This is a genomic window from Cellulomonas humilata, assembly GCF_030814415.1.
In the GTDB taxonomy this organism is placed as follows: Bacteria; Actinomycetota; Actinomycetes; order Actinomycetales; family Cellulomonadaceae; genus Cellulomonas; species Cellulomonas humilata_A.
In genome coordinates this window covers 1-56,217 of the sequence record NZ_JAUSVB010000002.1, presented here as the reverse complement: position 1 = coordinate 56,217, position 56,217 = coordinate 1, and the positions used below count along the sequence as shown (strand labels likewise).

Sequence of the window (56,217 nt, the reverse complement as noted above, 5' to 3'; positions counted from 1 at the left end):
TCGCGGCGAGGATCGACTCCGTGTCGGCCTCGCACGAGGGTGTCCCCGAGGGGACCCGGTCGGTAGGGGCGACGGCGATGACGGGCACGGTGCTCCCCCCACTGGTCGAACGGGACGGTCCCCCCTGGCAACTGGCGGGCAGAGACTAGCATCCGGCCTGACGCCTTTGACCGGATTGGCGGCCGCCCGGAAGGAGGTCCGATGCGCACGCACGAGCTCGTCGTGAGCGGTGTCGAGGTGGGACCCGTGCTCGTCGCGGACACCTACTGGAGCCGGCTGCGGGGCATGCTCGGCAGGCGGCCGCTCCCACCCGCTCTGCTGCTCCGACCTGCGAACTCGGTCCACGGGATGGGGATGCTGGAGACGCTCGAGGTGGCGGTCCTCGACGCCGACGGCACCGTGCTGAGCACTCGTGAGCTGCGACCGATGGGGCTCACCCCGACCGTCCGTGGAGGCGCTCAGGTGCTCGAGGCGCCCGTCGGTAGCTTCACCCGTTGGGGCCTGGTCACGGGAAGCCGGATCACCACCCGCGGGTGACCCGTCCGGAGGACCGCCCGGCCGTCGGAAAAGCATGACGGCTCTGTCAGTACCGCACCGTAACGTTGACGCTCGTGCGTTCCCTCCCCCTCGACGATCCCGGTACCCCGCCGCTGAGCGGTCCCACAGCCCTGCTCTGGTGGCTGGCTCGTCGGCAGTGGGGCATCCTCCTGACCGCCGTCGGGCTCGGCGTCCTGCAGTTCGCGGCCCAGGCCTTCACCCCGTTCGTCGTCGGACGGGCCATCGACGACGGTCTGGCGAGCGGCTTCGGTCCGGACCTCTGGCGCGCCTGCGGCACGCTGCTGGCGCTCGGCGCCGTGATCATCACGGCCTCGGCCGTCGGCCACCGGTACGACGTGAACAACTGGCTGCGGGCGGCGTTCACGTCCTCGCAGCTGGTCGGCCGGACGGTCGCACGGTCTGGCCACACCATCACCAAGGAGCTGCCGACGGGTGAGGTCGTCTCGGCCGTCGCCAACGACGCGCTACGCATCGGTGAGGTCTTCGCGCTCGCGGGCCACTTCCTCGGCAGCCTCGTGGCCTACGGCATCGTCGCGGCGCTGATGCTCCGCGTGTCCGTGCCGCTGGGGCTCGTGGTCATCCTCGGCCTGCCGACCGTCGCGGCGATCCTCGGCCTGCTCGTCAAGCCGCTGTCCCGCCGGCAGGCGGCGCAGCGCGAGGCGTCGGGACGGCTGACCACGCTGGGCTCGGACACGGTCTCCGGCCTGCGCATCCTGCGCGGCATCGGCGGCGAGGAGGTCTTCACCGGCCGGTACCGCGCGCAGTCGCAGGAGACGCGGCGCCGCGGCGTCGAGGTGGCCAGGACGCAGTCGGTCCTCGACGCCCTCCAGGTCCTGCTCCCCGGTGCGTTCCTCGTCACGCTCATCTGGCTCGGCGCCCACATGGCGCTGGCGGGCACCATCACGCCGGGCCAGCTGGTGTCGACGTACGGCTTCGCGGCGTTCCTGTCCTGGCCGGTGCAGAACGCGACGCAGATGCTCCAGGCGGCGACACGTGCGCACATCGGGGCGACCAAGGTGGTCAAGGTCCTGCAGGTGGTCCCGGCGACCGGTGCGACGCCCGGCACGGCCGCTGCGCCGGAGCCGCACGTGCAGCTGGTCGACGAGGTCAGCGGGCTGCACCTGGAGCCCGGCCGGGTGGTCGCGCTGGTGAGCGCCGACCCCGACGAGTCCGCGCGCATCGCCACGCGGCTCGGCCGGTTCGACGACGCGGCGGAGCAGGAGACGCCCGTGCGCCTCGGTGGCGTGCTGCTGTCCGAGCTCGACAAGGAGCACGTGCGGGAGCGCATCGTCGTCGCGGAGGCCACCCCGCACCTCTTCTCCGGTCTGCTGGAGGAGGAGCTCGACGTGCGCGGCTCGGCCACGCAGGACGACCTGCTGCGCGTGATCGCGACGGCCGACGCACAGGACGTGCTCGACTCCGTGCCCGACGGCCTCGCCGGCGAGCTCCCGGAGAAGGGCCGCTCGCTGTCCGGTGGGCAGCGCCAGCGCGTCGCACTCGCCCGTGCGCTGCTCATCGACCCGGAGATCCTCGTGCTCGTGGAGCCGACCAGCGCGGTCGACGCCCACACCGAGGCCCGGATCGCCGCGCGGCTGGCGGACGTCCGGCGGGGCCGCACGACGCTCGTGGTCACCGCCAGCCCGCTGGTCCTGGACCACGTGGACGAGGTCGCGTTCGTCCAGGACGGTCTGGTGCGCGCCCGCGCCAGCCACGACGACCTGCTCCTGCACGGCGACGACGACCCGGAGATCGCGCGTGCGTACCGGGCGGTCGTCGGGCGGCAGATGGACGACGAGTCGCAGGACTTCCGCTCGGTCGACGACCTGGCGGAGAACGAGCGTCTGTACGAGGAACTGATGGCCGAGCAGAAGAGCGGAGGACAGTCATGAAGCTCCCCATCGCCGACACGGCGACGGTCCGGGCGTACACGGGCGTGCTCTTCCGCAAGCACCGCCGCCCGCTGGTCCTCATCGCGGTCCTGCACACGCTGGCCGCGACCGCGGGCCTGGCGGGTCCGTGGCTGCTGGGCATGCTCATCGACGCCGTCACGGGCGGCACCACGGCGACGTACATCAACACGTTGATCGCCGTCGGCGTCGTCGCCGTGCTCGCTCAGACCGTGCTCATACGGTTCGCCCAGCGCGCGTCGATGGTGTTCGGCGAGGAGGTGTTCGCCGAGCTGCGCGAGGAGTTCATCGAGAAGGTCACGGCGCTGCCGCTGTCCGTCGTCGAGCGGGCCGGCACCGGTGACCTGGTGGCGCGCACGACGAACGACGTCAACAAGCTCCAGCACGCGGTGCGCTTCGGCATCCCGCGCGTGATCGTCGCGGTCGTGACCATCACGCTGACGATCGTCGCGTGCCTCGTGCTGTCGCCGGTGGTCTCGCTCGCGATGTTCGTCGGCGTGCCCACGCTGCTGCTCGTCGTGCGCTGGTACCTCAAGCGCGCGACGCCGGCCTACCAGCGCGAATCGGCCGCGTACGCGGTGCTGAACGGGACCATCACCGAGTCCGTCGAGGGCGCCCGCACCGTCGACGCCCTGCGGCTCGGCCGGCGCCGGATGGGCCGCGTGGACGCCGACCTGCGCGAGGCGTTCGAGGCCGAGAAGGTGACGCTGCGCCTGCGCACGATCCTGTTCCCGGGCATCGACGCGGCATTCGTCCTGGCACCGGCGGCCGTGCTGCTGTGGGGTGGCTACCTCGCGTCGGAGGGCTACGTCACGGTCGGCGCGGTCACCACGATCGTGCTGTACACGTACCAGATCACCGGTCCGGTGTGGGAGCTGATCTTCTGGGTCGACGAGATCCAGGTGGCGGCGACCTCGCTCGCGCGCATCGTGGGTGTCCAGCTGGTCGAGCCCGACCGCGAGTCGCGCGAGGGCACCCCGGTCGACGAGGACATCGCCTCCCGAGGGCTGACCTACGCGTACCGCGAGGGGCACAACGTGCTGCACGGCATCGACCTCGACCTGGCCGCCGGTGAGCGGCTGGCCGTGGTCGGACCGTCCGGTGCCGGCAAGTCGACGCTCGGACGGATGCTCGCCGGCATCCACCCGCCCACCGACGGCACCGTCACGGTCGGCGGCGTGCCGCTGATCGACCTGCCGCTCGAGGAGCTGCGCGGGCACGTCGCCCTGGTCACCCAGGAGCACCACGTGTTCGTCGGGTCGGTCGCGGACAACCTGCGCCTGGCCCAGGTGGACGCCGACGCGGCCGCGCTCGAGCGGGCGCTGCGGGCGGTCGACGCGTGGGAGTGGGTGCAGGCGCTGCCCGAGGGGCTGGAGACCGAGGTCGGCTCGGGCGGTGCTGCGCTGACGCCGGCGCAGGCCCAGCAGATCGCGCTCGCCCGGCTCGTCCTGCTCGACCCGCACACGCTGGTGCTCGACGAGGCCACCTCGCTGCTCGACCCGCGGGCGGCCCGGCACCTCGAGCGCTCGCTGTCGGCCGTGCTCTTGGGGCGGACAGTGGTCGCGATCGCCCACCGCCTGCACACCGCGCACGACGCGGACCGGGTGGCGGTGGTCGACGGGGGCCGGATCACGGAGATCGGACCCCACGACGAGCTGGTCGCGGCGGGTGGCGACTACGCCGCGCTGTGGCACTCCTGGCAGCACGACGCGGTCTGACGAGGGGAACCCGGGCGAGCCGCACGCACGTCGTCGTGCGGCTCGCCGGCCGGACTCGTACGAATCGGTTAAGTTGCGTGAGGAACTTCTCATCATCGGAAGGCTCTCGCGTGCACACCAGCCCGAGCCGATCGCGCGCGACCGTCGCCGCCGTGGTCGCCGCCGCACTCGCGGTGCCCGTCGTCGCCACAGCGCTCACGCTGGGTGCCGCGGCGCCGGCCGCGGCGATCAGCTTCTGCGGCAGCACCGACGACCCGACCCGGGGATTCACCGTGCTCGTCGAGGGAGACGCCTCGGTGGCGGGCTCGGAGATCGAGGGCACCCTCGGCGTCGGCGGCTCGCTGTCCTGGGCGTCCACCTTCGACGTGCGGCACTCGACCGGCCTGACACCGCCGGACTACGAGCTGCCGACGCTCGACGTCGGAGGCACGGAGCTGCCGGTGCGCGTGTCGGCCGGCTCCTACGACCTGGCAGGGTCGCAGGGCATCCTCCAGGTGGGCTCGGGGGCGGACGACCCGACGTGGCCGCGGGGCGAGATGCTCGCCGGCACCTCCACATGGACCACGACCACCCTGCAGGGCACGGAGGTGTTCATCTCCGACGGCACGAGCCAGGCACGCGTCGTCCCACCGAACCCGCCTGCGCCGGCGGACGACCTCGACGCCTGGGTCGCCGCGAACATCGGACCGGTCGACGTCACACCGGTGACCAGCGGTTTCCCGACCCTCGACGCCATGGCGGACGCCGTCTCCGAGCTGCCCGGAGCGAACACCGGCGTCTCGGCGGTGACCCTCACGGGGAGCGCCCCGGAGAAGCAGCTCGAGCTCGTCGCCGGTGACCTCAACGTGCTCTCCGTGACGCCCGACCAGTTCGACGGCGTGACCGCGCTGAACTTCACGGGCGCCGTGCCGTCCTCCAGCACCGGGCTGATCGTTCGGATGTCCGAGGGCACCGCGTTCAGCATCCCGCGGTTCAACGGCGCGAACGACTCGGGCACGAACAACTTCTTCGCCCCGTGGGTGCTCTGGAGCTACGACGAGACCGGCCCCCTGACGCTCTCGAGCCAGGACCGGATCACCGGGACGGTCCTGGCCCCGCGGGCCGACCTCACGTTGCAGAACGCGAGCCCGGTCGAGGGTCAGGTGATCGCCGCGACGCTGACCAAGGCGGGCGGCTCCGGCGAGATCCACCACTACGCGTTCGCGGGGTGCGTCCCGGACGACGCGACCACGGTCGGCTCGGTCCAGCTCAGCAAGACCCTGGTCGTGGACGGCACGTTCGACACCCTGCCCGTCAACGTCTTCGTGCAGTACTGGATCGACGGCGTCCGGCAGCTGCCCGACCTGTCGGTCGAGACGGACGGCACGGTGCTCGGGCCGGCCGCCGTCCCGTCCGGCACCGTCGTCGAGCTCGGGGAGGCCACCCCCGCCACCGTGCCGGGCGGCGTCTGGCAGGCGCCGGTCTGGAACGTCACGGGCACGACGACGATCGCGCCGACGCAGCCGGGCGCGCAGGTCGCGTTCGTCGTCGAGGAGGACGCGGCGGTGGTCGTCACCCTCACCGACACCCTGGCCGGGCAGGGCCGGTTCAGCGTCGCCAAGTCCGTGGACGACGCCGGTCTCGGCTCGCCGGACACCTTCACGTTCCAGTGGTGGGTGGACGACGTGCAGCAGTCGCCCGACCTCGTCGTCGCCTCCGACGGCACGGTGCTGGGCCCGATCGACGTCGCTCCCGACAGCGTGGTCGAGCTGGTCGAGGTCCCGCCCGCGGACCCGGCGAGCGGCACCTGGACGGAACCGACGTGGACGGTCACCGGCGGAACGGCGGCGACCGCCGAGCACGGCGGCTTCGCGTTCACCGTGGGCCGGGGCAGCGCCGTCAGCGCGGTGCAGGTGACGAACGTGGTCGAGCCCGACCCCGTCGTGCTCGGCGGCTTCGCGGTGCGGAAGGTCGTGTCCGGGGCGGCCGGCGCGGTTCCGGCGGGCGCCGTGTTCACGGGGACCTGGTCCTGCAGCGCCGCCGGAGCGACCGGGAAGTCCTCCGGCACCTGGTCGGTGGCGGCCGGCGGCACGGTCGTCGTCGGTGGGTTCCCCGTCGGGACGGTCTGCACCGTCGCGGAGGACGCGGACCAGCCGGGCGGCGCGTTCACGTCGACGCTCTCGCCCGCCGGCGGCCGCGTCGTCGTCGCTGCCGGGGACCCCGCGGTCGTCGGTCTCGTCACCGCGACCAACACGTACGCCGACCCGGCGGAGGACGCCGAGCTCGCGGCGACCGGCGCGGACGGCGTGGAGGGCACCACCGCGGCGGCTGCGCTCACGCTGGTGCTGGGCGCGATCCTGACGCTCGCTGCCCGACGCGCCCGTCGGCCCCTGCGGCAGCGGGACTGAACCCGGGACAGAATGCACGCATGGTCCACCCCCTCACGCTGCGCGGCGACATCGTCGTCCCCGACGACGCCCTCGCGTGGCGCTTCTCGCGCTCCAGCGGTCCGGGGGGTCAGTCGGTCAACACGACCGACTCCCGCGTGGAGCTGACGGTCGACCTCGCGCGCATCGCCTGGACCAGCCCGACGCAGGAGGACCGTGTCCTGGCGCGGCTGGCGGGCCGGCTGCGCGGCTCGCTGCTCGTCGTGAGCGCCCAGGAGTACCGGTCACAGCTGCGCAACCGCGAGGCCGCGCTCACCCGCGTGCACGCTCTGCTCGACGACGCCCTCGCTCCCCCGGGTCCTACCCGTCGCGCCACGCGGCCGAGCCGGGGCTCGCAGGTGCGACGCGTGCAGGGCGAGCAGAAGCGCCGCGCGGTCAAGGAGCTGCGCCGGCGTCCCCCGATGGGCTGATGGCGGGCCCCGACCCGCGGGCCTCGTCGCGGACCAGCCGGAGCCAGAGCAGCACGGCGAAGGCGCCGAAGATCCACCACTGGGCGGCGTAGGCGAGGTTCTGGATGTTGAGCCCGGCGCCGGGCTTGGTCGGCGGGTCGAGGAGCGTCACGTCGTCCTGGGCCGGGTCCGACGAGGAGACGACGAGGTACCCGGTGTAGATCGGTCCGCCCCAGGAGTTGAGCAGCTCGGCGGAGCTGATCGCGTCGGTCCGGCCGTCGGCCACCCCGGTGCCCGCCTGCTCGGACGCCTGCAGGTAGCCGGTCACGTCCACCGTCCCGGCCGGTGGTGCGTCGGCGTCGGCGGGCGTCGCCACCCACCCGCGCACGACCGGGAGCACGGCGCCGTCGGTCGTGGTCAGGGGCGCCAGGACGAGCAGCCCGGTGGTGCCGTCGTGCGCACGACCGGTCACCAGCAGCTGGCCGTCGGCGTCGTACGTCCCGGTCACGGCCACCTTCCGGCCGACGAGGTCGCCGGTGAACGTGGTCTGCGGGACCAGCACGTCGTCCAGCGGGACGGCGGCGGCGGCGACGAGCTCGGCGGTGTGCCGTTCCGCGGCGACGGCGCCGTGCACCTGCGCGCGGTCCAGCTGCCAGGCGCCGAGCCGGGCGCACAGCGCGGCGGCGGCGAGCAGCAGGACGAGGAGGACGAGCATGCGAGGGCGCACGGCCGCGCGGAGCATCGTCGTCGGCGGGCGTGGCTCTGCCTGCTCCCACGCGGGGTCGAGGGCCGGACCATCCGGGCTGCCACCGTGCGACGCGTCGCGAAGGCCCTCGTCCGCACGACCGTCCGCACGCTCGCGCGCGACGGCTGCGGGGCTCTGCTCGGTCACGCCTCACGGTACCCCGCAGCACCGTCCCGGCCGGAACCGGGCCGGGCCGCCAGGATCCGCCCACAACCCCGCTGACCTGCGCAGCGACCGTGCCTGCACACCACCGGACGTTCGGCGTGCGTTCGCCCACACCTACTGCGCCGATGCGCGGAGTGCGGTTGTATGACAAGTGGACGCGCGCACGCGACACAGGACCAAGGACTCTCGTCCGCGCCGCGCGCCCGACGGGAGGCTGACACCGCGCCGGTGGCATGCCGGAACGACGACTGGGGAGCGCGCATGAGCACGACGACGTCGGCACGCAATACGTGGCAGACCGGGAGCGGCACGGTGGTCGACGCCGACACCGTGGCCCGCATCGACAAGTGGTGGCGGGCCGCCAACTACCTGTCGGTGGGTCAGATCTACCTCCTGGACAACCCGCTCCTGCGGGAGCCGCTCACACGCGACCACGTCAAGCCGCGGCTCCTCGGCCACTGGGGCACCACCCCGGGGCTGAACTTCCTGTACGCGCACCTGAACCGCGCGATCGCGGAGCGCGAGCAGTCGACCATCTACGTCACCGGCCCGGGCCACGGCGGCCCGGGGCTGGTCGCGAGCGCCTATCTCGACGGCACGTACTCGGAGTTCTACTCGGACATCACCGAGGACACCGAGGGCATCCACCGGCTCTTCCGCCAGTTCTCGTTCCCGGGTGGCATCCCCAGCCACGTGGCCCCCGAGACACCGGGGTCCATCCACGAGGGCGGCGAGCTGGGCTACGCGCTGAGCCACGCCTACGGCGCCGCGTTCGACAACCCCGACCTGCTCGTCGCGACCGTCATCGGCGACGGCGAGGCGGAGACCGGCCCGCTGGCCACGAGCTGGCACTCGAACAAGTTCGTCAACGTCGAGAACGACGGAGTCGTCCTGCCGATCCTGCACCTCAACGGGTACAAGATCGCGAACCCGACCGTGCTGGCCCGCATCCCCGACCACGAGCTCGAGGCGCTCATGGTGGGCTACGGCCACAAGCCGCACATGTTCGTCGCAGGCTTCGACGACGAGTCGCACGACGACGTCCACCGCCGGTTCGCGACGCTGCTCGACGAGGTGCTCGACGAGATCGCGGAGATCAAGCGCAGCGCGCACGCGGGCAACGAGCAGCGCCCGCAGTGGCCGATGATCGTGTTCCGGACCCCCAAGGGCTGGACGGGGCCGGACTACATCGACGGCAAGAAGACCACCGGGTCGTGGCGGGCGCACCAGGTGCCGCTGGCGAGCGCGCGGGACACCCCCGAGCACCTGGACGTCCTGCGGCAGTGGCTCGAGTCGTACCGGGTCAACGAGCTGTTCGACGAGAACGGCCGACTGCACGACGACATCCGCGCGCTCGCTCCGACCGGAGCCCTGCGGATGAGCGACAACCCGCACGCCAACGGCGGGATCCTGCTCAAGGACCTGCGCCTGCCGGACTTCCGCGAGTACGCGGTCGACGTGCCGGTGCCGGGTGGCTCCATGAGCGAGGCGCCGCGCGTGCTGGGCGACTGGCTGACCGACGTCATCCGGCTCAACCCGGACAACTTCCGGATCTTCGGTCCCGACGAGACCGCGTCGAACCGGCTGCAGTCGGTGTTCCAGACCACGGACAAGCAGTGGAACGCGGAGTTCTTCGGCGCCGACGTCGACGAGCACCTGGCCCGCGCCGGCCGCGTGCTGGAGATGCTCAGCGAGCACCAGTGCCAGGGTTGGCTCGAGGGCTACCTGCTGACCGGGCGGCACGGCCTGTTCAACTGCTACGAGGCGTTCATCCACATCATCGACTCGATGTTCAACCAGCACGCCAAGTGGCTGAAGGTCACCAACGACATCCCGTGGCGGCGCCCGATCGCGAGCCTCAACTACCTGCTGTCCAGCCACGTCTGGCGGCAGGACCACAACGGCTTCAGCCACCAGGACCCGGGGTTCATCGACCACGTGGTCAACAAGAAGGCCGAGGTCGTCCGCGTCTACCTGCCGCCGGACGCCAACACGCTGCTCTCGACGTACGACCACTGCCTGCGCAGCCGGCAGTACGTCAACGTGGTCGTCGCGGGCAAGCAGCCGGCGCCGAACTTCCTGACGATGGACCAGGCCATCGCGCACTGCACGCGCGGTCTGGGCATCTGGGACTGGGCGGGCTCGGAGGTGCACGGGGAGAAGCCGGACGTCGTGCTCGGCTGCGCGGGCGACGTGCCGACGCTCGAGGTGCTGGCTGCGGCAGACATCCTGCGCCGCGAGCTGCCGGACCTGAAGGTGCGCGTGATCAACGTGGTCGACCTCATGCGCCTGCAGGACGCGCGGGAGCACCCGCACGGGCTGTCCGACGCGCAGTTCGACGGGCTGTTCACCGACGACCGGCCGGTGATCTTCGCGTACCACGGGTACCCGTGGCTCATCCACCGGCTCACCTACCGCCGCCACGGCCACAGCAACATCCACGTGCGCGGCTACAAGGAGGAGGGCACGACGACGACGCCGTTCGACATGGTCATGCTCAACGACCTCGACCGGTTCCACCTGGTGATCGACGTCATCGACAACGTGCCGTCCCTCGGCAGCTCGCAGGCCAACCTGCGGCAGAAGATGGTCGACGAGCGCCTGCGGGCGCGCGAGTACACCCGCGCGTACGGCGACGACCTGCCCGAGGTCAAGGAGTGGGTCTGGCCCGACGCTGCCGACGCCGCCGACGAGGGCCAGGTGGCGGCGACGCTGTCGACCGGCGGTGACAACGAGTAGCACCCCAGTTGTCCGTGGGGCGGGCGCCGCTGCCCGCCCCACGGTCCCGCACCGCAACCCGCACCGCATCGGAGACACCCACCGTGGCCCGCAGCATCTACGTCACGTCCCCCGAAGGGGACTCCGGCAAGTCCATGGTCGCGCTCGGCCTGGTGGACCTGCTGGCCCGCACCGTCCAACGGGTCGGGGTGTTCCGCCCGGTCGCCCGGTCGACCGACGTCCGTGACTACGTGCTCGAGCTCCTGCTCCACCACGACGGGGTCGACCTCACCTACGACGAGTGCGTCGGCGTGACGTACGAGCAGGTGCTCGAGGACCACGAGGCGGCGCTCGCCCAGATCGTGGCCAGGTACCACGACGTCGAGCGGCGCTGCGACGCCGTCGTGGTGGTCGGCACCGACTACACGGACGTCGCCGGGCCCACCGAGCTGGCCTACAACGCCCGCATCGCCGCGAACCTCGGGGCGCCGGTCGTGCTCGTCATCAACGGCAGCCACCGCAAGCCCGCGGTCGTTGCGCAGGTGGCCGACATCGTCGTCACGGAGATGCACGCCAACCACGCCCAGGTGGTCTCCGTCGTGGCCAACCGGTGCGCCCCGGGCTCGGTCAGCGGTGTCCGCGACGCCCTGCGGGACGGCACCGGGCTGCCGTCGTGGGCGGTGCCGGAGAACTCCCTGCTGACCGCCCCGACCGTCCGTCAGCTGTCGGAGGCCGTGCGCGGGACCCTGATCGCCGGCGACGAGGCGCTGCTGTCGCGCGAGGTGCTCGACGTCATCGTCGGCGCCATGTCCGTGGAGCACCTGCTGGGCAAGCTGACCGACGGGTCGGTCGTGATCACGCCCGGCGACCGCTCGGACGTGCTGCTCGGCCTGCTCATGGCGCACCAGGCCGAAGGGTTCCCGTCGCTCGCCGGGATCATCCTCAACGGCGGGTTCCGTCCGGAGCCGCTGATCACCCGTCTGGTGAACGGGCTCGGGAGCAGGCTGCCGATCCTGTCCACCGAGCTGGGCACCTTCCGGTCCGCGAGCGCCGTCGGCGACACGCACGGGCGCCTCACCGCCGACTCGCAGCGCAAGGTCGACACCGCGCTGTCGCTGTTCGAGCAGCACGTCGACGGTTCGGCGCTGCTGGCCGCGCTCGACGTGGAGCGGCCCGAGGTGGTCACCCCGCTGATGTTCGAGTTCGCGCTGCTGGACCGGGCCCGTTCCGACCGCCAGCACGTGGTGCTCCCCGAGGGCGGCGACGACCGGATCCTGCGTGCTGCGTCGACCCTGCTGCAGCGCGGCGTCGCGGACCTCACGATCCTCGGCGAGGAGCCGGCCATCCGCGCCCGCGCGACGGAGCTGGGGCTCGACCTCGACGCCGCCGCGATCATCGACCCGCACGACGGCGAGCTGCTCGAGCGGTTCGCCGTCGAGTACACCGAGATGCGCAAGCACAAGGGCATGACCGTGGACCGCGCGCGGGAGATCGTCTCCTCCGTGTCGTACTTCGGCACGATGATGGTCCAGCTCGGGCTCGCCGACGGCATGGTCTCCGGAGCGGCCCACACCACGGCGCACACCATCAAGCCGTCGTTCGAGATCATCAAGACCAGCCCGGGCGTCTCCAGCGTCTCGAGCGCGTTCCTCATGTGCCTGGAGGACCGCGTCCTCGTCTACGCCGACTGCGCCGTCATCCCGGACCCGACCGCGGAGCAGCTGGCCGACATCGCGATCTCGTCGGCGGGCACCGCCCAGCAGTTCGGCATCGAGCCGCGCATCGCGATGCTGTCCTACTCCACGGGCGAGTCGGGCTCGGGCGCGGACGTCGAGAAGGTCCGCGCAGCGACAGCGCTCGTCAGGGAGCGGCGCCCCGACCTGTCCGTCGAGGGGCCGATCCAGTACGACGCCGCCGTCGACGCCTCCGTGGCCAAGACGAAGATGCCGGACTCGGCCGTGGCCGGACGGGCGACGGTATTCGTGTTCCCCGACCTCAACACCGGGAACAACACCTACAAGGCGGTGCAGCGCTCCGCGGGGGCGGTCGCCATCGGCCCCGTCCTGCAGGGTCTGCGCAAGCCGGTCAACGACCTGTCGCGAGGTGCGCTGGTGCAGGACATCGTCAACACCGTCGCCATCACAGCGATCCAGGCGCAAGCAGAGGACCCCTCATGAGCCCCACCGCCCCGGCCCACCCGGGATCCGTGCTCGTCGTGAACTCCGGCTCGTCGTCGATCAAGTACCAGCTGGTCGATCCCGTCGGCGGCGAGGCGATCGCCTCGGGCATCGTCGAGCGGATCGGCGAGGACGAGGGCTCCGTGAAGCACACGTACGCCGGCAGCACGACGCAGCGGACGGACCCGGTCGCCGACCACGGCGCCGGCCTGCGCGCGGTGCTCGCCCTGTTCGAGGAGGTCGGGCCTGACCTCGCCCAGGCGCACGTGGTGGCGGTCGGCCACCGGGTGGTGCACGGCGGGGCGGTCTTCGGCTCGCCCGTGATCGTCGACGACGACGTCGTCGCCCAGATCGACGCCCTCTCCCCCTTGGCTCCCCTGCACAACCCGCCCAACCTCACCGGCATCCAGGTGGCCCGCGAGCTGCTGCCGGACGTGCCGCACGTCGTCGTGTTCGACACCGCGTTCTTCCGCACGCTGCCCGAGGCGGCCGCCACGTACGCGATCGACAAGGACGTCGCCCGCGAGCACGGGGTGCGCCGGTACGGGTTCCACGGGACGTCGCACCAGTACGTGTCCGGCAAGGTCGCGCGAGTGCTCGGTCGCCGGCTCGAGGACCTCAACCAGATCGTGCTGCACCTGGGGAACGGGGCGTCGGCGTCGGCGGTCCGCGGTGGTGTCGCCGTCGAGACGTCGATGGGCATGACCCCGCTGGAGGGCCTGGTCATGGGCACCCGGTCGGGCGACATCGACCCCGCCGTGCTCATCCACCTGCAGCGCAACGCCGGGCTGTCGGTCGACGACGTGGACGACCTGCTCAACCGGCGCTCCGGGCTCAAGGGGCTGGCGGGCGAGAATGACTTCCGCGAGCTGCACGCGCTGGTCGACGCAGGCGACGAGGACGCCGCGCTGGCCCTCGACGTCTACCTGCACCGGCTGCGCAAGTACGTCGGCGCCTACTACGCCGTCCTCGGCCGGGTCGACGTCATCACGTTCACGGCGGGCGTCGGCGAGAACGACGACATCGTCCGCGCCCGCGCGCTCGAGGGTCTGGAGCCTCTGGGCATCGCGGTGGACGCCGACCGCAACGCGGGCCGCAAGAAGGAGCCGACGATCATCTCCCCGGACTGGACCAGCACCCTGGTGATGGTGGTCCCGACCAACGAGGAGCTCGCGATCGCCCGCCAGGCGATCGACACGATCGAGACGGCCGGCTACGAGGGCACGAGCGACGAGTCCGACCCGGCCCCCGCTGCCACGGGCCACGCCTGAACCCACTGAGCGCTACGGGAGGCGGAGCTTCTTCATCGTGCGCAGGACCTCCGTGTAGACGCGGGGCCAGGTGTCGGTGCCCAGGTCGAAGAGGCGGTGCAGGCCGACGCCCGGGGCGCCGAGGACGCCGTGCGCGCCGTGCTGGACCGCGACCGTCTGCACCCGGGTGGTCTCCCAGAGGCCCTCGCGCCCGTGCCGGCTGCCGATGCCTGACGTCCCGACGCCACCCTGCGGCGCCGCGACGGAGCCCCAGGTGGCCACGTACCCCTCGTTGACGTTCACGGTCCCGGCCCGCACCCGCGCGGCGATCGCCGCACCACGGCGGGTGTCCGCGGTCCAGACGCTGGCGTTCAGGCCGAGGTCGCTGTCGTTCATCGCCGCGACGGCCTCGTCGTCGGAGGCCACGCGGTAGATGCTCACGACCGGCCCGAACGTCTCCTCGCGCACCAGCCGCGCCTCGTTCGGCACGTCGGTGAGGATGGTCGGCTCGTAGAACCACGGCCCCAGGTCGGCGCGGTGGACGGCCCCGGTGAGCACCGTCGCGCCGTGCCCGACGGCGTCCTCGACGTGCTCGACGACGGTGGCCAGCTGCGCCGCGGACGTCAGCGAGCCCATGTCCGAGCGGTAGTCGAGCCCCGAGCCGAGGCGCACCTCGCGCGTCCGGCGCACGAAGGCCGCGGTGAACTCGTCGGCCACGTCCTCGTGCACGTAGATCCGCTCGATGCTCACGCAGACCTGCCCGGCACCGACGAAGCAGGCACGGACGGCCCCCTCGGCGGCGACCTCGACGTCCACGTCCTCGGCGACGTACATCGGGTTCTTGCCGCCCAGCTCGAGCGTGGCCGACACCAGCCGCTCCCCCGCCTGCGCGGCGACGACGCGGCCCGTGCGGGTGGACCCGGTGAAGCTCACGTGGTCGACGTTCTCGACGACGGCCGCACCGATGGTCGGCCCGTCGCCGACGACCACCTGCAGGAGCCCGTCGGGAAGCCCGGCCTCCTCCAGGAGCTCCGCGGCCCACAGCGACGTGAGAGCCGTCTGCGGGTCCGGCCGCAGGATGACGGCGTTGCCGGCGACCAGCGCGGGCAGCACGTCGCCGAGCGTGAGGGTCAGCGGGAAGTTCCAGGGGGCGACGATCCCGACGACCCCCACCGGGTGCCGCAGCACGCGGACGCTGGTCAGGCCGGGGAGCAGTCCCGGGACCCGACGGGGCGCGAGGTACCGGCCGGCGCGCGCGGCATAGTGCCGGGCGACCAGGGCGATGTCGCAGACCTCCTCGAACGCCGAGACCCGCGCCTTGCCGGACTCCAGCTGGATGAGGTCGAGCACGTCGCTCTGGCGCTCGAGCACCAGGTCGTGCACGCGGGACAGCACCGCCGTGCGGTCGCGCAGCGGGCGGGCTGCCCAGAGCCGCTGCGCTGCCCGCGCGCTCTTCGCGGCGCGGGCGACGTCGTCCCGCGTCGAGAGCGGGATCGCGGCGATCGGACTGCCCGTGAACGGCGCGTGCGACGTGAACGCCCCCGCGCCGGGCGAGGTGACCACGCGTCGTAGCAGTGGTCGGACGTCGTCCGGCTCCAGCACGTACGTCGCGAGCGGGTCGGTCTCAGGGTCGTGGAGCTCGATGTGTCCCGGGTCGTGCGCCATACCGGCGAGGGTACGCGCGCGACCGCAGAAAACCGCGCGCGTGCCCTCTCCCGGCCTGTCGCCCCTAGACGCTGAGCCTGCAGCGCTTACACGCCCAGCGTCTCCCGCACGTCCGCGTGCAGCAGCCCGACCACGGCGGCCCGCCCCTCGACCGCCGAGGGTGCCGCGAGCGCGGCGGCCGCCATCGTGGCGCACTCGGCGGTGGTGTGGTGGCGCAGGGCGTACCGGACCGCGGGGACGGCCCCCGCGGACATCGACAGGCTGGTCACGCCGAGCCCGACGAGCACCAGCGCGAGCACCGGGTCGGACGCGGACTCCCCGCAGACTCCGACGGGCTTGCGCGCCTGGAGCCCCGCACGGGCGGTCGCGTTGACCAGGTCGAGGACGGCCGGCTGCCACGGGTCCAGCAGGTCGGCCAGCTCGCCGCGCAGGCGGTCGGTCGCCATCGCGTACTGCGCGAGGTCGTTGGTGCCCAGGGAGACGAAGTCCACCTCGGCGAGGATCTCCTGCGCGCGCAGGGCCGCGGCCGGCACCTCGATCATCACGCCGACCGTGGCGACGCCGGCCGCGCGTGCCCGGCGGGCGAACTCGCGCGCCTCGGCGGCCGTCGCGATCATCGGCGCCATGACCCAGGGCGTGGTCCCCGTCTCGGCCTGCGCGTGCGCGAGGGCCTCGAGCTGGGTGTCCAGGAGCTCGGGATGGGTGCGCACCAGGCGGTAGCCGCGCACGCCGAGCGCCGGGTTCTCCTCGTCGGGCTGCGTCGCGAAGGCCAGCGGCTTGTCCGCGCCGGCGTCGAGCGTGCGGACGACGACCTTGCGGTCACCGAAGGAGCGCAGCACGCGTGTGTAGACGGCGGCCTGGGCCTCAAGCGTCGGCGCCGTGGTGCTCTCCAGGAACAGCACCTCGGTCCGGAACAGGCCGACGCCCTCGACGCCACCGCCGGCGACGCGGGCGGCGTCCTCGGCGGTGCCGATGTTGGCCAGCAGCGCGACCGCCCGGCCGTCGGCGGTGGCGCCGGGTGCCGTGTCCGACTCGAGCGTCCGCTCGACGGTCGCTCGCCGCTCCAGCTCGGCACGCTGACCCTCGGACGGGTCGGGAGTGACCGTGCCGTCGGCGGCGTCGACGGCCACGTCCACGCCGTCGGGGAGCGCCGTTGCACCGGCGACCCGCACGATGCACGGGAGACCGAGCTGCCCGGCGATGATCGCGGTGTGGCCGGTGGGTCCGCCGAGCTCGGTGACGATCGCCAGGACGTTCGCCAGGTCGAGCGCGGCCGTGTCGGCGGGAGCGAGGTCCTTGGCGACGATCACGGACGGCCGGTCCAGCGACGGCACGCCGGGCGCCGGCAGGCCCAGGGCGGCAGCGACCACGCGGTCGCGCACGGACCGCAGGTCGGTGACGCGCTCCGCGAGGTAGCCGCCGGCCTGCTCGAACATCGTCGCGAACATCTCGACGACGCCGTCGACGGCGCTGACCACGGGCTCGCCGGCGTCGATCCGCTGCAGCACGCCACTCCGCAGGGCCTTGTCGTCGGCCATCTGCGCGGTGGCCGCGAGGACGTCCTTCACCGTGCCGGTGGACCGCCCCGACTGCTCCCGCAGTCTCGCGGCGACGTCGGAGAACGCCTGCTCGACGTGGGCGTGCGCGGTCGGGATGTCGGCCGGGACCCCGTCGACCAGCAGGGGCGCGTCGGCGGCGACGTGCGGCGCGGGCCGGACCTGGGCGACGGGCCCGACGACTGCCCGGCGACCGACGCCCACCCCTTGGAGCACGTGACCGAGGGCGGCCGTGCTCGCAGCACTCATGATGCTTCCTCCGCGTCCAGGTCGGTCGCCAGGAGGTCGACCAGCCCGTCGAGCGCGGCGTCGGCCCCCTCCCCCTCGGCGGTCAGGGTGACGACCTCGCCGCTGGGGACACCGAGCGACATGACGAACAGGATGCTGCCGGCGTCGACCGGCTCACCGTCCGGGCGGGCGATGGTGACGGGCAGCCCGGTCTCGGCGACGGCCTGCGTGAAGAGCATGGCGGGGCGGGCGTGCAGGCCGACGCGCGAGGCGACGGCGACGGTGCGCTGAGGCATGAGAGGTCTCCGATCGGGGGCCGCCCGGCCACGGTGCCGGGCGGCGGGTGGATGGATCAGGCGGCGGTGGCGACGAGCGCCTGGGCGTCGGCGGCCTGCTCGGCCTTGACGATCTCGTTCGGCTTGGCGCTCTTCAGGGCGATCACGAGGCCGGCGGAGATCACGGTGCCGACGGCGACGGCCATGAGGAACCCGAGCGGGTTCGAGATGAGCGGCAGCACCCAGATGCCACCGTGCGGGGCGCGCTGGCCGGAGCCGACCGCCATCACGAGGGCACCGGTGACGCTGGAGCCGACGAGCGAGGACACGATGACGCGCCACGGGTCGGCCGCCGCGAACGGGATGGCGCCCTCGGAGATGAACGAGAGACCCAGCAGCCACGCGGCCTTGCCGTTCTCCTGCTCGGCGTGCGTGAACAGCTTCTTGCGCACGGTCGACGCGAGCGCCATGGCCAGCGGGGCCACCATGCCGGCGGCCATGACCGCGGCCATGATCCGGTACTGGACGGCGTCCGTGGCGAGGCCCTCGGTCGCCAGGCCCGTCACTGCGAACGTGTAGGCCACCTTGTTGATCGGGCCACCGAGGTCGAAGCCCATCATCGCGCCGAGCAGGGCGCCGAGCAGGATCAGGTTGGAGCCGGACAGGCCGTTGAGCCAGCTGCTCAGCCCGTTCATGAGGCTCGCGATCGGCTGCCCGATGATGAGGAACATCACGAGCCCGACCACGAAGGTCGACAGCAGCGGGATGACGACCACCGGCATCACGCCACGGACGCCCTTGGGCACCTTCCAGCGGCTGATCCACAGGGCCAGGAACCCGGCCATGAAGCCGGTGACCAGGCCACCCAGGAAGCCGGCGCCGACGGCGACGGAGATCGCGCCACCGACGAAGCCGGGCACCAGGCCGGGCCGGTCGGCGATCGCGTAGGCGATGAACCCGGACAGCACCGGGACCAGGAACCCGAAGGCGACCACACCGGTCTGGAAGAGCAGCGCCGCCCAGTCCATGCCGACGGTGGCGTTGAAGTCGTTCAGCAGGTGCGAGACCGGGATCGACGTGACCTCGATGACGCCGTCGGAGCCGCCTGCGAACTGGGCGACCATGAACCCGAGGGCGATGAGGATCCCGCCCGCGGCGACGAACGGGATCATGTAGCTGACACCCGTCATGAGCCACTGCCGGATCTTGGTGCCGACGCCCGCGTTCCGGTCGACCTTGGTCACCGGAGCGGCGGGCGCTGCCGGACCGCCCGCGGGCACGCCAGCCTCGACGGCGGCGACGGCGGCAGCGATGACGCCCGGGGCGTCGTGCACGGCCTTCTTGACGCCGACGTCGATGAACGGCTTGCCGGCGAACCGGTCCTTGTCCTTGACCTCGAGGTCGGCGGCGTAGATGACACCGTCGGCCGCCGCGATGATCGCGGGGTCGAGCGGCGTCGAGCCGGCCGCGCCCTGCGTCTCGACGTGGACCTCGTGGCCGGCAGCCTTGCCGGCCTGCTCGAGGGCCTCGGCGGCCATGTAGGTGTGCGCGATGCCCGTGGGGCAGGAGGAGACGGCGACGAGCTTCATGAGGGGACCACCTCTCGGGTGACGATCTCCGCGACGGTGGCCGCGTCGGGGGCGTCCTTGAGGGACGTACGGAAGGACTCGTGCACCAGGCGGCGGGCGAGCGCCGCGAGGATCTTGAGGTGGTCGCCGTCGCCCGCGTCGGGGGCGGCGATGAGGAAGATCAGGGTGGCCGGACCGTCGGGGGCGCCGAAGTCGACACCGGCCGCGACCTTGCCGACCGCGAGGCTCGGCACGGTCACGTGGCTGGACCGGGCGTGCGGCAGGCCGATACCGCCGGGCATGCCGGTGGCCATCTGCGCCTCGCGGGCACGCACGTCGGCGTGGAAGCCGTCGGCGTCGGTCACTCGGCCCGCTGCGTACAGCAGGTCGATCAGCTGGCGGGTCGCGTCGTCGCGGTCCGTGGCGACGAGGTCGACGGCGACCAGGTCCGGGGTGATCAGCGGGGTGCTCACGTCACAGCTCCTTGAGGGCGAGTCGGGGATCGGGGCTCTCCACGACCCGGACGGCGTCCAGGTCGATGTCGGTGGGGTCGGGAACGGCGGTGCCGGGCAGCAGGACCGCCGCGCGGCCGAAGGCGACCGCGGTGCGCAGGCGGTCGCCGGGCGACCCGTCCGCGGTGAGGAAGCCGGCGAGGGTCGAGTCCCCCGCGCCGACGGTGGACAGCGGCACGAGCGGCGGACCGCCCGCCCACCAGACACCCTCGGCGAGGACGAGCATCGCGCCGTGCGCGCCGAGGCTGACGAGGACGGCTCGGGTGCCGGCGGCGATGACCTCGCGGGCCGCGCCGACGACGTCGCCGACGGTGGACAGCTCACGCCCGACGAGCTCGGCGAGCTCCTCGTCGTTGGGCTTGACGAGCGTGAGCCCGCCCTGCCGGACGGCACGGGTCAGGGGAGGTCCGGAGGTGTCGAGGATGAACGGCACGCCGTACCGGGCGGCCAGTCCGGCGACCTGCACGAAGAAGGTCTCCGGCGCACCGAGCGGCAGGCTGCCCGCGCAGACCAGCGCACCGGGCTGTGCGGCCAGCTGCGTCTCGAGGGCGGAGAGCAGCGCGTCGACCTCACCGGGCGTGAGCTTCGGACCGGGGGCGTTGACCTTCGTGGTCACCCCCGTGCCCTCGACGAGCGTGAGGTTGCTGCGGGTGTGGTCGACGAGCGGGACCGCGAGGGTCGGCACGTCGATCTCGGCGAGCATCTCGACCAGGCGGGCACCGTCGGCACCGCCGGTCGGCAGCACCGCGAGGGTCGGGACTCCGTGGCGGACCAGGACGCGGGAGACGTTGATGCCCTTGCCGCCGGGGTGCAGGTGGCCCCCGTGGGCGCGGTTGACCTCGCCCACCTGCAGCCGGTCGACCTCCAGGGCCCGGTCGAGGCTCGGGTTCGGGGTCAGCGTGATGATCATGCGGTCACCACCCGCGGGCCGGCGGCCTCGAGCTCGTCGACGAGCTCGGGCTCGACCCCGCTGTCGGTGATGATCGTGTCCACCTGGGACAGCGGCACGACGTGGGCGAACTCGACGCGACCGATCTTCGAGTGGTCCGTGAGCACGACGGTGCGGCGCGCGTTGGCGACGAGCGCGCGCTTGACGGCGGCCTCCGCGAGGTCCGGGGTGGTCAGTCCGTGCTCGACGCTGAGCCCGTTGGTGCCGAGGAACGCGACGTCGGCGTGGATGTCGGCCAGCTCACGCTCCGCCCACGACCCGACGGCGGCGAGCGTCCGGCCGCGCACCGTGCCGCCGACGAGGTGCAGCGTGATGTTCGGCCGCATCGCCAGCACCATCGCGACGGGCAGCGCGTGGGTCACCACCGTGAGCTCCCGGTCCGACGGCAGCAGCTCGGCGAGCCGGACGGTGGTGGTGCCGGCGTCGAGGATGACGGCGCCGCCGTCGGGGAGCTCGTCGAGCGCGGCCTTGGCCACCCGCTCCTTCTCGCCGGCGAAGCGTGCCTCGCGGTCGGCGATGCCCGGCTCGAAGCCGAGCCGCTCGACGGGGATGGCGCCGCCGTGCACCCGGCGGAGCAGCCCGTGGCGCTCGAGCACCGTGAGGTCGCGGCGGATGGTCTCGGGGGTGACGTCGAGGTCCTCGGCCAGCCGGTTCACGTCGACCCGGCCGTCGGCGCGTGCCGTGGCGAGGATCTGCTGGTGCCGCTCGGGTGCGTACACATCGACTCCGTCGTCCTGCGCGCCGGCCCTGACACCGGCGTCCACTTCGTCCAGAGTGCGCCCCATCACACCGCCATGTCAAGAGATTCGGACATATTCGGCGGTATTCAAATGTTGATTCGGGCAGCATGCCTGGTCAGGACGTCATGGCCGACTCACCCGGACACACAAAGACGCCCGGGTGCGCCCGTTTCGGGGCGCCACCGGGCGTCGTCGGAAGCGTCAGTGCGGCTGGTACGGGCTCACCACGACCTCGACCCGCTGGAACTCCTTGAGGTCCGAGTAGCCGGTCGTGGCCATCGCGCGACGGAGCGCGCCGACGAGGTTGAGGGTGCCGTCCGCGGTGTGACCCGGGCCGAACAGGATCTGCTCCAGCGACCCGGCGGTGCCGACCTCGACCCGCTCGCCGCGCGGCAGCTTCGGGTGGTGCGCCTCGGGTCCCCAGTGCCAGCCGCGGCCGGGCGCCTCAGTGGCCCGGGCCAGCGCGGCACCGAGCATGACCGCGTCCGCGCCGCACGCGACCGCCTTGACCAGGTCGCCCGAGCGGCCCACGCCGCCGTCGGCGATGACGTGCACGTACCGGCCGCCGGACTCGTCGAGGTAGTCCCGCCGGGCCGCGGCCACGTCGGCGACCGCCGACGCCATCGGTGCGTGGATGCCCAGCGACAGCCGCGTCGTGTGCGCCGCGCCGCCGCCGAAGCCGACCAGGACGCCGGCAGCCCCGGTGCGCATGAGGTGCAGCGCCGCCGTGTACGTCGAGGCGCCGCCGACGATGACCGGGACGTCGAGCTCGTAGATGAACCGCTTGAGGTTCAGGGGCTCCACGCGGCCGGACACGTGCTCCGCCGAGACCGTGGTGCCGCGGATGACGAAGAGGTCCACCCCGGCGTCGACCACCGTCCGCCAGAACTCGTTGGTGCGCTGCGGCGACAGGGCGCCCGCGACGGTCACGCCCGCGGCGCGGATCTCCTTGAGGCGCGCGGTGATCAGCTCGGGCTGGATCGGGGCCGCGTAGATCTCCTGCATCCGGGCGGTGGCGCGCGCGCTGTCGAACGTCGCGATCTCCGCGAGCAGGGGCGTCGGGTCCTCGTACCGCGTCCACAGCCCCTCGAGGTCGAGGACACCGAGCCCGCCGGCCTGGCCGAGCGCGACCGCCGTGGCCGGGCTCATCACCGAGTCCATGGGCGCCGCGATGATCGGCAGGTCGAAGTGGTAGGCGTCGATCTGCCAGCCGACCGAGACCTCCTCGGGGTCACGGGTCCGCCGTGACGGGACGACCGCGACGTCGTCGAAGGAGTAGGCCCGGCGTCCGCGCTTGCCGCGGCCGATCTCGATCTCGTTGCTCACCGGGCCAGGCTACCGGGGCGCGGACCACCCACCCGAACCCACAAGAACCGCGGCACGCGGGCCACCTCCGCGGCAATGTCAGACGTCGGTGCGAGTCTGGCTGCAGCACGAGAGCACCGAAGGAGCGCGACACGATGAGCTGGACGGACGGGCCACTGCTCGGCTTCGACACCGAGACCACGGGCATCGACGTCGACAACGACCGCATCGTCACCGCAGCCCTCGTCCGTCGCGACGCCTCCGGCACCCACGTCCGCAACTGGCTGATCAACCCCGGCGTCCCCATCCCGGACGCGGCGGCCGCCATCCACGGCGTCAGCACCGAGCACGCCCGCACGCACGGCCGCCCGCCGCGCGAGGCGCTGGAGGAGATCGCCGCCGACCTGGCCGAGGCCCTGCGCGGTGGCGTCCCCGTCGTCGCCTACAACGCCTCGTTCGACCTGTGCCTGCTCGACGCGGAGCTGCGGCGGCACCGCCTCAAGACCCTGCCCGACCGCCTGTGCAGCGACGCACGCCCCGTGATCGACCCGCTGGTGCTCGACCGCGCGGAGGACCAGCTACGCCGGGGCAAGCGCAAGCTCGTCGACCTGTGCGGCTACTACCAGGTGGTCGAGTCCGGGAACCTGCACACCGCCGACGTGGACGTCGTCGCCACGCTCGACGTGCTCGAGCGGATCGTCGGACGGTTCCCGCACCTCGCGACGCTCGACCTCGACACGTTGCACGAGTACCAGTCGACGGCGTACCAGGCGTGGGCCGAGAGCTTCAACGCGTGGCGCGCCGAGCAGGGCTTCGACGGACCCGGAGCGGCCGACGTCTGGCCCACGCGGGAGCCCGTCGGCACGCTCTGGTGAGACGTTCGTCATATCGCGGCTGAGTTCGCAGGATCGCTCGACGCCGGATCCGACCGATTCGATGACACGCCACGACGTGGCGATATCTCATCCATGAGTTAACGTCGTCCCCATGACGACGATCATCACCCCGGTTCCGACGAGCACCGGGTCCTTCCCGGTCATCCAGGACCCGCTCGCGCACGTCGGCTCCCTGGTCCGCTCGGCCCGCCAGCACCGCGGCCTGACGCAGGCCCAGCTCGCGGAGCGCCTGGCCACCAGCCAGTCCGCGATCCACCGCATCGAGCAGGGCGCGCAGAACGTCAGCCTCGAGATGCTGACCCGCATCGGTGCCGCGCTCGACTCCCCCATCGTCACGCTCGGCGGCCCCCAGCGGACCCACCTGCGCGTGCAGGGCGGACAGACCCTGAGCGGGCGGATCGACGTCAACACCAGCAAGAACGGCGCCGTCGCGCTGCTGTGCGCGTCGCTGCTCAACCGGGGCACCACGCGGCTGCGGAACGTCGCGCGCATCGTCGAGGTGGACCGGATCGTCGAGGTGCTGCGGTCCGTCGGTGTCCGCGCCACGTGGTCGACGGACGGCCGCGACCTCGAGATCGTCGTCCCGAGGCACCTCGACCTCGGTGCCATCGACGTCGACGCCGCCCGCCGCACCCGGTCGATCATCATGTTCCTGGGCCCGCTGCTCGGGCTCGAGGACGAGTTCCGGCTCCCCTACGCGGGCGGCTGCGACCTCGGCACCCGGACCGTCGAGCCGCACCTGATCGGCCTGCGGCCCTTCGGGCTGGACGTCACCGCGACCGCGGGCGACTACCACGGGCTGGTCACGCGAGGCGGTGCGCAGGACCTCTCGATCGTCCTCACCGAGCGCGGCGACACCGTGACGGAGAACGTCATCATGGCCGCCGCCGGCCGCGAGGGCGTGACCACCATCCGCAACGCCAGCCCCAACTACATGGTCCAGGACCTGTGCTTCTACCTCGAGCTGCTCGGGGTGCGCATCGACGGCATCGGCACCACGACCCTGCGGGTGCACGGCCTGGCGGCCATCGACGCCGACGTCGAGTACGCCGTGTCCGAGGACCCGGTCGAGGCGATGAGCCTGCTGACCGCGGGCATCGTCACCGGCTCCGAGATCACCGTGGGCCGCGTGCCCATCGAGTTCATGGAGATCGAGCTGGCGACCCTCGCGGAGATGGGCCTGCGCTACACGCTCTCCGACGAGTACTCCGCCGCCAACGGTCGCACCCGCCTGGTCGACGTCACCGTGCACCCCAGCGAGCTGCGCGCCCCGATCGACAAGATCCACCCGATGCCGTTCCCCGGGCTGAACATCGACAACCTGCCGTTCTTCGTGGCGATCGCGGCGTGCGCCGAGGGCTCCACCCTGATCCACGACTGGGTCTACGAGGGTCGAGCCATCCACCTCACCGACCTCACCCGGCTCGGCGCCGACGTCCGCCTCCTCGACGCCCACCGCCTGCAGGTCAGCGGCCCGACGCACTGGTCCGGTGCCGAGGTCTCCTGCCCGCCGGCCCTGCGCCCTGCGGTCGTCATCCTGCTCGCGATGCTCGCCGCGAAGGGCACCTCCGTGCTGCGCGACGTCGACATCATCGCCCGCGGCTACGAGCAGCTCCAGGACCGCCTGGTCGAGCTGGGCGCCCAGATCGAGACGTTCCGCGACTGAGGGTGGTCGCCCGGGCCTACCGGCCCGGGCCGGCGCGGCCGAGCCGGACGGTGAACTCCTGCGCGTCGCCGTCGACGGGCCCGTCCAGCACCACGAGCCCGGCCTGCACCGCCAGCGCGCTGAAGCCCGCCGGTGTGTGCCAGTGCAGCAGCCACACCCGGTCGACCCGCTCGACGCCCGCGCCCGTCGACCGCTCGTAGCGCAGCGTGGTCCGACGCGTCCGGGTGGCGGCGTCCCAGTCCTCGTCGACCACGCCCACCCGGATCGTCGCGCCCTCGTCGGTGACGACGGATCGGAAGGCCCCGACCTGGTCCGCCGGTGTCGGTGCAGGGACGAAGAGCGGGACGAGCGCGGTCCCGTCGTCGGTGAGGTGCGCCCGGATCGCCCGCAGCGCGCGCAGGGCGAGGTCGTCCGTGGCGAGCAGGGTGAACGTGGCGCCGGCCAGGAAGATCGACCGGTAGAGGCGCGGCAGGTCGAGATCCTCCATCCGCTGCTGGTGGACGGACACCGACAAACCGCGGGCAGCCGCGGTCGCACGGAGCCGGTCGAGCATGTCCGCCGACGAGTCCACCCCGTCGACGTCGAGCCCGAGGGCGCGCAGGTCGAGCAGCGGGTCGCCGTCGCCGCAGCCGAGCTCGAGCGCGGGCTCGCCGGACGACGCGATGAACGACGCGTACTCGGCCGGGTCCGACGTGAAGGACCGCAGCGGCGCGTACAGCTCGGCGACGAGCCCGGTGTAGAAGTCCGCCGGGTCCGTCATCGACGGCTCAGCGGCCGGTGTAGTTGGGCGCCTCGACGGTCATCTGGATGTCGTGCGGGTGGGACTCCTTGAGCCCGGCCGCGGTGATCCGGATGAACTTCCCGCGGTCCTGCAGCTGCGGGATCGTGTGCGCCCCGACGTAGAACATCGACTGGTGCAGCCCACCGATGAGCTGGTGCGCGACGGCGGACAGGGGGCCGCGGTACGGCACCTGACCCTCGATGCCCTCAGGCACGATCTTCTCGTCGGAGGACACGTCGGCCTGGAAGTACCGGTCCTTGGAGTAGGAGATCCGGCCGCGGGACGCCATCGCGCCGAGCGAGCCCATCCCGCGGTAGTGCTTGAACTGCTTGCCGTTGACGAACACGAGCTCACCGGGCGACTCGTCGCAGCCCGCCAGCAGCGAGCCGAGCATCACCGTGTCGGCGCCGGCGACGAGCGCCTTGGCGATGTCCCCGGAGTACTGGAGCCCACCGTCGCCGATGACCGGGACGCCGGCCGGCTTGCAGGCGCGGGCGGCGTCATAGATGGCGGTGACCTGCGGGACGCCGACGCCGGCGACGACGCGGGTGGTGCAGATGGAGCCCGGTCCGACGCCGACCTTGACGGCGTCCACCCCGGCGTCGACGAGCGCCTGCGCGCCCGGGGTCGTCGCGACGTTGCCGCCGATGACCTGGACGTGGCGCGTCGACGGGTCCGACTTGAGCTTGCGGACCATGTCGAGCATGAGGCGCGCGTGCCCGTTCGCGGTGTCGACGACGAGCGCGTCGACGCCGGCCTCGACCAGCGCGGTGGCCCGCTCCCAGGCGTCCCCGAAGAACCCGATGGCGGCGCCGACGACGAGCCGCCCCTCGCCGTCCTTGGTCGCGTCCGGGTACTGCTCGGACTTCACGAAGTCCTTGACGGTGATGAGCCCGCGCAGGATGCCGGCCTCGTCGACCAGCGGAAGCTTCTCGATCTTGTGCTTGGCCAGCAGCGCAGCGGCGTCGTCGCGCGCGATGCCGACGGGCGCGGTGACCAGCGGCATCGGCGTCATGATGTCGCGGACTCGGCGCGTCTCGAAGTCGCCCGGGGGCACGAAGCGCAGGTCGCGGTTGGTGATGATGCCGAGCAGGAGCCCGTTCTCCGCGATGACCGGCAGGCCGGACACGCGGTAGATGCCGCAGAGGTGGTCCAGCTCGGCGAGCGTCGCGTCCGGCGACACCGTCACCGGGTCGGTGATCATGCCGGACTCGGAGCGCTTCACCAGGTCGACCTGGTGGGCCTGGTCCTCGATGGACAGGTTGCGGTGCAGGATCCCGATACCGCCCTGGCGCGCCATGGCGATGGCCATGCGCGACTCGGTGACGGTGTCCATCGCGGCGGACAGCAGCGGGACGCGCACGGAGATCTCGCGCGTCAGGCGCGAGGAGGTGTCCACCTCGCTCGGGATGACGTCCGTCTCCCCCGGCAGGAGGAGCACGTCGTCGTAGGTGAGCCCGATGCGGGCGAACGGGTCGGCAGGCGAGTGCTCCGTCATCCGGCAAGGATACGCGGGCGCGCGCGTGGTCCGGTCCCGCCTACTGGATCAGGCCCCGGCGCAGACCGATGGCGACGGCCTGGGCGCGGTCGTTGGCACCGAGCTTGCGGAACAGCCGGCGCGCGTGGGTCTTGACGGTGTCCTCGGACAGGTAGAGCTCGGCACCGATCTGGGCGTTCGAGCGTCCGTGGCTCATGCCGGTGAGGACCTCGATCTCCCGCTTGGTCAGCGGGACACCCGGGATCGCGCCGGTGGTCGGCACCCCGACGGGTGCACCGTTCGCGTCGGGCGCGGTGACGGTGGGGTTGCCCTTCGACGGAGTGCGCAGGTCGCTGGCCCGGAAGCTGCCCTGGCTGGGCACGTCCACGGACGTCCGCGTCGAGGGCTGCGCGGGCAGCACGGGGCTGGCCAGCACGTGGGCCGCCACCGCGGAGAGCTCGGCACGGCCGACGTCGGGCGCGAGGAAGCCGCGCGCCCCGAGGGCGAGCGCCCGGTCGAGCGCGACCGTGTCGTCCGGCAGCGCGAGCAGCACGATGGCTGCCGACGGCGCCACCGCACGCAGGCGACGGATCGCCTCGATCGCACCGGGCGCAGCGAGGTGCGCGTCCAGCAGCACGACTGTCGGCGGCATCCGCCGCGCGAGACTCAACAGCTCGTCCACCGACGACGCCGCTCGGACCGGACCGAGTGCGGGCACGCCGATGGAGGTCACGACGAGCCGCTCTCGAACGACCGCCGAGCCGTGACAGACCACGACTCCCGCCATGTTTGTTTCCCCTCTCGGGCCCCGAGCGGGCCACCTGGAGTCTTATCGGCCGAGCATCACGCAGAAGTTAGCCGGAGAGGCGAACCACACCCGCTCCGGGCGGGGCTTCGTCCGCCCGTGCGCCACCTGGGTGGAATGTCTCCCCCGGTCGGCGGCGATCTCACCCGTCCACGCTCGCCGTCGCCACGGCCAGCACCTCGTGCAGCAGGCCGGTGAAGGTCCGAGCGCGGTGCACGGAGCGCCCGAGCGGGACCGCTCCCGCGGCCCGGTCCGGCACCATCACGAACTGCGGGAGGTCCGGCTGCTCGCTCGCCAGCCGGTCCACCACCTCGAGGTCGACATCCACGCGCTCCCCGAGCGTGACCACGGCTCGCGCCCGGGTCATCGCGGTGAGCTCGACCGCGTGGTGCGGTCCCACGGGCCCGCCGACGATGCGTGCGTCGACGCCCTGCGCCGCCAACGCGCCGGCGAGGACGTGCGCGACCAGCGGCCTGGCCTCGCGCGCGGCGACCAGGACCAGGACGACCGGCCGGCGTGCGGCGCCGAGCGGGACGGGCCGGTCCCGGAGGGCGGCGAGCACCCCGGCGTGGACCGCGAAGGTCGCGTCGACTCCGGGCGGGTCGACGACGGTGCGCCGGGCGAGCGCCGCGAGGACCGGCTCGACCAGGCTCGTCCACCAGAGCACGACGTCCGGGCTCTCCTCGAGCGTGAGCAGCCGGGCGCACCGTGCGACGTCGCCCGCGAGCGCTGCGTCGACCACGGCGGTCGGCGTCGTGGGCGCCGCGTCGTGCGCGCTCGTGGCGGGTCCGGAGACGACGTCGGTCGCCAGCGCGATCCGCGCGGACTCGGAGGGCGCCACGCCGTCGAGGGTGAGCCGCCGCATGATCAGCAGCCGCTCCACGTCGATCGTCGAGTACCGGCGGTGCGCGCCGGCGGAGTGCTCGGACGGGCCGAGCCCGTACCGGCGGTCCCAGGTCCGCAGCGTCGCGGGGGCGACACCGAGGCGTCGGGCGACCGCGGCGACGGCCAGCGCGGGCGTCGGCGCCGCCGCCGGTTCGTCGTCCTCGCGCGTCACCATGGCGCGATTCTGCCAGGCCGACGCGATTCGGCCCGCTCTACGCGTGTCGCCGCCGACACGCCGACCTGCGACGACATCGGCAATCGCGCCATCACACGAATGTGTGACACGGTCTTGAACAACTTCTGGCGCGGTTGTAACGTCCTCTCCAACGCGTCACCCCCGGTGGACATCACCGGACGTCCGTGTTCACGACTTCCCGGCGCAGCCGCCACCGCGGGCACTGCACCGGATCGACTGAGGAGGAACCCATGGCCGAGATCTCGCGCCTTCCCGGACCGGTGATGGACCTGTGGGAGTGGCAGTTCGACGGTGCCTGCCGTGACGAGGACCAGGACCTGTTCTTCCACCCCGAGGGCGAGCGTGGATCTGCCCGCCGCCGCCGCGCCGAGGCCGCCAAGGCAATCTGCGCGACCTGCCCGGTGATCAAGGAGTGCCTCAACCAGTCGCTCGCCGTGCGCGAGCCGTACGGCGTCTGGGGCGGCCTCTCCGAGGACGAGCGCGCCGCGGTGCTCGCCCAGCGGGGCCGCGCCACCCGCGTCGGCTGACCACCTGCTCGACCAGAGCCCCCTCCCCGTCGGCACGATCGGGGAGGGGGCTCTGGCGTGCTCCCGCCACGAAGACGCAGGAAGGCCCCCACGGCAGCTGCCGTGGGGGCCTTCCGAGCGAGCGGGGGGCAGGCGCCCCTCAGCTCACTTGACGACGATCGCGAGGATGTCGCGGGCCGAGAGGATGAGGTACTCCTCGCCCGAGTACTTGACCTCGGTGCCGCCGTACTTCGAGTAGATGACCTTGTCGCCGACGGCGACGTCGAGCGGGATCCGGTTGCCGTTGTCGTCGACACGGCCGGGTCCGACCGCCAGGACCTCGCCCTCCTGGGGCTTCTCCTTGGCGCTGTCCGGGATGACGAGACCGGAAGCGGTCGTCGTCTCTGCCTCGAGCGTCTTGACGACGATCCGGTCCTCGAGGGGCTTGATGGAGACCGACACAGCGGACCTCCCCTTCGCATGTGAGTAGTTCTCTGAGGTTCGTGCGCGCTCATCGACCACGTCGTCGCGGGTGCCGTGGTCTGGAGCGCAGCTGGCACACTCACCGGGAGAGTGCCAGCCATCACTCTAGGAACCGGTTAGCACTCGGTCAAGGCGAGTGCCAACGACCCGCCCGGAGCACCTGCTGCGTGCGAGGATCGCGACATGGATCGCGACGGCATCGCCCAGCTGCTCAGCCCCGCGGGCTGGGCCCTGCTGTCGGCGCTGCCGCCGTACGACGAGAGCCGCACGCTGGCGCTCTCGGAGCGGATGCGCGACGAGGGGATCGACCCGGCGCTGGTGGCCGCCGCGCTGACGCAGTCCCGCCTGCGCGCGAAGGCCGCCGGGAAGTTCGGGACGTTCGCGGACGGCATGCTCTTCACGGCGGCCGGGCTCGAGCAGGCCACCCGGCTCAGCGTGGGGGCGCACCACGCCCGGCGGTTCCGCGACGCGGGCAGCACCCGGATCGCGGACCTCACCAGCGGGATCGGGGCGGACGCGATGGCCTTCGCGGGCATCGGCCTGCGGGTGCTTGCCACGGACGTCGACGAGGCCACGGCCGCGATCGCCACCGTGAACCTGCGGCACTTCCCCGACGCCGAGGTGCGGCACGGCGACGGTCTCGCGCTCGACCTCGAGGCGGAGGGCATCGACGGGGTCTACGCGGACCCGGCCCGCCGGACGTCGTCGGGAAGCCGCGTCTTCGACCCCGCCGCCTACGAGCCGTCGCTCGATGCCGTCCTCGCCGTCCGCGAACGCGTGCCGGCCCTCGGCCTGAAGCTGGGCCCCGGCATCCCGCACACCGCGCTGCCGGCAGACGCGCAGGCGCAGTGGGTCTCGGTGGACTCCGACGTCGTCGAGGTCGGCCTCTGGTTCGGCCCGCTGGCGCCGGAGGGGCCCGGACGGTCCGCTCTCGTGCTGCGCGACGGCGAGGCGCACGTCGTGCAGCAGACGTCGGAGGAGAGGCCGCCGACGGGCGCCCTGGGCGGCTACCTGTACGAGCCGGACGGAGCCGTCATCCGCGCCGGCCTGGTGGGCGAGACCGCCGCGCAGGTGCACGGCCGGCTGCTGGACGCCACGATCGCCTACGTGACGTCCGACGCCCTCGTACCCGTCCCCACGGCCACGGCCTACCGGGTGCTCGACTCCATGCCGTTCGGCCTGAAGCGGCTCCGCACGTACCTGCGAGGACGTGACGTGGGCACCCTGACGATCAAGAAGCGCGGCACCGCGGTCGTCCCGGAGCAGCTCCGGCGCCAGCTGGACCTGCGGGGCAGCACCAGGGCGACGATCATCCTCACCCGCGTGGCGGGCAGCCAGCAGGTGCTCGTGGTGGAGCCGGTCTGATGGCCGCGCCGGTCACCGTCCCGTTCGGGCACTCGGAGCGGTCCACCGTCGGCATCGAGTGGGAGGTCGCCCTCGTCGACGCCGACTCCGGGGACCTGCGGCAGGCCGCCGAGGCGATCCTCGCCGCCGTCCAGCCCGCCGGCGGTGGCGAGCACCCCCTGATCACGCAGGAGCTGCTGCTCAACACGGTCGAGATCCGGTCGGGCAAGTGCCGCACGATCGCCGAGGCGACGGCCGACCTGCAGCGGGCGCTGGACGAGGTCGAGTCGGTGGCGACGCCCCTGCGCATCCAGATCATGGGCGGCGCGACGCACCCGTTCGCCAACTGGGCGCAGCAGAAGGTCACCGACAAGCAGCGGTACGCCACGCTCATCGACCGCACGCAGTGGTGGGGCCGGCAGATGCTGATCTACGGGGTGCACGTGCACGTCGGCATCGAGGACCGCGCCAAGGTCCTGCCGCTGTCCCGCGCGATGCTCACGGTGTTCGCGCACATCCAGTCGCTGTCGGCGTCGTCCCCGTTCTGGGGCGGCCGGGACACCGGCTACGCCTCGAACCGCGCGCTGCTGTTCCAGCAGCTGCCGACGGCCGGCCTGCCGTTCGCGTTCGAGGACTGGACCCAGCTCGAGCAGTACGTCGGCGACATGATGCACACCGGGGTCATCGACCAGTTCGACGAGGTCCGCTGGGACGTCCGGCCGTCACCGCGGTTCGGCACGCTGGAGATGCGGATCGCCGACGGCGCCTCGAACCTGCTCGAGGTCGCGGCGATCTCCGCCCTGACCCACTGCTTCGTCGAGCACTTCTCCTCGATGCTCGACCGCGGCGAGACCCTGCCGACGCTGCCGCCGTGGTTCGCGCAGGAGAACAAGTGGCGCTCCGCGCGGTACGGCATGGACGCGATCATCATCACGAACGCGGCCGGCGACGAGGAGCTGGTGACGGACGCCGTCGGTCGCTGGCTGGTCGAGCTGGCGCCCGTCGCCGAGCGGCTGGGCTGCGCGGCCGAGCTCGAGCAGGTGCGGGTCATCCTGCGTCGGGGAGCCTCGTACCAGCGGCAGCGGGCGGTCGCCCGCCGGCATGCGGGCGAGCTGGACGCGGTGGTCCGGTCCCTCGTCGCCGAGCTCAAGGCCGGACGCCCACTGTAGGACCCCGTCTCGTGTCGTCGTGAATCGGGTGTGACCTACTACTTGCTTATACCTACTAGCGGGCATAGCCTGAACGCATGGACGAGCCCCGCGACCCGCAGCTCCTCAAGGGAGTGCTCCCGATGCTCGTGCTGGCCCTGCTGACCGAGCGCGAGTCGTACGGGTACGAGCTGGTCACCCGCCTGCACGAGGGCGGCCTCGACGACCTGAGCGCCGGAACGCTCTACCCGGTGCTCAACCGCCTCGAGCGCGACGGACAGATCTCGTCGCGGCTCGTCGCCTCCAGCGCGGGCCCGGCCCGCAAGTACTACGTCCCCACGCCGGCCGGCACGGACCAGCTCTGGAGCACCGCCCGGTCCTGGCAGCAGCTCTCCACCACCGTCGAGCTGATGCTCGCCCGCGCCACCCCGAAGGAGTCCTCATGAGCACGTCGTTGCGCGACACCCTCGTCCGCGAGCGCTACCTGACGCGCTTCAGCTGGGCGTTGCAGGACCACCCGAAGGACAAGCAGATCGTGCGCGAGCTGCGTACCGAGCTGACCGCCACGGCGGCCGAGGTCGGCATGCGGGCGGCGGTCGCCGACCTCGGGCACCCCCGGGTGCTGGCCGACGCCTACCTGAACGAGCTCGGCCGACCGGTGCCCCGCTGGGCCACGGGCGCCGTCTGGGGCGCGCTCGCCGTCGGCGCCGTGGCGTACCTGGCGTTCGCGTACGGCATCGGGACGCTCGACACGATCGGGCAGATGGGCGGCGGCACGCTCGAGCGGGTGTTCCTCGGCGCGACCACGACGTTCACCAACGACGACGGCGCGGTCTCCGTCAGCTCGACGCTCACGTGGCAGGTGCTGGTGTTCTACGCGGCCGTGTTCACGGTGCCGTTCCTGCTGGGCGCCCGGGTGTGGCGCGTGTGGGCCGGCTCCCCCGCCACCGCCCGCGCCGCGCACGCCTGACGGTCAGACCAGGACCTGGGTCAGCGGCATCGACGAGTCGACCGGCAGGTCCAGCGACGACGGCGGCAACCCGCGGCGCACGACGGCCGAGCCGAGCGCGGCGATCATGGCGCCGTTGTCGGTGCAGTAGCGGATGGGCGGGATGCGCAGCGTGATGCCGGCCTCGGCACAGCGCTTGGCGGCCATGTCCCGCAGCTGGGAGTTCGCGGAGAACCCGCCGCCGACCACCAGGGTGTCCACGCCGTGCGCGCGGCAGGCCGCGATCGTCTTGGCGGTCAGGACGTCCGCCACCGCCTCGGCGAACGAGGCCGCGACGTCCGGGAGCGGCACCTCCTGACCGGAGTCCTGCCGCGCCTCCACCCAGCGGGCCACCGCGGTCTTGAGCCCGGAGAACGAGAAGTCGGCGGCGTGCGCGGCCTGGTCCTTGGCGGCGGTCAGCCCGCGCGGGAAGCGGATCGCGGCGGGATTGCCCTCACGGGCGAGACGGTCGATGTGCGGCCCGCCCGGGTACGGCAGGCCCAGCAGCCGGCCGACCTTGTCGAAGGCTTCCCCCGCCGCGTCGTCGAGCGTCGACCCGAGCTCGGTGACGTTGACGGTGTCGTCGAGGAGCAGCAGCGACGAGTGGCCGCCCGAGACGACGAGCGCCATGACCCGGTCGGGGAACGCGCCGTCGACCAGCTCGTCGACCACGGCGTGCCCGATCACGTGGTTGACGCCGTACAGCGGCTTGTCCAGCGCGAGCGCGAGGGCCTTGGCGGCGGAGGCTCCGACGGTCAGGGGTCCGACGAGCCCGGGGCCGGCCGTGACCGCGATCGCGTCGACCGCACCGAGGGAGACGTCGGCGGTGGCCAGCGCCCGCTCGATCGTCGGCACCATGGCCTCGAGGTGGGCGCGCGACGCGATCTCGGGGATGATCCCGCCGAACCGCGCGTGCTCGTCGACCGAGCTCGCGACGGCGTCGACCAGCAGGTCGTAGCCGCGCACCAGGGCGACGCCGGTCTCGTCGCACGAGGTCTCGATCCCGAGGACGAGGGGGTCTGCCATGCGCCCAGGATAAGTGGCCGCGCCGCTGTGACGACCGCCACCCCGCTGCTCGGAACAACGGGCGGTAATTGACGCTTCAACCAACCATGACCACTGACACCACTGTCCTCGACGGCCTCGACTTCACAGCATTCGGCCGCGGGCCTGGTCTCGCGGTCGCCGACGACGTCGCGGACCTCCTGTTCCGCGAGGCGCGCACCGCGGCCGCGTTCACCCCCGACGAGGTCAGCGACGAGCGGATCGCCGCGGTCTACGACCTGGTCAAGTGGGGCCCGACTGCCCTCAACACCGTCCCGCTGCGCCTCCTGGTCGTCCGCACGCCCGAGGCCCGTCAGCGTCTCGCCGCGCACATGAGCGAGGGCAACCGCGAGCGCGTCCTGGGCGCCCCCGTCTCCCTGGTCCTGGCGGCCGACACCGGCTTCCACACGCACATCCCGACGCTCGCGCCGCACATGGCCGCGCTCGCCGACGCACTCGAGGGCCAGCCCGAGCAGCGCGAGTCGATGGCCCGGACGAACGCGCTGATCCAGGCCGGCTACCTGATCGTCGGCCTGCGCGCCGCCGGCCTGGCTGCGGGCCCGATGGGCGGCATGGATGCCGACGCCATCGACCAGGAGTTCTTCGCCGAGAACGGCTGGAAGTCGCTCCTCGTCGTCAACGTCGGTCACGTCGAGGGCACCGGCACGCACCGCGCCCGCGCGGAGCGACTCGGCTACGCGCAGGCGTCGCTGACCGTCTGACGGTCCCCTAGACCCGGGCCGCGGCCGGTCCCGTCTCCGCCGGCCGCGCCGGGTCGTTCGACCACTGCGACCAGGAGCCCGGGTAGAGCGCCGCCTCGACGCCGATCGACGCGAGCGCCGCGACCTCGTGAGCGGCCGTCACGCCCGAGCCGCAGTACACGGCGACCGGACCCTCGACCGCCGCGAACCGCTCCCGCAGCGCCGCATCGGACAGGAACGTGCCGTCGGGGCCGATGTTCCCCGCCGTCGGCACGGAGATCGCACCGGGGATGTGGCCCGCGCGCGGGTCGACCGGCTCGACGTCGCCGGCGTACCGCTCGGCGGCACGGGCGTCGAGCAACGAGCCGTCCCACGTCGCCGCCTGATCGGCGTCGATCGTCGACAGCGCCCCCGGCACCAGCACCACGTCCCCGGGCTCCGGCATCACGGACCCGGCCTCCAGCGGCAGCCCCGCGTCCGTCCACCCCGCGAGCCCGCCGTCGAGCAGCCGCACGTCGCGCACGCCGGCCCAGCGCAGCAACCACCACACGCGCGCGGCGGACATCCCGCCGACCGCGTCGTAGGCCACGACCGCGCGCTCCCCCGAGACACCCCAGCGACGGGCGGCGGCCTCGAGCACGGCGAGGTCGGGCAGCGGGTGGCGACCCTCCTGCGGCGAGGCCGGACCGGCCAGCTCGGTGTCCAGGTCCACGAACACGGCACCGGGCAGGTGGCCGTCGAGGTAGCGGTCGTGACCGTCCGTCTGCCCGAGCGCCCAGCGCACGTCGAGCAGGACCGGCGGGTCGGCGCTCGACAGCGCCTCGTTCAGCGCGACGGCGTCGACGATGACTGCGTCCCTCGTCATGCAGGCTCCTCCTGACCACGCAGGTCCAGCCGCATGGTCCACGCGTCGATGTTGCCCGGTTGGTAGTACGCCCGGCGCATGCCGAGCCGTTCGAAGCCGGCGCTCTCGTACAGGTGGATCGCGGGGTCGTTGTCCACCCGCACCTCGAGGAGCACGACGGCGGCACCGAGCGAACGGGCGCGGTCCAGCAGGTTGTCCAGCATCCGCCGGCCGAGCCCGCGCCCCTGGAACCGCTCGTCCGTGCCGATCGTCATGACCTGCGCGTCGTACCCGTCGAACCACAGGCCGGCGTACCCGACCAGCTCACCGCCGACGACCGTCCCCACGTACCAGCGCCCGGGGCCGCTGATCTCCGACGCGAGGCTCTCGGGCGACCAGGCAGCCGCCTCGAAGAGGTCGATCTCCATGCGTTCCAGGGCCGGCAGGTCCGCGGGGGTCAGGGCACGGACCAGGACGTCGCCGGGCTCGGTCATCCGAGCACGCGCTTGCGCGCGGCCTGCGGCACGGCGTCGGGCCGGCGCAGGTAGAGCGGCTCCGTGCCGAGCACCCGACCCTCCGCCACCCGCTCCAGGGCCAGCCGGGCCAGCTCCGCCGGGTCGGGATCGAGGAGCGGGGACTCGGTGCCTGCGGCGAACGCGTCGGCGTACAGCAGCGCGCCGCGCCCGACCACCAGAGCACCGGCGGTGCGCTCGTCGGAAGCGACGTCCGCGGCAGCCGCGACCTCGGGTGCCACGAGCACCTCGATCCGCCCGGCCCCGACCACCCGGTAGAGCGACCAGTACACCTCGCGGCGCCGGGCGTCGGTGGCGACGAGCACGTCGGTGCCGGGTGGCAGGGTGCGCGACGCCCTCAGGGCCACCGCGTCGAGGCTCGGGACGCCGTGCGCCGGGATGCCCAGCGCCAGCGCGAGGGTCCGCGCGGTGACCAGCCCGACGCGCAGCCCGGTGAACGGGGCCGGACCCGTGCCGACGACGACGGACGTGAGCTCGCGCCGGTCCACGCCGGCGTCGGCCAGAACGGCGGCGATCATCGGGGTCAGCAGCTCGGCGTGGTGGCGCTGCTGCCGGTCCGAGCGCTCGGCCAGCAGCGCACCGGCGTCGTCGGTGAGGGCCACCGCGACGGCGGCGGACGTGTCGAGGGCGAGGACGGGCACGAGGTCAGCCTGCCACCGGGTCGGCGTCGGGCAGCGCGACGTCCGCCCAGCGTGCACCGACGGCCCGCACGGTGACCACGCGCTCCCCCGCGGCGGCGTCGTCGAGGTCGTCGTCGGCCAGCGCTCCTCCGCGCGGCCGCTGCAGCGTGACCTCGAGACGGTCCTGCGCGAGCGACTCGACCCACCCCTCGCCCCACTCGACGACGGTCACGGCCTCGTCCAGGCTCGCGTCGAGGTCGAGCGCGTCCACCTCGTCGAGCGAGCCCAGCCGGTAGGCGTCGACGTGCACGAGGGTCGGACCGCGGGTGCCGTCGGGCCGCGCGACCGGCGGGTGCTCGCGCGCGATGATGAACGTCGGCGACGCCACCTGCCCACGCACCTGCAGCCCGGCTCCGATCCCCTGCGTCAGCGTGGTCTTGCCCGCCCCGAGGTCCCCGGTGAGCACGACCAGGTCGCCCGCCCGCAGGACGTCCGCGAGCGCGCGACCGTAGGCCCGGGTGGCGTCGGCGTCGGGCAGCCGAACCGTGACGCTCATCGGGCGACCGCCTCGCTGTCGACGTGCACCCGGGGAACCCGTGCACCGATCCGCGTGACGATCTCGTAGGAGATCGTGCCGGCGGCGACCGCCCAGTCCTGCGCGGTCGGCCCGCCGTCGCGACCGCTGCCGAACAGCTCGACCCGGTCCCCCGCCTGCTCGGTCGCCCCGGGGCCGAGGTCGATCACCACCTGGTCCATGCAGACCCGGCCGGCGACCCCGAGCGTGCGACCGCCGACGCGCACGGGACCACCGGGCTGCTCCTGCGTGCCCGACGCGTGCCGCGGGATCCCGTCGGCGTAGCCCAGCGGCACCAGACCGAGCACCGTGTCGTGCGTGGTGACGTACTGGTGGGCGTACGAGACACCGTGCCCGCCGGGCACGACCTTCACGTTCGCCAGCTCGGCCTCCAGGGTCATCGCCGGCACGAGGCCGTAGTCGTCGTGCCCACCCAGCTGCGGGACCGGCGACAGGCCGTAGACGGCGATGCCGGGCCGGACGAGGTCGTAGTGGACCGCCGGGGTGGTCAGCGTCGCGGCGGAGTTGGCCAGGTGCCGGACCTCGAGCGCGACGCCGGCGGCCTCGACCGTCCGCAGCGCGTCCGCGAACACCTCGCCCTGGTGCTTCACGGTCGGGTGCTCGGGCTCGTCGGCGAACGCGAGGTGGCTCCACAGCCCGACGACCTCGACGGCACCTTCCGCGCGCAGCCGCAGGACCTCCGGCAGGATCGTCGCGAGGTCGGCCGGGGTGAGCCCGTTGCGGCCCAGCCCGGTGTCGACCTTGAGGTGCGCGCGGGCCGGACGCCCGGCCACACGGGCGGCCACGGCGAGCTCGTCGAGCGCCCACGGAGCAGACACCGACACGTCCACGTCCGCCTCGACGGCCTCCCGCAGCGGCGCACCGGGCGCGTAGAGCCAGGTCAGCACGCGGGTGCCGGTGATCCCGCCACGCCGCAGGGCGAGCGCCTCGTCGACCTGCGCGGCGCCGAGCCAGGTCGCGCCACCGGCCACGGCGGCGGCAGCGGTCGGCAGGAGGCCGTGGCCGTAGCCGTCGGCCTTCACGACGGCCATGACCTGTGCGGTCGGCGCGTGCGCGGCCAGGGATCGGACGTTGGAACGGACGGCCGCGAGGTCGACGACGGCACGTGCGGGGTACGAGCTCACGGCGCCCAGTCTCGCACCGGTACTCAGCCGACGTGGACGACGACGTCGGCGCGGACGGCCGTCGCCGCGACCAGCCGGGCGTTGTTCTCATCGGGACCGTGCGACCACGCGCGCGCCGCCTCGGGCGACTTGCCGAACGCCTCGTGCCGGGCCACCAGCCGGGTCAGCCGCAGCCCGTCGTCAGGCGCCAGGAACCACGACTCGTCGAGCAGGGCGGCCACGGGACCGAAGCCGTGCTCGTCGAGCAGCAGGTAGTTCCCCTCGACGACGACCAGCCGCGCCTCGGGCGGGACCGCGATCGCCCCGGCGACGGGGTTGCGCAGGTCGCGGCGGTACTCGGGCGCGTAGACGGTCCGTTCCGGGCTGCGCAGGCGGGTCAGCAGCGCGACGAACCCGTCGGCGTCGAACGTGTCCGGAGCTCCCTTGCGGTCGGCGCGCCCGATCCGCTCCAGCTCCGTCTGCGCGAGGTGGAACCCGTCCATCGGCACGACGACCGCGGCGGGTCCCACCGCGGCGACCACCTGCGTGGCGACCGTCGACTTGCCGGCCCCGGGCGCGCCGACGATGCCCAGGATCCGCCGTGGCCCGCTCTCGAGCAGCGCCTCCACGCGGGCGAGGAGGTCAGGAGTCAGCGTCACCTGCCCAGCAGCTCCGCGATCGTGGCCGGCAGCGCGTCCGCGACCGCGCGCGCCGAGATCGGGCCGCCGGGGTTGGCCCGGTGCGCCGCGCGGCCGTGCACCAGCGCAGCGGTGGCCGCCAGCGCGGCAGCGAGGGACGGGTCCTCGTGGATGGCGTCTACCCGGCCGGCGAGCAGCGCGCCCAGCAGACCCGCCAGCACGTCGCCCGCCCCCGCGGTCGACAGCCACGCCGGGGCGTCGGCCTGCGCGTAGGCGGCACCCTGAGCGCCCGCGACGACGGTCACGGGTCCCTTGAGCAGGACGGTCGCGCCGGTCAGCTCGTGCGTGCGGCGCGCCCAGCGCAGCGGCTCCGCCTCGACCGCGGCCCGGTCGACGGTCTCACCACGCTGCGTGAGGACGCGCGCGAGCTCGCCCGCGTGCGGCGTCAGCACCGCGTGCGGGCCGACGTGCGCGGGCAGCAGCTCGAGCGCACCCGCGTCGACCACGGCTGCCTCGCCGCGCTCCCGCACGTGCTCGAACGCGTACTCGATGCGTCGTCGCTGGCCGGCGTCGTCCGGGGAGACCCCCGGCCCGAACACCCAGGCCTGCACGCGCCCGTGACCCACCACGACCTCCGGGTGCGCGGCCACGACCACGTCCCCGACGTCGCCCAGGTACCGCACCATGCCGATGCCGGCCTGCACGGCCGCGCTCGTCGTCAGCACCGCGGCCCCCTGGTAGGCCCGCGAGCCGGCCACGACCCCGAGGACCCCGCGCGTGTACTTGTGCGCATCGGACGCGGGCACCGGCCACAGGTCCGCGACGTCACCCGGTTCCAGCCGCACCACGGCGGGCACACCCGCCAGGTCCAGGCCGAGGTCGACCAGCTCGACCCGGCCGGCGGCGTGGGTGCCGGGCGGCAGCAGGAGCCCGGGCTTCAGACCGCCGAACGTCACCGTCAGGTCGGCGTCCAGCGCGATCCCGTCCCGCCGCCCGTCGTCGACACCGAGGCCCGACGGCACGTCGACGGCGACGACGTACGGCCGACCGAGGTCCAGGATCGCCTGCACGAGCGCGCCCGCCGCACCGCGCAGGCCCGACCCGTCCGAGCCGATCCCGAGCAGCCCGTCCAGCACCAGGTCGGCGCCGGCCGCGAGCGCGGCGGCGTCGTCCACGGACCCGTCGACCCGCAGGGCACGTCCCCTGGCCTGCAGCAGCGCAGACAGGCCGCCCTCGTGGACCCGCTCCGCCGTCACCACCGCGTGGACCTCGACCCCGCGCCGAGCCAGCAGCGCACCCGCGTACAGGGCGTCGCCGCCGTTGTTGCCGGGTCCCGCGAGGACGACCACCCGCGCACCGGCGACGGCGCGGCGCCGTTCGCGCAGCACGGCGGCCGTGCGCACGTGCAGGGCGAACGCGGCCCGCTCCATCAGGGGGACGCCGAGCGCCAGCAGCGGTTCTTCCGCCGCCCGCACCTGCGCGGAGGTCCAGGTCTGCAGCACGTTCCTCATCCTGACGGGTGGGAGAGCATTTGCACGCGGGCGCGGGCGACGACGTCCGAATGCATCGATTCGACCCGACCAGGCACACCGGCTCCCGCGCAGGTAACGTGCCCCGCATGCGCTTCGGACTCTTCATCCCCCAGGGCTGGCGGCAGGACCTCGCCGGCATCGAGCCGCGCGACCACTGGCCGACCATGAGCGCCCTGGCCAACCACGCCGACCAGGGCGACGCCTTCGAGTCGATCTGGGTGTACGACCACTTCCACGCGGTGCCCGAGCCCAACGGCGAGGCCACCCACGAGGCCTGGAGCCTCATCAACGCGTTCGCCGCGTCGACCAGCCGGGTCCGGCTCGGCCAGATGTGCACGTGCATGGCGTACCGGAACCCCGCCTACCTGGCCAAGGTGGCCACGACCGCGGACATCATCTCGGGCGGCCGCGTCGAGATGGGCATCGGTGCGGGCTGGTACGAGCACGAGTGGCTCGCGTACGGCTACGGCTTCCCGTCCGCCGGCACCCGGATCGCGATGCTCGACGAGGGCGTCCAGATCTTCAAGCAGATGTGGACCAACGGCACCGCGACGCTGGACGGGCGGCACTACCAGGTCGACGGCGCCCAGCTGTCCCCGCTGCCCCTGCAGGTGGATGGTCCGCCGCTGTGGATCGCGGGCGGCGGCGAGAAGAAGACGCTGCGCATCGCGGCCGAGCACGCCGCCTACACCAACTTCGCAGGCGCCCCCGAGGCCTTCGCGCACAAGTCCGAGATCCTGCGCGGGCACTGCGAGGCCATCGGCCGGCCGTTCGAGGAGATCACCCGGTCGGCCAACTACAACGTGGTCATCGGTGCCACCGAGGCCGAGGTCGACGACCGTATCGCCTGGGTCGAGGAGCACCTGAGCAACACGGTCCCCGCGAAGGCGGCCGAGGTTGCCGAGGACTTCCGCAACGGCCCTCTCGTCGGCACCCCGGAGCAGATCGTCGAGAAGCTCCAGGAGCTCGAGAAGCTCGGCATGACCTACGCGATCACGTACTTCGCGGAGGCCGCCTACGACCGCTCGGGCATCGAGCTGTTCGAGTCCGAGGTCGTCCCGGCTCTGCGCTGAGGCTCAGTCCCGCTCGGCGATCACCACGGCGGACGCGATGCCGGCGTCGTGGGAGATGGACAGGTGGAACCGGTCGACGCCCGCGGCAGCAGCCGCGGCGGCGACGGTGCCGACGACCTCGACCACCGGCTGCGCACCGGCGACGCGGCGCACGGTCGCGTCCTGCCAGCTCATCCCCGCGGGCGCACCGAGCGCCTTGGCGATGGCCTCCTTGGCCGCGAACCGTGCGGCCAAGGAGGTCTCGGGCATCTCCCGCTCCTCGGGCGTGAAGAGGCGGTCGCGCAGCGCCGGCACCCGGTGCAGGGTGTCGACGAAGCGCGCGACGTCGACGACGTCGATGCCGACGCCGATGATCACGCGAGGTTCACGGTCACTCGACCGTGACGGACTTCGCCAGGTTGCGCGGCTGGTCCACGTCGAGACCCTTCGCGGTCGCCAGCTCGCAGGCGAACACCTGCAGCGGGACGACGGCCAGTAGCGGGGCCAGGAGCGTCGGCGACTGCGGCACGTAGAAGACCTCGTCGGCGTACGGGAGGACGTCCACGTCGCCGTCCTCCGCGATCACCAGGGTGCGGGCACCGCGGGCCCGGATCTCCTGGATGTTGGAGACGACCTTCGAGTGCAGCGAGTCGCGTCCGCGCGGCGACGGCACGACGACGAACACCGCCTGCCCCTCCTCGATGAGCGCGATCGGGCCGTGCTTGAGCTCCCCCGCGGCGAACCCCTCGGCGTGGATGTAGGCGAGCTCCTTGAGCTTGAGCGCACCCTCCATCGCCACCGGGAACCCGACGTGGCGGCCCAGGAACAGCACCGACTTCGTGTCCACCATCGAGCGTGCGGTCTCGCGCACCCGGTCGGCCCGGTCCAGCACCTGCTGGATCTTGTCCGGCATGGCGCGCAGCTCGGACAGGATCGCGGAGACCTCGTCGGCGTACTTGTTGCCGCGCAGCTGCGCGAGGTACAGGCCGAGCAGGTAGGCCGCGGTGATCTGGGCCAGGAACGCCTTGGTCGACGCCACCGCGATCTCCGGGCCGGCGTGCGTGTAGAGCACCGCGTCCGACTCGCGGGGGATGGTCGAGCCGTGCGTGTTCACCAGCGCGAGCACCTTGGCGCCCTGCTCCCGGGCGTGCCGCACAGCCATGAGCGTGTCCATGGTCTCGCCGGACTGGGACACCGCCACGACCAGCGTGCGCTCGTTGACCACGGGGTCGCGGTAGCGGAACTCGTGCGCCAGCTCGACCTCGACGGGGATCCGGCACCAGTGCTCGATCGCGTACTTGGCGACGTGCCCGGCGTAGGCGGCGGTGCCGCAGGCGACGACGACGATCTTGTCCACCGACCGCAGCACCGACTCGTCGATCCGGATCTCGTCCAGCACGAGCCGACCGTGCGCGTCGGTCCGGCCGAGCAGCGTGTCCGCGACGGCCTGGGGCTGGTCGTGGATCTCCTTGTCCATGAAGGACGCGAAGCCACCCTTCTCGGCCGCCGCGGCGTCCCAGTCCACGGTGTACCGGCGCGCCTGCGCGGGCCGACCCTCGAAGTCCGTGACGGTGACGGCGCTCGGGGTGATGGTCACCACCTGGTCCTGGCCCAGCTCGAGCGCCTCGCGCGTGTGCGAGATGAACGCCGCGACGTCGGACCCCAGGAAGTTCTCGCCGTCGCCGATGCCGACCACCAGCGGGGAGTCGTGCCGGGCGCCGACGACCACGTCGGGGGCGTCCTCGTGCACGGCCAGCAGCGTGAACGTGCCGTGCAGGGTGCGCGCGACCGCCGCCATCGCGGCCGTCAGGTCACCGGTCGTCTCGTAGGCGCGCGCGATGAGCTGCGCGGCGACCTCGGTGTCGGTCTCGGACGTGAACCGGACGCCGTCGGCCTCCAGCCCCGCCTTGAGGACGGCGAAGTTCTCGACGATGCCGTTGTGGATCACCGCGAGCTTGCCGGCGACGTGCGGGTGCGCGTTCACGTCGGTCGGCCCGCCGTGGGTGGCCCACCGCGTGTGCCCGATGGCCGCCGTCGACTCCGGGAGCGGACGCAGGTCCAGCTCCTCGACGAGGTTCGCCAGCTTGCCGGCCTTCTTCGCGGTGGCCAGCGTCCCCGAGGGGCTGACGAGTGCGACCCCTGCCGAGTCGTATCCCCGGTACTCGAGGCGCCGCAGACCCTCCAGCACCACGTCCAGAGGGCGGTCGCTGGCTACCTGGCTACCGACGTAGCCGACGATTCCACACATGACGGCGAGTCTAGTCGGCGACCGCCGCCCGCCCGGTCCGCCTCCTAGGACGCTGCCCGCAGCACAGGGAGCTCGGCCTGGTCGAGGATGTGCCCCTCCATCAGCGCCAGCGCGTCGCCCAGCGTGGTCCTCGCGGTGCCGGTGACCTCGTCGTCGAGCGCGTACAGCGTGTACACGTAGGTGTTTCCGTCGACGCACGGTCCGGCGTAGCTCCCGGTGCCGCGGAAGCTGTCGCCGACGACCCCGCCGTCGACCATCCCGTCGTCGGCCGCCTCGAGCCCGGTGGCCGACGGGTCGATGCCGGTGACGACCCAGTGCACGTAACTCGGGTGCGCGGGATCGGTGAACGTCACGACGAACGACCGGGTCCCGTCGGGCGCCCCGGCCCAGGTCAGCGTCGGTGACCGGTTGTCCCCCGCGCAGGTGGTGCCGTACACACCGGAGGCCCAGGCCGGCAGCGTCCCCGTGCCGTCGAGGTCGGGGCTCGTCAGGCCGAGGTCCGTGGTCGTCGTCGCCTCGGGGTCGACGTCCGCGGGCCTGTCGGCCGAGCAGCCCGCCAGGACGCCGACCACGGCCAGCGCGGCGAGTCCTCGTCGCCCGTCCAGGACAGTGCGCGGCATGTCGTCTCCTCGTGCACTCGACCGCGTCGGCACCCTCGGACGCAGCATTACGTTGTTATGGCCATAACGTAGTGATGTGACCACAGCGACGTCAACGCTGCCCCTGCGCGACCGGATCCTGGCCGAGACCGTCAAGATCCTCGGCACCGAGGGACCGGCGGCCCTCACCGTGCGCCGGGTCGCCGCGCTCTCGGGCTGCTCGACCATCGGGGTCTACACCCACTTCGGCAGCAAGTCCGCGCTCGTCGACGCGGCGATCATGGAGGCGTTCGCGGGGCTCGACCAGGCGCTGGCGCCGATCGACGAGCTCCACGGCGTCGACAGGCTGCTGCGCGGCGCGCACGCGTACCGCGACTGGGCCCTCGCGCACCCCCTGGAGTACACGGTGATGTTCGCCCCGAGCATCACCGCCAACGACGCCTCCGACGCCTCCGCGGAGCGCGGCGGGCTCTCGCTCGTCGACCACGTCGCCCGGACGCAGGACGCCGTCGACCGCGGCGAGCTGACCGGCGACACCGAGACGATCGCGCGCAGCATCTGGTCCCAGGTGCACGGCTGGGTGATGACGGAGATCCTGCAGGCCGACCCCGGCCGGGTGGCGCCGACGTCCGCAGCCCGCGCCGAGTTCGACGCGGGGGTACGAGCGGTGCTCGCGGGCTTCGGCGCCACGACCAGCGTCGACCGCGCCCCGATGGTGGACGCGCCCCGTCGCGCCGCCGTCGCGCCCGCGTCGCCCTACGTCGACCTCGACCGCGATGCCTGGACCCGCCTCTCGGCCTCCACGCCGCTGCCGCTCACGGACGCCGACGTCGAGCGCCTCGCCGGCCTCGGGGACCCGATCGACCTGGCCGAGGTGGACGCCATCTACCGCCCGATCTCCCGGCTGCTCGACCTGCACATCGAGGCGACCCGCGGCCTGCACGCCGCGTCGAGCACGTTCCTGCGCGAGGACGTCGGCGGCACCCCGTTCGTCATCGGCGTCGCCGGCTCCGTCGCCGTCGGCAAGTCGACCACCGCGCGCCTCCTGCGCGAGCTGCTCGCGCGGTGGCCCGCGACGCCGCGGGTCCAGCTGATCACCACGGACGGCTTCCTCTACCCCAACGCCGAGCTCGAGCGCCGCGGGCTGATGGAGCGCAAGGGCTTCCCCGAGTCGTACGACCGCCGGGCCCTGCTCCGTTTCGTGTCCAAGGTCAAGGCAGGCCGTCCGGAGGTCCGGGTGCCCGTGTACGACCACCTGACCTACGACATCCTCCCGGGCCGCGAGATCGTGGTGAACCGCCCCGACGTGCTCATCGTCGAGGGTCTCAACGTGCTCCAGCCCGCCCGACCCACCGCCGAGGGCACGTCGAACCTGGCGGTGAGCGACTTCTTCGACTTCTCGATCTACGTCGACGCCCGTACGAGCGACGTCCGCCGCTGGTACGTCGACCGCTTCCTCGCGCTGCGGAAGACCGCGTTCGCGCGGCCCGAGTCGTACTTCCACCGGTACGCCGCGCTGACCGACGACGAGGCCGTGGAGCGTGCCGAGCGGATCTGGGACTCGATCAACCAGCCGAACCTCGTGCAGAACATCCTGCCCACCCGCAGCCGCGCCACCCTCGTGCTGACCAAGGACAGCGACCACGCGGTGGAGCGGGTCCGGCTGCGCAAGCTGTAGGGCTCAACGCTGCGCAGTCGGCTCCGCGGGGATCACGAGCCGGACCGGGTACTGCTCGCTGTCCGTCTCCTCGAGGGCGTCCAGGGCGGTCGCCACGGCCTCCTGCGGGGAGCCGCAGCGGTCCGTCGGCCAGACCGGACGGACCGCCCGGCCGAGTGCGTCGACCAGCCAGAGGGACGGCGCCACGACGGCCGCGGTGCTGCACGTCCCGCCGCGCTGTGCCGACGGCCGGCGCAGGGCTGCGACGAGCGGCTCCAGGTCACCCTCGTGTCGGCTCGCGGTCAGCGCGACCCACGTCCCGGACGAGTCCTGCAGGGTCCCCCCGGGGGCGCAGACGACCACGCTGACCGGCAGGAAGCCGTCCGGCACCCGACCGGCGTCGGGGGCGTCCGCGTGCGGCGTGCCCGTGCCACCGGACTCGCCGGCCGCCACCAGGCCCAGGTCCGCGAGGACCTGCGAGGAGAGGCAGTCGGGGGCGCCGACGACGACCGCGGTGGGCGTGTCCTGCGCCGCCTGCTCACGGGGGGCGCTGCACGCCGCGAGGCCCAGCAGGAGTGCAGCGGGCAGCGCGAGGCCGACGGCCCACCGCGCACGCACGCCCATCTCGCCCCCTGCCCGCATCCACCCATGCCGACGGACACCCCCGGGGGTGTGGTCAGGCACGGGAGCGCCGACCGCGACGTCGACACAGTCAGAGAGTAAGCACAGTCATGGGCGAAATGACGCAGTGATACCGGATCGTTAGGCAGCGGGGTCGGATCGTGAGCGTCCCGTGACCGGAGTGGTGGTCTCCGCCCGGGGCGTGTCCGACTCATCCGCGACGCGGAGCACCGGTGCGCTCGCCTCCGGGGCCGGGCGGTGGTGGGTGAGCTTGCGCAGGACCCAGTCGATGACCAGACCGATCGCCAGCCCGCCGACCACCCCGACGCCCACGGCGACGAGCGTGTGGTCGTGCAGCCAGGCACCGGCACCGATCCCGATGAGCGCCGAGTAGCAGCCCCAGGTGACGGCGGCGATGGCCGTGAGCCCCATGAAGCGGCGCCGGCTGTAGCCCACCGCACCTGCGGTCATGTTCACCGCGACGCGCCCGATCGGGATGTAGCGGGCCGCGATGATGAACGCCGCCCCGCGGTTCGCGAGGGCGTTCTCGGCCCAGTCGACGGCCGCCTGACCCCGCGGGGACCGCAGCACGCGCAGCTCGCGCACCTTGACCTTGGTGCCGATCTGGTAGGCGATCTGGTCACCGGTCCACGCGCCGGCGGCGGCGACCAGCATGATCAGTGCGAGGTTCGGCGTGCCCTCGGCCATGGCCACCGCGGAGAGCGCGATGACGATCGACTCGCTGGGGACCGGGGGGAAGAAGCCGTCGATGGTGGCGAACAGGTAGAGCACGACGAAGATCCACGGGGAACCTACGAGGGCCAGGGCCCACCCCTCCAGCACGTGTCATCAGCTCCTGCGTCGTGCACCAGGTGGTGTTCCGCCCGGTGTCGTGCCTCCACGGTAAGTCGCGGCGCGGTCCGTGGACATAGGGGTGACCCCCGGTTCATCCCTGGTGCAGCCCCGAATCATCCCAGGGTCGGACCCCGGCTCCCCCTGCGGGCGCCCCCTCAGTCCAGCGGGAAGTCCAGCGCACGGGCTGCGGCGGCCGGCTTCGGCTCCGCGGCCCACCGGGCACCGAACTCGTCGGTCGCCGCCAGGGACCGCAGCTCGGCACGGTCCAGGTACAGGGTGCCGGCGAGGTGGTCGGTCTCGTGCTGGACGATCCGCGCGGACCAGCCGCCCACGAGCTCGTCGAGCGCCTCCCCCCGCTCGTCCGTGCCGGTGAGGTGGACGTGCCGGGCGCGAGCGACCACCGCCTGGTAGCCGACGACGCTCAGGCAGCCCTCGTAGAAGCCGACCCGCTCGTCGCCCACCGGGGTGTACTGCGGGTTCACCAGGACCCGGTACGGCAGCGGCTCGCGCTCGCGCACCTCTGCGTGCTCCTCCGAGACGGTGCCTGGGTCCTCGAGCACGGCGAGCGCCACCGGGAGCCCGAGCTGCGGCGCCGCCAGCCCGACGCCGGGCGCGGCCCGCATGGTCCGGTGCATCACGTCGAGGAGCGCCGCCAGCTCCGCGTCCGACAGCTGGCCGTCGTACGGGGTGGCCACGGCCCGCAGCGCCGGGTGCCCCGCCTGGACGACGGGCGCGACACCGTCGGCGGAGCGCGTGCCGGACTCGATGATCCACAGCGCCACGTCCCGCAGCGCCTGGTCCCACTGCGGGCCGGACGGCACTACAGCGCCAGCCGGTCCAGGACGACGTCGGCCAGCTCGTGGGCCACCCGGTCCGCCTCCGCCTGCGTGCCCGCCTCGACCATGACCCGGACCAGGTCCTCGGTGCCCGACGAGCGCAGGAGCACCCGCCCGGTGCTGCCGAGACCGGACTCCGCCGAGCGCACCGCGTCCAGCAGCGACTCGTCCGACGACGCCCGGCGCTTGTCGACGCCCGGCACGTTGACGAGCGTCTGCGGCAGCCGCCGGACCACCCCGGCGAGGTCGGCGATCGCCGTCCCCGTCGCGGCCACGCGCGCGGCCAGCTGCAGCGCCGTGAGGACGCCGTCGCCGGTGGTCGCGTGCGCCGCCATGATGATGTGCCCGGACTGCTCGCCACCGAGGGAGTACCCCCCGGCGCGCATCGCCTCGAGCACGTACCGGTCGCCGACCGCGGTGTCGATCGTCGCGATCCCGGCCTGCGTCATCGCGATCTTCAGGCCGAGGTTGCTCATCACCGTGGTGACCAGCGTGTCGGCCACGAGGTCGCCGCGGTCGCGCATCGCGATGGCGAGGATCCCCATGATCTGGTCGCCGTCCACCAGCGCACCCGACGCGTCGACGGCGAGGCACCGGTCGGCGTCCCCGTCGAACGCGACCCCGAGGTCCGCCTCCGAGGCCACCACGGCCGCCTGCAGCTGCTCGGGGTGCGTGGAGCCGCACTTCTCGTTGATGTTCCGGCCGTCGGGCGAGGCGTTGATGACGACGACGTCGGCGCCGGCGGCCCGCAGCGTCGCGGGGCCGACCTCGCTCGCCGCACCGTTCGCGCAGTCGACCGCGATGCGCAGACCCGTCAGCGGCACGTCGATGGTCCCGACGAGGTGCTCGATGTACTGCTCACCGGCACGCCCGGTGTCGACCCGGATGCGCCCGACGTCACCGCCGAGCGGACGCTCCCAGTCCTCACCCATGCGCGCCTCGATGGCGGCCTCGAGCTCGTCGTCCAGCTTGTGCCCGCCGCGCGACAGGAACTTGATGCCGTTGTCGGGCATGGGGTTGTGCGACGCGGACAGGACCACGCCGATGTCGACCCCGAGCTCGGCGGTCAGGAACGCCACCGCGGGCGTCGGCAGCACGCCGACGTTGTTGACGTCGATCCCCGCCGAGGCGAGCCCCGCGGACACCGCCGCGGCGAGGAACTCCCCGGACGCCCGGCTGTCACGCCCGACGATCGCCCGGGGCCGGTGCCCCTCGAACTCGCCGAGCGAGCCCAGGACGTGCGCGGCCGCGACCGAGAGGTCGAGCGCGAGCTCGGCGGTGACGTCCCGGTTGGCGAGCCCACGCACGCCGTCGGTACCGAACAGTCGGCCCATGGTCAGACTCCTTCGTCCTTGCGGGGCACGGCGCCAGCGGCGTGTCCCCCGGCTCGCGCCGTGTCGATGGTTGCAGACATGCCGATGGCCCCGCTGGTCGTGAGACCGGCAGGGCCATCGGGCCGAAGCGAGACGATCAGCGCTTCGAGTACTGCGGAGCCTTACGAGCCTTCTTGAGACCGGCCTTCTTGCGCTCCACGACGCGGGCGTCGCGGGTCAGGAAGCCGGCCTTCTTCAGGGCCGGGCGGTTGTGCTCCTCGTCGATCGCGTTCAGCGCACGGGCGATGCCCAGGCGCAGCGCGCCGGCCTGGCCGCTCACGCCACCGCCGGTGATGCGGGCGACGACGTCGAAACGACCCTCGACGTCGACCAGCTTGAACGGGGAGTTCACGAGCTGCTGGTGCACCTTGTTCGGGAAGTAGTCCTCGAGCGTGCGCCCGTTGACCTTCCACTGACCGGTGCCGGGGACCAGGCGCACGCGCGCGATGGCCTCCTTGCGACGGCCGAGCGCGTTCGCCGGTGCCGTGATGCTCTGACCGCGGCCCGTCGGGGCAACCGTCTCGGAGGTGTAGCTGGTGGGGGTGTCATCGCCCTCGAGGTCGATGTCGACCGTGGTCTCTGCCACTGGTGTCCTCGCGTCCTTGTTCTCTGTACTCAGCCGGCTCACGCCTGCTGAGAGACCTGGGTGATCTCGAAGGGCTTCGGCTGCTGCGCCGCGTGCGGGTGCTCCGCACCGGCGTAGACCTTGAGCTTGGTGAGCTGCTGGCGTGCGAGCGAGCTCTTGGGGAGCATGCCGCGGACAGCCTTCTCGATCGCGCGCTCGGGGTGCTTCTCCAGGAGGTCGGAGTAGGCCACGGCGCGCAGGCCACCCGGGTATCCGGAGTGGCGGTACGCGAGCTTGTTCTCGCGCTTGTTGCCGGTCAGTGCCACCTTGCTCGCGTTGATGACGATGACGAAGTCACCGCCGTCGACGTGGGGAGCAAAGGTTGCCTTGTGCTTGCCGCGCAGCAACGTGGCCACATGTGTGGCCAGGCGACCCAGGACGACATCGTTCGCGTCGATGATGTGCCAGGTCCGCTCGACGTCGCCGGGCTTCGGGGTGTACGTGCGCACGGTCGTCAGCCTTCGTTTCGTTGCGAATCTTGTCGCGGCGGGACTCCGCAGGGTGCGGGTCCGCCGATGAATGCTCTCGTCGGCATCCAGGCGGCGAGCGGGAACGCACCGGCCTTGCCGTTCTGGCTCGGTGCTGAGTGCTGAGAGGGCACTAGCAGCCGCCGGAACAGGGACGCACAACGACTCACCAGATTACCTGGCGGCGTGCCGAGGGGTCAAAACGCGGGTCTCGTCACCCTGCGGTAGACGGGGGTCCGTGCCTCCGCACCGGCCGGAGCGCCTTCGCCGCGGCCCGAACCACGCGCTCCGTAAGGTCGTCCAGCGTCGGTGTGCGCAGCGCCCAGTGCTGCCAGTACAGCGGCACGTCGAGGTGGCGCCCGGCCCGGATCTCGACGAGCGCTCCCGCCGCGATGCGCTCGGACGCCGCCACCTCCGGCACCATCCCCCACCCGAGACCCGCCTCGACGAGCCCCACGAACGCCGACTGCGACGGCACGTAGTGGACGTGCGGGGTCACGGTGCGGCGCCCCACGACGGACGCCACGAAGCGTTCCTGCAGGCCGTCCTCCCTGTTGAACGCCAGCAGAGGTGCCGTCGCGAAGACCTCCGCTCCCAGCCCGTCGGCGAACCAGCGGTCCCGGCGGTCCGGTGCGGCGACGGCCAGGTAGCGCATCGCGCCCAGGCGGCGGACCCGGCAACCCTGCACGGCGCGGGGGTCGGCGGTCACCGCAGCCATCACGGTGCCGTCCCTCAGCAGGTCAGCGGACAGCTCCTGGTCCTCGCGCCGCAGGTCCAGCAGGACGTCGGGGGGCAGGTCCGCGACGGCGGCGGGGAACCAGGTGGACATCGAGTCGTCGTTCACGGCGACGGGTAGCCGGCGCGTCGACGGGGCTGCGGCCCGGGACCCGCCGCCGGTGGGCACCAGCTGCGCCATCGCGTCCCGCCCCAGCAGCTCCATCTGGCCCGCCAGCCGGACGAGGACCTCACCGTCGTCCGTGGGCCGGCAGGGGCGCGTCCGGAGCACCAGCACGCGTCCCACCTGCTGCTCGAGCGCCTTGATCCGCTGGCTGACGGCCGACGGCGTGACGTGCAGGCGCTGTGCGGCCGCGTCGAAGCTGCCCTCGTGCACGACGGCTGCGAGGGCGCTCAGCTGATCAACATCGAAGGCCACATGAATGATCCTAATGGTTCCGGAGAATCATGAACTGGTCTTCGTCGCGTGCGCGTCTTACGGTCGCTCTGTGCCCGCCATCGCCCTCACGGGCTTCCTCACCGCCCTCGGCCTCATCGTCGCGATCGGCGCCCAGAACGCCTTCGTGCTGCGCCAGGGCATCCGCGGCGAGCACGTGCTGCCCGTGGTAGCCGTCTGCGCCGCGGCGGACGCCCTGCTCATCGCCGCCGGCATCGCCGGTCTGGGCGCCCTCGTGACGAACCACCCCGTCGTGCTCACCGTGACGAAGTACGCGGGCGCCGCGTTCCTGCTCGCGCTGGCCGTCGGCGCCGCACTGCGCGCCCGGCGCCCGGAACGCCTCGACCCGGCCGCCGACGGCCCCGCCGCCCTGGGCGCGGTGCTCACCACGTGCCTGGCCCTGACGTTCCTCAACCCGCACGTCTACCTGGACACCGTGGTGCTGCTGGGTTCGCTGGCCCACCAACACGATCCCGGCGCGTGGGTGTTCGGCGCGGGCGCGGTGCTCGCCAGCATCACCTGGTTCACCGCTCTCGGGTTCGGCGCCGCCCGGCTGCGGCCGGTGTTCGCCCGACCCCGCGCCTGGCAGGTGCTCGACATCGTCATCGCGGTCGTGATGGCGACCCTCGCCGTCACGCTGCTCGTCTGAAGGTCAGCGCACGCGGTCGACGCGCCCCGCGTCCCAGACGGGCTCCGGCGTCTCGACGACCTCGCCGTCCGAACCGAACACGAGGAACCGGTCGAAGGTCCGCGTGAACCAGCGGTCGTGCGTGACCGCCAGGACGGTGCCCTCGAACGCGGCCAGCCCGGTCTCGAGCGCCTCGGCGGAGTGCAGGTCGAGGTTGTCCGTCGGCTCGTCGAGCAGCAGCAACGTCGCTCCCCCGAGCTCGAGCAGGAGGATCTGCAGGCGCGCCTGCTGGCCGCCGGAGAGCGTCTCGTAGCGCTGCTCCGCCGCGGCCACGAGCTCGTACCGGTCGAGCGCCTTGCTGGCCTGCTCCCGGCCGAGCCCCGCCCGGTGCCCCTCGCCGCGGTGCAGGATCTCCAGCAGCGTCCGGCCGACGAGCTCGGGGTGCCCGTGGTTCTGCGCGAACCAGCCCGGCCGCACGCGCGGCCCGAGGACGACCGCGCCGGTGTGCGTCACCGGGGCGACGGGGATGTCGTCCGCCGGTGCGTGCTCGGGGCTCGGGTCGCTGCCGCCGGCGGCCAGGAGCCGCAGGAAGTGCGACTTGCCGGACCCGTTGGAGCCCAGCACCGCGACACGTTCGCCGAACCAGACCTCGAGGTCGAACGGCTTCATCAGGCCGGTGAGCTCCAGCCCGGTGGCGACGACAGCGCGCTTCGCGGTCCGCCCGCCGCGCAGCCGGACCTTGACGTTCTGCTCCCGCGCCAGCAGGGTCGGCGGACCCGCCTCCTCGAACTTGCGCAGGCGGGTCTGGGCGGCCGAGTACCGCGACGCGAGCCCGTCGTTGAACGCCGCCTTCGTCTTGAGCGTGAGCACCAGCTCCTTGAGCTTCGCGTGCTCCTCCTCCCAGCGCCGCAGCAGCTCCTCCAGCCGCGAGCGCCGGTCCTCGCGCGCCTGGTGGTACGTCGCGAACCCGCCGCCGTGCACCCAGACCGCCGCACCGCTGACGCCGGGCTCGAGGGTCGCCACCTGCGTCGCCACGCGGGCAAGCATCTCGCGGTCGTGGCTGACGAAGAGCACGGTCTTGTTCGACGCCCGCAGCTTGTCCTCGAGCCAGCGCTTGGTGGGCACGTCCAGGGCGTTGTCGGGCTCGTCGAGCAGCAGCACCTCGTCCGGGCCGCGCAGCAGCGCCTCCAGGACCAGGCGCTTCTGCTCGCCCCCGGACAGGGTCCGCACCTCCCGGTGCTGCGCGGCGTCGAACGGGATGGACAGCACGGCGTCGGTGACGCGGTCCCAGCCCGCCTCCGCCTCGTACCCACCGACGTCGGCCCAGTCGACGAGCGCCTGCGCGTACCGCATCTGCGCGGGCTCGTCGTCGACCTCCATGATCAGCAGCTCCGCGGCCGCCAGCTCGACGGCGGCGTCGCGGACGGCCGGCGACGCGAGCGACGCCAGCAGGTCCCGGATCGACCGGTCGTCGTCGATGCGGCCGATGTCCTGCCGCATGATCCCCAGGCCACCGCTGCGCCCGACCGACCCGGCGTGCGGCGCCTCGTCCCCGGCGACGATCCGCAGCAGCGTCGTCTTGCCGGCACCGTTGGGGCCGACGAGCGCCACGCGCGCGCCGTCACCGACCCGGAACGACACGTCGTCGAGGAGGGGACGTCCGTCGGGCAGGAAGTACCCGATGCCGCCGATGTCGAGGTGGCCCATGCGCCCAGTGTCCCCGGCCGGCGACCGCCCGGGACACCGGATTGATCGTGGCGTCCCCCACTCCCTCTGGCGCCGGGGCGCGCACGGTGCGAGGGTCGGAGGCATGAGCGAGACTCCCGGCACCAGCACCGACCCTGAGCTCGGCAGCGAGGGCGACACCGACCAGCTGCCCAGCGAGGACACCCTGATCGACCGCGGGGTCGACGACCTCCTCGACGAGGGCTACACCGTGCCGGACCGGCCGCGGACGAACCACTACGGCGAGACAGCCTGGGAAGAGGCCCACCGCGAGACGATCGACCAACGGATCGGCCAGGAGGAGCCCGAGGTCTGGGAGGCACGGCCGCGCCCCGACCGCGACGAGTCCCGTGCCGGTCGCCTGGTCGAGGACGACGACGCCGTCGAGGCGGGCGGCACCGACGGGTTCGCCATCGACGCGGGCTTCTCGGGCGGCGCCGCGAGCGCCGAGGAGGCCGCCGTGCACCTCATCGAGGAGGAGTACGTCGACGACCGCCGGTACCGCGACGACGTCGAGGACTGACCTGGAGCGCAGCGGAGGGTGAGGGGCGCGGAGCGTCACTCGCCCGCAGCGGAGCGCAAGGTCAGCCCGACCGACAACCCGCGAGGACTGACCTGGAGCGCAGCGAAGGGTGAGGGGCGCGGAGCGTCACTCGCCCGCAGCGGAGCGCAAGGTCAGCCCGACCGACAACCCGCGAGGACTGACCTGGAGCGCAGCGAAGGG

Annotated in this window: 54 protein-coding genes and 1 pseudogene (1 of these 55 only partly in view); 21 read left to right on the top strand and 34 right to left on the bottom strand. The window is 72.9% G+C overall.

Annotated elements, in window-relative coordinates; genetic code table 11:
* On the bottom strand, nt 1-88 hold the 5' end (the start) of the coding sequence (locus J2X26_RS06405) for a hypothetical protein (RefSeq protein ID WP_307490788.1). 692 nt of this gene lie to the left of the window's left edge; 88 of the gene's 780 nt are visible here — the first part of the coding sequence; its start codon is at nt 86-88; its stop codon lies off the left edge, out of view.
* Between the two features lie 113 nt (nt 89-201).
* Here J2X26_RS06405 and J2X26_RS06400 point away from each other — a divergent pair, with 113 nt between their 5' ends.
* The 5 genes from J2X26_RS06400 (at nt 202) to arfB (ending at nt 7,019) form a co-directional block, all read left to right on the top strand.
* Nucleotides 202-537 (top strand): DUF192 domain-containing protein, encoded by a 336-nt coding sequence (locus tag J2X26_RS06400; RefSeq protein WP_307490786.1) that lies wholly within the window; start codon nt 202-204, stop codon nt 535-537.
* A 74-nt stretch (nt 538-611) separates the two neighbouring features.
* On the top strand, nt 612-2,447 hold the full coding sequence (locus tag J2X26_RS06395; RefSeq protein WP_307490784.1) for an ABC transporter ATP-binding protein: 1,836 nt from the start codon (nt 612-614) through the stop codon (nt 2,445-2,447).
* The gene (locus J2X26_RS06390) at nt 2,444-4,183 is read left to right on the top strand and encodes an ABC transporter ATP-binding protein (protein WP_307490783.1); all 1,740 of its coding nucleotides are present in this window, start codon (nt 2,444-2,446) and stop codon (nt 4,181-4,183) included. Before J2X26_RS06395 ends, J2X26_RS06390 begins: the two co-directional genes overlap by 4 nt.
* Nucleotides 4,184-4,293: 110 nt before the next feature.
* Nucleotides 4,294-6,570 (top strand): collagen-binding domain-containing protein, encoded by a 2,277-nt coding sequence (locus J2X26_RS06385; RefSeq protein WP_307490781.1) that lies wholly within the window; start codon nt 4,294-4,296, stop codon nt 6,568-6,570.
* 20 nt (nt 6,571-6,590) lie between these two features.
* On the top strand, nt 6,591-7,019 hold the full coding sequence (gene arfB, locus J2X26_RS06380) for an alternative ribosome rescue aminoacyl-tRNA hydrolase ArfB (protein WP_307490779.1): 429 nt from the start codon (nt 6,591-6,593) through the stop codon (nt 7,017-7,019).
* Here arfB and J2X26_RS06375 read toward each other — a convergent pair.
* Nucleotides 6,985-7,890, bottom strand: a complete 906-nt coding sequence (locus J2X26_RS06375) for an SURF1 family protein (RefSeq protein ID WP_307490778.1) — start codon at nt 7,888-7,890, stop codon at nt 6,985-6,987. The two genes, arfB and J2X26_RS06375, sit on opposite strands and share 35 nt — an antisense overlap.
* Nucleotides 7,891-8,169: 279 nt before the next feature.
* On the opposite strand from J2X26_RS06375, the gene J2X26_RS06370 reads away from it, so the two are divergent.
* From J2X26_RS06370 to J2X26_RS06360, 3 genes are all read left to right on the top strand, one after another.
* Nucleotides 8,170-10,647, top strand: coding sequence for a phosphoketolase family protein (locus tag J2X26_RS06370; RefSeq protein ID WP_307490776.1), 2,478 nt, complete (start codon nt 8,170-8,172; stop codon nt 10,645-10,647).
* 83 nt (nt 10,648-10,730) lie between these two features.
* A complete protein-coding gene (gene pta / locus J2X26_RS06365) occupies nt 10,731-12,803 on the top strand; it encodes a phosphate acetyltransferase (protein ID WP_307490774.1) in 2,073 nt (690 codons plus the stop codon).
* Nucleotides 12,800-14,074 carry an acetate/propionate family kinase gene (locus J2X26_RS06360; RefSeq protein ID WP_307490773.1) on the top strand — a complete coding sequence of 425 codons (1,275 nt, stop codon included), beginning with the start codon at nt 12,800-12,802 and terminating at the stop codon, nt 14,072-14,074. The genes pta and J2X26_RS06360 overlap by 4 nt, the downstream gene beginning before the upstream one ends.
* Nucleotides 14,075-14,086: 12 nt before the next feature.
* On the opposite strand, the gene J2X26_RS06355 is transcribed toward J2X26_RS06360, so the two are convergent.
* From J2X26_RS06355 to J2X26_RS06320, 8 genes are all read right to left on the bottom strand, one after another.
* Nucleotides 14,087-15,718, bottom strand: coding sequence for a succinic semialdehyde dehydrogenase (locus J2X26_RS06355; RefSeq protein WP_307490772.1), 1,632 nt, complete (start codon nt 15,716-15,718; stop codon nt 14,087-14,089).
* A gap of 86 nt (nt 15,719-15,804) precedes the next feature.
* A complete protein-coding gene (gene ptsP / locus J2X26_RS06350; protein ID WP_307490771.1) occupies nt 15,805-17,523 on the bottom strand; it encodes a phosphoenolpyruvate--protein phosphotransferase in 1,719 nt (572 codons plus the stop codon).
* Nucleotides 17,520-17,798: an HPr family phosphocarrier protein gene (locus tag J2X26_RS06345; RefSeq protein ID WP_055912255.1), complete on the bottom strand. Its 279-nt coding sequence runs from the start codon at nt 17,796-17,798 to the stop codon at nt 17,520-17,522. The genes ptsP and J2X26_RS06345 overlap by 4 nt, the downstream gene beginning before the upstream one ends.
* Before the next feature lie 56 nt (nt 17,799-17,854).
* Nucleotides 17,855-19,366 carry a PTS fructose transporter subunit IIC gene (locus J2X26_RS06340; RefSeq protein ID WP_307490768.1) on the bottom strand — a complete coding sequence of 504 codons (1,512 nt, stop codon included), beginning with the start codon at nt 19,364-19,366 and terminating at the stop codon, nt 17,855-17,857.
* Complete coding sequence (locus tag J2X26_RS06335; protein ID WP_307490767.1) at nt 19,363-19,818, bottom strand: PTS sugar transporter subunit IIA; 456 nt, start codon at nt 19,816-19,818, stop codon at nt 19,363-19,365. The genes J2X26_RS06340 and J2X26_RS06335 overlap by 4 nt, the downstream gene beginning before the upstream one ends.
* 1 nt (nt 19,819) lies before the next feature.
* Nucleotides 19,820-20,767, bottom strand: coding sequence for a 1-phosphofructokinase (gene pfkB, locus J2X26_RS06330; protein WP_307490765.1), 948 nt, complete (start codon nt 20,765-20,767; stop codon nt 19,820-19,822).
* Complete coding sequence (locus J2X26_RS06325; protein WP_307490764.1) at nt 20,764-21,525, bottom strand: DeoR/GlpR family DNA-binding transcription regulator; 762 nt, start codon at nt 21,523-21,525, stop codon at nt 20,764-20,766. Before J2X26_RS06325 ends, pfkB begins: the two co-directional genes overlap by 4 nt.
* Before the next feature lie 222 nt (nt 21,526-21,747).
* The gene (locus tag J2X26_RS06320; RefSeq protein WP_055912249.1) at nt 21,748-22,872 is read right to left on the bottom strand and encodes a GuaB3 family IMP dehydrogenase-related protein; all 1,125 of its coding nucleotides are present in this window, start codon (nt 22,870-22,872) and stop codon (nt 21,748-21,750) included.
* A 134-nt stretch (nt 22,873-23,006) separates the two neighbouring features.
* Between J2X26_RS06320 and J2X26_RS06315 the strand changes: the two genes are divergently transcribed.
* Entirely contained in the window at nt 23,007-23,726 is a 720-nt protein-coding gene (locus tag J2X26_RS06315; protein WP_307490762.1) for an exonuclease domain-containing protein, read from the top strand.
* Between the two features lie 112 nt (nt 23,727-23,838).
* Nucleotides 23,839-25,413 carry a helix-turn-helix domain-containing protein gene (locus J2X26_RS06310; RefSeq protein WP_307490760.1) on the top strand — a complete coding sequence of 525 codons (1,575 nt, stop codon included), beginning with the start codon at nt 23,839-23,841 and terminating at the stop codon, nt 25,411-25,413.
* A gap of 16 nt (nt 25,414-25,429) precedes the next feature.
* Here the strand turns inward: J2X26_RS06310 and J2X26_RS06305 are convergent, their stop codons facing one another.
* The 4 genes from J2X26_RS06305 to J2X26_RS06290 form a co-directional block, all read right to left on the bottom strand.
* Nucleotides 25,430-26,173 carry a class I SAM-dependent methyltransferase gene (locus J2X26_RS06305; protein ID WP_307490758.1) on the bottom strand — a complete coding sequence of 248 codons (744 nt, stop codon included), beginning with the start codon at nt 26,171-26,173 and terminating at the stop codon, nt 25,430-25,432.
* Nucleotides 26,174-26,180: 7 nt separating this feature from the next.
* Nucleotides 26,181-27,692 carry an IMP dehydrogenase gene (guaB, locus tag J2X26_RS06300; RefSeq protein ID WP_055912242.1) on the bottom strand — a complete coding sequence of 504 codons (1,512 nt, stop codon included), beginning with the start codon at nt 27,690-27,692 and terminating at the stop codon, nt 26,181-26,183.
* Nucleotides 27,693-27,732: 40 nt separating this feature from the next.
* Entirely contained in the window at nt 27,733-28,458 is a 726-nt protein-coding gene (locus J2X26_RS06295; protein WP_307490756.1) for a response regulator transcription factor, read from the bottom strand.
* A 160-nt stretch (nt 28,459-28,618) separates the two neighbouring features.
* Complete coding sequence (locus J2X26_RS06290; protein ID WP_307490755.1) at nt 28,619-29,536, bottom strand: MerR family transcriptional regulator; 918 nt, start codon at nt 29,534-29,536, stop codon at nt 28,619-28,621.
* A gap of 251 nt (nt 29,537-29,787) precedes the next feature.
* On the opposite strand from J2X26_RS06290, the gene J2X26_RS06285 reads away from it, so the two are divergent.
* Entirely contained in the window at nt 29,788-30,084 is a 297-nt protein-coding gene (locus tag J2X26_RS06285) for a WhiB family transcriptional regulator (protein WP_307490753.1), read from the top strand.
* A 144-nt stretch (nt 30,085-30,228) separates the two neighbouring features.
* Here J2X26_RS06285 and groES read toward each other — a convergent pair whose 3' ends face one another.
* Complete coding sequence (gene groES / locus J2X26_RS06280; protein WP_055912235.1) at nt 30,229-30,525, bottom strand: co-chaperone GroES; 297 nt, start codon at nt 30,523-30,525, stop codon at nt 30,229-30,231.
* 204 nt (nt 30,526-30,729) lie between these two features.
* On the opposite strand from groES, the gene J2X26_RS06275 reads away from it, so the two are divergent.
* The 4 genes from J2X26_RS06275 (at nt 30,730) to J2X26_RS06260 (ending at nt 34,008) form a co-directional block, all read left to right on the top strand.
* Nucleotides 30,730-31,911 carry a class I SAM-dependent methyltransferase gene (locus J2X26_RS06275; protein WP_307490750.1) on the top strand — a complete coding sequence of 394 codons (1,182 nt, stop codon included), beginning with the start codon at nt 30,730-30,732 and terminating at the stop codon, nt 31,909-31,911.
* Nucleotides 31,911-33,059: a glutamate--cysteine ligase gene (locus J2X26_RS06270; RefSeq protein ID WP_307490749.1), complete on the top strand. Its 1,149-nt coding sequence runs from the start codon at nt 31,911-31,913 to the stop codon at nt 33,057-33,059. The genes J2X26_RS06275 and J2X26_RS06270 overlap by 1 nt, the downstream gene beginning before the upstream one ends.
* 77 nt (nt 33,060-33,136) lie before the next feature.
* On the top strand, nt 33,137-33,484 hold the full coding sequence (locus J2X26_RS06265) for a PadR family transcriptional regulator (protein ID WP_307490748.1): 348 nt from the start codon (nt 33,137-33,139) through the stop codon (nt 33,482-33,484).
* Nucleotides 33,481-34,008, top strand: coding sequence for a hypothetical protein (locus J2X26_RS06260; RefSeq protein WP_307490747.1), 528 nt, complete (start codon nt 33,481-33,483; stop codon nt 34,006-34,008). Before J2X26_RS06265 ends, J2X26_RS06260 begins: the two co-directional genes overlap by 4 nt.
* A 3-nt stretch (nt 34,009-34,011) precedes the next feature.
* Here J2X26_RS06260 and tsaD read toward each other — a convergent pair whose 3' ends face one another.
* Nucleotides 34,012-35,052, bottom strand: a complete 1,041-nt coding sequence (tsaD, locus tag J2X26_RS06255) for a tRNA (adenosine(37)-N6)-threonylcarbamoyltransferase complex transferase subunit TsaD (protein ID WP_307490745.1) — start codon at nt 35,050-35,052, stop codon at nt 34,012-34,014.
* Nucleotides 35,053-35,138: 86 nt separating this feature from the next.
* On the opposite strand from tsaD, the gene J2X26_RS06250 reads away from it, so the two are divergent.
* Nucleotides 35,139-35,792: a malonic semialdehyde reductase gene (locus J2X26_RS06250; RefSeq protein WP_307490744.1), complete on the top strand. Its 654-nt coding sequence runs from the start codon at nt 35,139-35,141 to the stop codon at nt 35,790-35,792.
* Nucleotides 35,793-35,799: 7 nt separating this feature from the next.
* On the opposite strand, the gene J2X26_RS06245 is transcribed toward J2X26_RS06250, so the two are convergent.
* From J2X26_RS06245 to J2X26_RS06215, 7 genes are read right to left on the bottom strand one after another with little or no spacing between them, the layout of a single operon-like run.
* Nucleotides 35,800-36,636 carry a sulfurtransferase gene (locus tag J2X26_RS06245; RefSeq protein ID WP_307490742.1) on the bottom strand — a complete coding sequence of 279 codons (837 nt, stop codon included), beginning with the start codon at nt 36,634-36,636 and terminating at the stop codon, nt 35,800-35,802.
* Nucleotides 36,633-37,109: a ribosomal protein S18-alanine N-acetyltransferase gene (gene rimI / locus J2X26_RS06240; protein WP_307490741.1), complete on the bottom strand. Its 477-nt coding sequence runs from the start codon at nt 37,107-37,109 to the stop codon at nt 36,633-36,635. Before rimI ends, J2X26_RS06245 begins: the two co-directional genes overlap by 4 nt.
* Nucleotides 37,106-37,789 carry a tRNA (adenosine(37)-N6)-threonylcarbamoyltransferase complex dimerization subunit type 1 TsaB gene (tsaB, locus tag J2X26_RS06235; protein ID WP_307490739.1) on the bottom strand — a complete coding sequence of 228 codons (684 nt, stop codon included), beginning with the start codon at nt 37,787-37,789 and terminating at the stop codon, nt 37,106-37,108. The genes rimI and tsaB overlap by 4 nt, the downstream gene beginning before the upstream one ends.
* Nucleotides 37,790-37,793: 4 nt before the next feature.
* Complete coding sequence (tsaE, locus tag J2X26_RS06230) at nt 37,794-38,324, bottom strand: tRNA (adenosine(37)-N6)-threonylcarbamoyltransferase complex ATPase subunit type 1 TsaE (protein WP_307490738.1); 531 nt, start codon at nt 38,322-38,324, stop codon at nt 37,794-37,796.
* A complete protein-coding gene (gene alr / locus J2X26_RS06225) occupies nt 38,321-39,487 on the bottom strand; it encodes an alanine racemase (RefSeq protein ID WP_439897821.1) in 1,167 nt (388 codons plus the stop codon). The genes tsaE and alr overlap by 4 nt, the downstream gene beginning before the upstream one ends.
* A 23-nt stretch (nt 39,488-39,510) precedes the next feature.
* Entirely contained in the window at nt 39,511-40,125 is a 615-nt protein-coding gene (locus tag J2X26_RS06220) for a nucleoside/nucleotide kinase family protein (RefSeq protein WP_307490736.1), read from the bottom strand.
* Nucleotides 40,122-41,615 carry an NAD(P)H-hydrate epimerase gene (locus J2X26_RS06215; protein WP_307490735.1) on the bottom strand — a complete coding sequence of 498 codons (1,494 nt, stop codon included), beginning with the start codon at nt 41,613-41,615 and terminating at the stop codon, nt 40,122-40,124. The genes J2X26_RS06220 and J2X26_RS06215 overlap by 4 nt, the downstream gene beginning before the upstream one ends.
* 107 nt (nt 41,616-41,722) lie before the next feature.
* Here J2X26_RS06215 and J2X26_RS06210 point away from each other — a divergent pair, with 107 nt between their 5' ends.
* Nucleotides 41,723-42,709, top strand: a complete 987-nt coding sequence (locus J2X26_RS06210; RefSeq protein WP_307490733.1) for an LLM class F420-dependent oxidoreductase — start codon at nt 41,723-41,725, stop codon at nt 42,707-42,709.
* Nucleotides 42,710-42,712: 3 nt separating this feature from the next.
* On the opposite strand, the gene J2X26_RS06205 is transcribed toward J2X26_RS06210, so the two are convergent.
* The 3 genes from J2X26_RS06205 to J2X26_RS06195 are packed head-to-tail and all read right to left on the bottom strand — an operon-like array spanning nt 42,713 to nt 45,556.
* Entirely contained in the window at nt 42,713-43,066 is a 354-nt protein-coding gene (locus tag J2X26_RS06205) for a holo-ACP synthase (RefSeq protein ID WP_307490731.1), read from the bottom strand.
* Between the two features lie 13 nt (nt 43,067-43,079).
* Nucleotides 43,080-44,936 (bottom strand): glutamine--fructose-6-phosphate transaminase (isomerizing), encoded by a 1,857-nt coding sequence (gene glmS / locus J2X26_RS06200; RefSeq protein WP_307490730.1) that lies wholly within the window; start codon nt 44,934-44,936, stop codon nt 43,080-43,082.
* Nucleotides 44,937-44,980: 44 nt separating this feature from the next.
* Entirely contained in the window at nt 44,981-45,556 is a 576-nt protein-coding gene (locus J2X26_RS06195; protein WP_307490729.1) for a YbhB/YbcL family Raf kinase inhibitor-like protein, read from the bottom strand.
* A gap of 76 nt (nt 45,557-45,632) precedes the next feature.
* Between J2X26_RS06195 and J2X26_RS06190 the strand changes: the two are divergent.
* Both J2X26_RS06190 and coaA read left to right on the top strand, forming a co-directional pair.
* Nucleotides 45,633-46,124 (top strand): annotated as a pseudogene (locus tag J2X26_RS06190) (TetR/AcrR family transcriptional regulator); the annotation flags it as partial.
* Nucleotides 46,125-46,247: 123 nt separating this feature from the next.
* Nucleotides 46,248-47,213 carry a type I pantothenate kinase gene (gene coaA, locus J2X26_RS06185; protein ID WP_307492216.1) on the top strand — a complete coding sequence of 322 codons (966 nt, stop codon included), beginning with the start codon at nt 46,248-46,250 and terminating at the stop codon, nt 47,211-47,213.
* Nucleotides 47,214-47,216: 3 nt separating this feature from the next.
* Here coaA and J2X26_RS06180 read toward each other — a convergent pair whose 3' ends face one another.
* The 7 genes from J2X26_RS06180 to J2X26_RS06150 all read right to left on the bottom strand — a co-directional run bounded on the left by J2X26_RS06180 (nt 47,217) and on the right by J2X26_RS06150 (nt 53,122).
* The gene (locus J2X26_RS06180) at nt 47,217-47,816 is read right to left on the bottom strand and encodes a hypothetical protein (RefSeq protein ID WP_307490728.1); all 600 of its coding nucleotides are present in this window, start codon (nt 47,814-47,816) and stop codon (nt 47,217-47,219) included.
* A gap of 138 nt (nt 47,817-47,954) precedes the next feature.
* Nucleotides 47,955-48,656 carry a DedA family protein gene (locus J2X26_RS06175; RefSeq protein WP_307490727.1) on the bottom strand — a complete coding sequence of 234 codons (702 nt, stop codon included), beginning with the start codon at nt 48,654-48,656 and terminating at the stop codon, nt 47,955-47,957.
* 167 nt (nt 48,657-48,823) lie between these two features.
* Nucleotides 48,824-49,459, bottom strand: coding sequence for a peptide deformylase (locus tag J2X26_RS06170; RefSeq protein ID WP_439897835.1), 636 nt, complete (start codon nt 49,457-49,459; stop codon nt 48,824-48,826).
* 29 nt (nt 49,460-49,488) lie between these two features.
* Nucleotides 49,489-50,838: a phosphoglucosamine mutase gene (gene glmM / locus J2X26_RS06165; protein ID WP_307490726.1), complete on the bottom strand. Its 1,350-nt coding sequence runs from the start codon at nt 50,836-50,838 to the stop codon at nt 49,489-49,491.
* A gap of 136 nt (nt 50,839-50,974) precedes the next feature.
* Nucleotides 50,975-51,463: a 30S ribosomal protein S9 gene (gene rpsI, locus J2X26_RS06160; protein WP_055912205.1), complete on the bottom strand. Its 489-nt coding sequence runs from the start codon at nt 51,461-51,463 to the stop codon at nt 50,975-50,977.
* 38 nt (nt 51,464-51,501) lie between these two features.
* Nucleotides 51,502-51,951: a 50S ribosomal protein L13 gene (gene rplM / locus J2X26_RS06155; RefSeq protein WP_055912203.1), complete on the bottom strand. Its 450-nt coding sequence runs from the start codon at nt 51,949-51,951 to the stop codon at nt 51,502-51,504.
* 232 nt (nt 51,952-52,183) lie between these two features.
* Nucleotides 52,184-53,122, bottom strand: coding sequence for a LysR family transcriptional regulator ArgP (locus J2X26_RS06150; RefSeq protein ID WP_307490725.1), 939 nt, complete (start codon nt 53,120-53,122; stop codon nt 52,184-52,186).
* A gap of 70 nt (nt 53,123-53,192) precedes the next feature.
* Here J2X26_RS06150 and J2X26_RS06145 point away from each other — a divergent pair, with 70 nt between their 5' ends.
* Entirely contained in the window at nt 53,193-53,789 is a 597-nt protein-coding gene (locus tag J2X26_RS06145) for a LysE/ArgO family amino acid transporter (RefSeq protein WP_307490723.1), read from the top strand.
* A gap of 3 nt (nt 53,790-53,792) precedes the next feature.
* Here J2X26_RS06145 and J2X26_RS06140 read toward each other — a convergent pair whose 3' ends face one another.
* A complete protein-coding gene (locus J2X26_RS06140; RefSeq protein WP_307490722.1) occupies nt 53,793-55,475 on the bottom strand; it encodes an ABC-F family ATP-binding cassette domain-containing protein in 1,683 nt (560 codons plus the stop codon).
* Between the two features lie 103 nt (nt 55,476-55,578).
* Here J2X26_RS06140 and J2X26_RS06135 point away from each other — a divergent pair, with 103 nt between their 5' ends.
* A complete protein-coding gene (locus J2X26_RS06135) occupies nt 55,579-56,016 on the top strand; it encodes a DUF5709 domain-containing protein (RefSeq protein ID WP_307490720.1) in 438 nt (145 codons plus the stop codon).
* Nucleotides 56,017-56,217: the final 201 nt, after the last annotated feature.

Excerpts from the sequence above, each read along its gene's own strand:
- J2X26_RS06400 (WP_307490786.1), top strand. The coding sequence starts at position 202 with ATGCGCACGCACGAGCTCGTCGTGAGCGGTGTCGAGGTGGGACCCGTG.
- J2X26_RS06390 (WP_307490783.1), top strand. The coding sequence starts at position 2,444 with ATGAAGCTCCCCATCGCCGACACGGCGACGGTCCGGGCGTACACGGGC.
- arfB (WP_307490779.1), top strand. The coding sequence starts at position 6,591 with ATGGTCCACCCCCTCACGCTGCGCGGCGACATCGTCGTCCCCGACGAC.
- J2X26_RS06370 (WP_307490776.1), top strand. The coding sequence starts at position 8,170 with ATGAGCACGACGACGTCGGCACGCAATACGTGGCAGACCGGGAGCGGC.
- J2X26_RS06360 (WP_307490773.1), top strand. The coding sequence starts at position 12,800 with ATGAGCCCCACCGCCCCGGCCCACCCGGGATCCGTGCTCGTCGTGAAC.
- J2X26_RS06355 (WP_307490772.1), bottom strand. The coding sequence starts at position 15,718 with ATGGCGCACGACCCGGGACACATCGAGCTCCACGACCCTGAGACCGAC.
- ptsP (WP_307490771.1), bottom strand. The coding sequence starts at position 17,523 with ATGAGTGCTGCGAGCACGGCCGCCCTCGGTCACGTGCTCCAAGGGGTG.
- J2X26_RS06345 (WP_055912255.1), bottom strand. The coding sequence starts at position 17,798 with ATGCCTCAGCGCACCGTCGCCGTCGCCTCGCGCGTCGGCCTGCACGCC.
- J2X26_RS06340 (WP_307490768.1), bottom strand. The coding sequence starts at position 19,366 with ATGAAGCTCGTCGCCGTCTCCTCCTGCCCCACGGGCATCGCGCACACC.
- pfkB (WP_307490765.1), bottom strand. The coding sequence starts at position 20,767 with ATGATCATCACGCTGACCCCGAACCCGAGCCTCGACCGGGCCCTGGAG.
- J2X26_RS06315 (WP_307490762.1), top strand. The coding sequence starts at position 23,007 with ATGAGCTGGACGGACGGGCCACTGCTCGGCTTCGACACCGAGACCACG.
- J2X26_RS06310 (WP_307490760.1), top strand. The coding sequence starts at position 23,839 with ATGACGACGATCATCACCCCGGTTCCGACGAGCACCGGGTCCTTCCCG.
- J2X26_RS06305 (WP_307490758.1), bottom strand. The coding sequence starts at position 26,173 with ATGACGGACCCGGCGGACTTCTACACCGGGCTCGTCGCCGAGCTGTAC.
- guaB (WP_055912242.1), bottom strand. The coding sequence starts at position 27,692 with ATGACGGAGCACTCGCCTGCCGACCCGTTCGCCCGCATCGGGCTCACC.
- J2X26_RS06295 (WP_307490756.1), bottom strand. The coding sequence starts at position 28,458 with ATGGCGGGAGTCGTGGTCTGTCACGGCTCGGCGGTCGTTCGAGAGCGG.
- J2X26_RS06290 (WP_307490755.1), bottom strand. The coding sequence starts at position 29,536 with ATGGTGACGCGCGAGGACGACGAACCGGCGGCGGCGCCGACGCCCGCG.
- J2X26_RS06285 (WP_307490753.1), top strand. The coding sequence starts at position 29,788 with ATGGCCGAGATCTCGCGCCTTCCCGGACCGGTGATGGACCTGTGGGAG.
- J2X26_RS06275 (WP_307490750.1), top strand. The coding sequence starts at position 30,730 with ATGGATCGCGACGGCATCGCCCAGCTGCTCAGCCCCGCGGGCTGGGCC.
- J2X26_RS06270 (WP_307490749.1), top strand. The coding sequence starts at position 31,911 with ATGGCCGCGCCGGTCACCGTCCCGTTCGGGCACTCGGAGCGGTCCACC.
- J2X26_RS06265 (WP_307490748.1), top strand. The coding sequence starts at position 33,137 with ATGGACGAGCCCCGCGACCCGCAGCTCCTCAAGGGAGTGCTCCCGATG.
- J2X26_RS06260 (WP_307490747.1), top strand. The coding sequence starts at position 33,481 with ATGAGCACGTCGTTGCGCGACACCCTCGTCCGCGAGCGCTACCTGACG.
- tsaD (WP_307490745.1), bottom strand. The coding sequence starts at position 35,052 with ATGGCAGACCCCCTCGTCCTCGGGATCGAGACCTCGTGCGACGAGACC.
- J2X26_RS06250 (WP_307490744.1), top strand. The coding sequence starts at position 35,139 with ATGACCACTGACACCACTGTCCTCGACGGCCTCGACTTCACAGCATTC.
- J2X26_RS06245 (WP_307490742.1), bottom strand. The coding sequence starts at position 36,636 with ATGACGAGGGACGCAGTCATCGTCGACGCCGTCGCGCTGAACGAGGCG.
- rimI (WP_307490741.1), bottom strand. The coding sequence starts at position 37,109 with ATGACCGAGCCCGGCGACGTCCTGGTCCGTGCCCTGACCCCCGCGGAC.
- tsaE (WP_307490738.1), bottom strand. The coding sequence starts at position 38,324 with ATGAGCGTCACGGTTCGGCTGCCCGACGCCGACGCCACCCGGGCCTAC.
- J2X26_RS06215 (WP_307490735.1), bottom strand. The coding sequence starts at position 41,615 with ATGAGGAACGTGCTGCAGACCTGGACCTCCGCGCAGGTGCGGGCGGCG.
- J2X26_RS06210 (WP_307490733.1), top strand. The coding sequence starts at position 41,723 with ATGCGCTTCGGACTCTTCATCCCCCAGGGCTGGCGGCAGGACCTCGCC.
- glmS (WP_307490730.1), bottom strand. The coding sequence starts at position 44,936 with ATGTGTGGAATCGTCGGCTACGTCGGTAGCCAGGTAGCCAGCGACCGC.
- J2X26_RS06195 (WP_307490729.1), bottom strand. The coding sequence starts at position 45,556 with ATGCCGCGCACTGTCCTGGACGGGCGACGAGGACTCGCCGCGCTGGCC.
- coaA (WP_307492216.1), top strand. The coding sequence starts at position 46,248 with ATGGTGGACGCGCCCCGTCGCGCCGCCGTCGCGCCCGCGTCGCCCTAC.
- J2X26_RS06180 (WP_307490728.1), bottom strand. The coding sequence starts at position 47,816 with ATGGGCGTGCGTGCGCGGTGGGCCGTCGGCCTCGCGCTGCCCGCTGCA.
- glmM (WP_307490726.1), bottom strand. The coding sequence starts at position 50,838 with ATGGGCCGACTGTTCGGTACCGACGGCGTGCGTGGGCTCGCCAACCGG.
- J2X26_RS06140 (WP_307490722.1), bottom strand. The coding sequence starts at position 55,475 with ATGGGCCACCTCGACATCGGCGGCATCGGGTACTTCCTGCCCGACGGA.
- J2X26_RS06135 (WP_307490720.1), top strand. The coding sequence starts at position 55,579 with ATGAGCGAGACTCCCGGCACCAGCACCGACCCTGAGCTCGGCAGCGAG.